55 protein-coding genes (1 of these 55 only partly in view) are annotated in these 56313 nt (G+C 59.1%); 16 read left to right on the top strand and 39 right to left on the bottom strand.

Features of this window, described 5'->3' with window-relative positions; all coding sequences use genetic code 11:
- From OUZ30_RS15015 to OUZ30_RS15000, 4 genes are all read right to left on the bottom strand, one after another.
- A protein-coding gene (locus tag OUZ30_RS15015) for a PAS domain-containing sensor histidine kinase (protein ID WP_266183245.1) crosses the window boundary here: on the bottom strand, positions 1-1322 show its 5' portion. It extends 550 nt beyond the left edge of the window; only the first 1322 of its 1872 coding nucleotides appear in the window; the start codon lies at positions 1320-1322; its stop codon lies beyond the left edge, outside the window.
- A 450-nt stretch (positions 1323-1772) separates the two neighbouring features.
- A complete protein-coding gene (locus OUZ30_RS15010; protein ID WP_266183244.1) occupies positions 1773-2147 on the bottom strand; it encodes a hypothetical protein in 375 nt (124 codons plus the stop codon).
- A gap of 52 nt (positions 2148-2199) precedes the next feature.
- Positions 2200-3012 carry an SDR family NAD(P)-dependent oxidoreductase gene (locus OUZ30_RS15005; RefSeq protein ID WP_266183243.1) on the bottom strand — a complete coding sequence of 271 codons (813 nt, stop codon included), beginning with the start codon at positions 3010-3012 and terminating at the stop codon, positions 2200-2202.
- The gene (locus OUZ30_RS15000) at positions 3009-3890 is read right to left on the bottom strand and encodes an alpha/beta fold hydrolase (RefSeq protein ID WP_266183242.1); all 882 of its coding nucleotides are present in this window, start codon (positions 3888-3890) and stop codon (positions 3009-3011) included. The genes OUZ30_RS15005 and OUZ30_RS15000 overlap by 4 nt, the downstream gene beginning before the upstream one ends.
- A gap of 145 nt (positions 3891-4035) precedes the next feature.
- Here OUZ30_RS15000 and OUZ30_RS14995 point away from each other — a divergent pair, with 145 nt between their 5' ends.
- Positions 4036-4668, top strand: coding sequence for a TetR/AcrR family transcriptional regulator (locus OUZ30_RS14995; protein WP_266183241.1), 633 nt, complete (start codon positions 4036-4038; stop codon positions 4666-4668).
- 222 nt (positions 4669-4890) lie between these two features.
- Here the strand turns inward: OUZ30_RS14995 and OUZ30_RS14990 are convergent, their stop codons facing one another.
- The 3 genes from OUZ30_RS14990 to OUZ30_RS14980 form a co-directional block, all read right to left on the bottom strand.
- On the bottom strand, positions 4891-5361 hold the full coding sequence (locus tag OUZ30_RS14990; protein ID WP_266183240.1) for a RidA family protein: 471 nt from the start codon (positions 5359-5361) through the stop codon (positions 4891-4893).
- 155 nt (positions 5362-5516) lie between these two features.
- Positions 5517-5930, bottom strand: a complete 414-nt coding sequence (locus tag OUZ30_RS14985; protein WP_266183239.1) for a VOC family protein — start codon at positions 5928-5930, stop codon at positions 5517-5519.
- Between the two features lie 421 nt (positions 5931-6351).
- Positions 6352-6933, bottom strand: a complete 582-nt coding sequence (locus OUZ30_RS14980) for a carbonic anhydrase (RefSeq protein WP_266183238.1) — start codon at positions 6931-6933, stop codon at positions 6352-6354.
- Between the two features lie 555 nt (positions 6934-7488).
- On the opposite strand from OUZ30_RS14980, the gene OUZ30_RS14975 reads away from it, so the two are divergent.
- On the top strand, positions 7489-7944 hold the full coding sequence (locus tag OUZ30_RS14975; RefSeq protein WP_266183237.1) for a VOC family protein: 456 nt from the start codon (positions 7489-7491) through the stop codon (positions 7942-7944).
- A gap of 530 nt (positions 7945-8474) precedes the next feature.
- Here the strand turns inward: OUZ30_RS14975 and OUZ30_RS14970 are convergent.
- The 3 genes from OUZ30_RS14970 to OUZ30_RS14960 all read right to left on the bottom strand — a co-directional run bounded on the left by OUZ30_RS14970 (position 8475) and on the right by OUZ30_RS14960 (position 12111).
- Complete coding sequence (locus OUZ30_RS14970) at positions 8475-8987, bottom strand: nuclear transport factor 2 family protein (RefSeq protein WP_266183236.1); 513 nt, start codon at positions 8985-8987, stop codon at positions 8475-8477.
- A gap of 535 nt (positions 8988-9522) precedes the next feature.
- Entirely contained in the window at positions 9523-10461 is a 939-nt protein-coding gene (locus OUZ30_RS14965) for an alpha/beta hydrolase (protein WP_266183235.1), read from the bottom strand.
- 216 nt (positions 10462-10677) lie between these two features.
- Entirely contained in the window at positions 10678-12111 is a 1434-nt protein-coding gene (locus OUZ30_RS14960; protein WP_266183234.1) for a S41 family peptidase, read from the bottom strand.
- A 410-nt stretch (positions 12112-12521) separates the two neighbouring features.
- Between OUZ30_RS14960 and OUZ30_RS20460 the strand changes: the two genes are divergently transcribed.
- Together OUZ30_RS20460 and OUZ30_RS14955 are read left to right on the top strand one after the other, a co-directional pair.
- On the top strand, positions 12522-12872 hold the full coding sequence (locus OUZ30_RS20460) for an FxLYD domain-containing protein (protein ID WP_425601524.1): 351 nt from the start codon (positions 12522-12524) through the stop codon (positions 12870-12872).
- A 352-nt stretch (positions 12873-13224) separates the two neighbouring features.
- A complete protein-coding gene (locus OUZ30_RS14955) occupies positions 13225-13701 on the top strand; it encodes a hypothetical protein (protein ID WP_266183233.1) in 477 nt (158 codons plus the stop codon).
- Between the two features lie 85 nt (positions 13702-13786).
- Here OUZ30_RS14955 and OUZ30_RS14950 read toward each other — a convergent pair whose 3' ends face one another.
- Positions 13787-14239, bottom strand: coding sequence for a fasciclin domain-containing protein (locus OUZ30_RS14950; protein ID WP_266183232.1), 453 nt, complete (start codon positions 14237-14239; stop codon positions 13787-13789).
- 2472 nt (positions 14240-16711) lie between these two features.
- Between OUZ30_RS14950 and OUZ30_RS14945 the strand changes: the two genes are divergently transcribed.
- On the top strand, positions 16712-18268 hold the full coding sequence (locus OUZ30_RS14945) for a M20/M25/M40 family metallo-hydrolase (protein WP_266183231.1): 1557 nt from the start codon (positions 16712-16714) through the stop codon (positions 18266-18268).
- A gap of 182 nt (positions 18269-18450) precedes the next feature.
- On the opposite strand, the gene OUZ30_RS14940 is transcribed toward OUZ30_RS14945, so the two are convergent.
- The 3 genes from OUZ30_RS14940 to OUZ30_RS14930 all read right to left on the bottom strand — a co-directional run bounded on the left by OUZ30_RS14940 (position 18451) and on the right by OUZ30_RS14930 (position 22886).
- Positions 18451-19446, bottom strand: coding sequence for an aldo/keto reductase (locus tag OUZ30_RS14940; protein ID WP_266183230.1), 996 nt, complete (start codon positions 19444-19446; stop codon positions 18451-18453).
- Positions 19447-19940: 494 nt separating this feature from the next.
- The gene (locus tag OUZ30_RS14935; protein ID WP_266183229.1) at positions 19941-21464 is read right to left on the bottom strand and encodes a glycosyltransferase family 39 protein; all 1524 of its coding nucleotides are present in this window, start codon (positions 21462-21464) and stop codon (positions 19941-19943) included.
- 147 nt (positions 21465-21611) lie between these two features.
- Positions 21612-22886 (bottom strand): M24 family metallopeptidase, encoded by a 1275-nt coding sequence (locus OUZ30_RS14930; protein ID WP_266183228.1) that lies wholly within the window; start codon positions 22884-22886, stop codon positions 21612-21614.
- A 459-nt stretch (positions 22887-23345) separates the two neighbouring features.
- Between OUZ30_RS14930 and OUZ30_RS14925 the strand changes: the two genes are divergently transcribed.
- The gene (locus OUZ30_RS14925) at positions 23346-24488 is read left to right on the top strand and encodes a fatty acid desaturase family protein (RefSeq protein WP_266183551.1); all 1143 of its coding nucleotides are present in this window, start codon (positions 23346-23348) and stop codon (positions 24486-24488) included.
- A 213-nt stretch (positions 24489-24701) separates the two neighbouring features.
- On the opposite strand, the gene OUZ30_RS14920 is transcribed toward OUZ30_RS14925, so the two are convergent.
- From OUZ30_RS14920 to OUZ30_RS14910, 3 genes are all read right to left on the bottom strand, one after another.
- On the bottom strand, positions 24702-25109 hold the full coding sequence (locus OUZ30_RS14920; RefSeq protein ID WP_266183227.1) for an MAPEG family protein: 408 nt from the start codon (positions 25107-25109) through the stop codon (positions 24702-24704).
- Positions 25110-25440: 331 nt separating this feature from the next.
- Positions 25441-27288 (bottom strand): hypothetical protein, encoded by a 1848-nt coding sequence (locus OUZ30_RS14915; RefSeq protein ID WP_266183226.1) that lies wholly within the window; start codon positions 27286-27288, stop codon positions 25441-25443.
- A 312-nt stretch (positions 27289-27600) separates the two neighbouring features.
- Positions 27601-27804: a hypothetical protein gene (locus OUZ30_RS14910; RefSeq protein ID WP_266183225.1), complete on the bottom strand. Its 204-nt coding sequence runs from the start codon at positions 27802-27804 to the stop codon at positions 27601-27603.
- A 599-nt stretch (positions 27805-28403) separates the two neighbouring features.
- Between OUZ30_RS14910 and OUZ30_RS14905 the strand changes: the two genes are divergently transcribed.
- Positions 28404-29303: a hypothetical protein gene (locus tag OUZ30_RS14905; protein WP_266183224.1), complete on the top strand. Its 900-nt coding sequence runs from the start codon at positions 28404-28406 to the stop codon at positions 29301-29303.
- A 619-nt stretch (positions 29304-29922) separates the two neighbouring features.
- On the opposite strand, the gene OUZ30_RS14900 is transcribed toward OUZ30_RS14905, so the two are convergent.
- Positions 29923-30585 carry a dihydrofolate reductase family protein gene (locus tag OUZ30_RS14900; RefSeq protein WP_266183223.1) on the bottom strand — a complete coding sequence of 221 codons (663 nt, stop codon included), beginning with the start codon at positions 30583-30585 and terminating at the stop codon, positions 29923-29925.
- 74 nt (positions 30586-30659) lie between these two features.
- Positions 30660-31352 (bottom strand): CDGSH iron-sulfur domain-containing protein, encoded by a 693-nt coding sequence (locus OUZ30_RS14895; RefSeq protein ID WP_266183222.1) that lies wholly within the window; start codon positions 31350-31352, stop codon positions 30660-30662.
- A gap of 196 nt (positions 31353-31548) precedes the next feature.
- On the opposite strand from OUZ30_RS14895, the gene OUZ30_RS14890 reads away from it, so the two are divergent.
- From OUZ30_RS14890 to OUZ30_RS14880, 3 genes are all read left to right on the top strand, one after another.
- Complete coding sequence (locus OUZ30_RS14890) at positions 31549-31878, top strand: Rap1a/Tai family immunity protein (RefSeq protein WP_266183221.1); 330 nt, start codon at positions 31549-31551, stop codon at positions 31876-31878.
- Positions 31838-32902, top strand: coding sequence for an SDR family oxidoreductase (locus tag OUZ30_RS14885; RefSeq protein ID WP_266183220.1), 1065 nt, complete (start codon positions 31838-31840; stop codon positions 32900-32902). Before OUZ30_RS14890 ends, OUZ30_RS14885 begins: the two co-directional genes overlap by 41 nt.
- A 164-nt stretch (positions 32903-33066) precedes the next feature.
- The gene (locus OUZ30_RS14880; RefSeq protein WP_266183219.1) at positions 33067-33420 is read left to right on the top strand and encodes an FxLYD domain-containing protein; all 354 of its coding nucleotides are present in this window, start codon (positions 33067-33069) and stop codon (positions 33418-33420) included.
- A gap of 76 nt (positions 33421-33496) precedes the next feature.
- Here OUZ30_RS14880 and OUZ30_RS14875 read toward each other — a convergent pair whose 3' ends face one another.
- The 3 genes from OUZ30_RS14875 to OUZ30_RS14865 form a co-directional block, all read right to left on the bottom strand.
- Positions 33497-33712: a DHCW motif cupin fold protein gene (locus tag OUZ30_RS14875; protein WP_266183218.1), complete on the bottom strand. Its 216-nt coding sequence runs from the start codon at positions 33710-33712 to the stop codon at positions 33497-33499.
- 24 nt (positions 33713-33736) lie between these two features.
- The gene (locus OUZ30_RS14870; RefSeq protein ID WP_266183217.1) at positions 33737-34813 is read right to left on the bottom strand and encodes a hypothetical protein; all 1077 of its coding nucleotides are present in this window, start codon (positions 34811-34813) and stop codon (positions 33737-33739) included.
- A gap of 199 nt (positions 34814-35012) precedes the next feature.
- Positions 35013-35345, bottom strand: a complete 333-nt coding sequence (locus OUZ30_RS14865; RefSeq protein WP_266183216.1) for a DHCW motif cupin fold protein — start codon at positions 35343-35345, stop codon at positions 35013-35015.
- 71 nt (positions 35346-35416) lie between these two features.
- Between OUZ30_RS14865 and OUZ30_RS14860 the strand changes: the two genes are divergently transcribed.
- Positions 35417-35839 (top strand): hypothetical protein, encoded by a 423-nt coding sequence (locus OUZ30_RS14860; protein WP_266183215.1) that lies wholly within the window; start codon positions 35417-35419, stop codon positions 35837-35839.
- A 314-nt stretch (positions 35840-36153) separates the two neighbouring features.
- Positions 36154-36345 (top strand): hypothetical protein, encoded by a 192-nt coding sequence (locus OUZ30_RS14855; protein ID WP_266183214.1) that lies wholly within the window; start codon positions 36154-36156, stop codon positions 36343-36345.
- Positions 36346-36836: 491 nt separating this feature from the next.
- Here the strand turns inward: OUZ30_RS14855 and OUZ30_RS14850 are convergent, their stop codons facing one another.
- Together OUZ30_RS14850 and OUZ30_RS14845 are read right to left on the bottom strand one after the other, a co-directional pair.
- Positions 36837-41624 (bottom strand): DUF3320 domain-containing protein, encoded by a 4788-nt coding sequence (locus OUZ30_RS14850; protein WP_266183213.1) that lies wholly within the window; start codon positions 41622-41624, stop codon positions 36837-36839.
- 65 nt (positions 41625-41689) lie between these two features.
- Positions 41690-41818, bottom strand: coding sequence for a hypothetical protein (locus OUZ30_RS14845; protein ID WP_266183212.1), 129 nt, complete (start codon positions 41816-41818; stop codon positions 41690-41692).
- 456 nt (positions 41819-42274) lie between these two features.
- Between OUZ30_RS14845 and OUZ30_RS14840 the strand changes: the two genes are divergently transcribed.
- A complete protein-coding gene (locus OUZ30_RS14840; RefSeq protein ID WP_266183211.1) occupies positions 42275-42682 on the top strand; it encodes a hypothetical protein in 408 nt (135 codons plus the stop codon).
- 589 nt (positions 42683-43271) lie between these two features.
- Here OUZ30_RS14840 and OUZ30_RS14835 read toward each other — a convergent pair.
- The 3 genes from OUZ30_RS14835 to OUZ30_RS14825 form a co-directional block, all read right to left on the bottom strand.
- Positions 43272-43784 (bottom strand): hypothetical protein, encoded by a 513-nt coding sequence (locus tag OUZ30_RS14835; protein WP_266183210.1) that lies wholly within the window; start codon positions 43782-43784, stop codon positions 43272-43274.
- 1 nt (position 43785) lies between these two features.
- Positions 43786-44154 (bottom strand): hypothetical protein, encoded by a 369-nt coding sequence (locus OUZ30_RS14830; protein ID WP_266183209.1) that lies wholly within the window; start codon positions 44152-44154, stop codon positions 43786-43788.
- A gap of 160 nt (positions 44155-44314) precedes the next feature.
- Complete coding sequence (locus OUZ30_RS14825; protein ID WP_266183208.1) at positions 44315-44911, bottom strand: outer membrane protein; 597 nt, start codon at positions 44909-44911, stop codon at positions 44315-44317.
- 817 nt (positions 44912-45728) lie between these two features.
- Here OUZ30_RS14825 and OUZ30_RS14820 point away from each other — a divergent pair.
- Positions 45729-45974, top strand: coding sequence for a hypothetical protein (locus OUZ30_RS14820; RefSeq protein ID WP_266183207.1), 246 nt, complete (start codon positions 45729-45731; stop codon positions 45972-45974).
- A gap of 156 nt (positions 45975-46130) precedes the next feature.
- On the top strand, positions 46131-46826 hold the full coding sequence (locus OUZ30_RS14815) for an MOSC domain-containing protein (RefSeq protein ID WP_266183206.1): 696 nt from the start codon (positions 46131-46133) through the stop codon (positions 46824-46826).
- A gap of 557 nt (positions 46827-47383) precedes the next feature.
- On the opposite strand, the gene OUZ30_RS14810 is transcribed toward OUZ30_RS14815, so the two are convergent.
- The 7 genes from OUZ30_RS14810 to OUZ30_RS14780 all read right to left on the bottom strand — a co-directional run bounded on the left by OUZ30_RS14810 (position 47384) and on the right by OUZ30_RS14780 (position 51791).
- A complete protein-coding gene (locus tag OUZ30_RS14810) occupies positions 47384-47746 on the bottom strand; it encodes a ribonuclease E inhibitor RraB (protein WP_266183205.1) in 363 nt (120 codons plus the stop codon).
- Positions 47747-47836: 90 nt separating this feature from the next.
- A complete protein-coding gene (locus OUZ30_RS14805) occupies positions 47837-48052 on the bottom strand; it encodes a hypothetical protein (protein WP_266183204.1) in 216 nt (71 codons plus the stop codon).
- Positions 48053-48160: 108 nt separating this feature from the next.
- Positions 48161-48394: a hypothetical protein gene (locus tag OUZ30_RS14800; RefSeq protein ID WP_266183203.1), complete on the bottom strand. Its 234-nt coding sequence runs from the start codon at positions 48392-48394 to the stop codon at positions 48161-48163.
- An 88-nt stretch (positions 48395-48482) separates the two neighbouring features.
- Complete coding sequence (locus tag OUZ30_RS14795; protein ID WP_266183202.1) at positions 48483-48896, bottom strand: Imm70 family immunity protein; 414 nt, start codon at positions 48894-48896, stop codon at positions 48483-48485.
- A 313-nt stretch (positions 48897-49209) separates the two neighbouring features.
- On the bottom strand, positions 49210-49602 hold the full coding sequence (locus OUZ30_RS14790) for a hypothetical protein (RefSeq protein WP_266183201.1): 393 nt from the start codon (positions 49600-49602) through the stop codon (positions 49210-49212).
- A gap of 407 nt (positions 49603-50009) precedes the next feature.
- On the bottom strand, positions 50010-51143 hold the full coding sequence (locus OUZ30_RS14785) for an FG-GAP repeat domain-containing protein (RefSeq protein WP_266183200.1): 1134 nt from the start codon (positions 51141-51143) through the stop codon (positions 50010-50012).
- A 216-nt stretch (positions 51144-51359) separates the two neighbouring features.
- Positions 51360-51791, bottom strand: coding sequence for a hypothetical protein (locus tag OUZ30_RS14780; protein WP_266183199.1), 432 nt, complete (start codon positions 51789-51791; stop codon positions 51360-51362).
- 564 nt (positions 51792-52355) lie between these two features.
- On the opposite strand from OUZ30_RS14780, the gene OUZ30_RS14775 reads away from it, so the two are divergent.
- Positions 52356-52715 carry a hypothetical protein gene (locus OUZ30_RS14775; protein ID WP_266183198.1) on the top strand — a complete coding sequence of 120 codons (360 nt, stop codon included), beginning with the start codon at positions 52356-52358 and terminating at the stop codon, positions 52713-52715.
- A 165-nt stretch (positions 52716-52880) separates the two neighbouring features.
- Here OUZ30_RS14775 and OUZ30_RS14770 read toward each other — a convergent pair whose 3' ends face one another.
- From OUZ30_RS14770 to OUZ30_RS14750, 5 genes are all read right to left on the bottom strand, one after another.
- A complete protein-coding gene (locus OUZ30_RS14770) occupies positions 52881-53282 on the bottom strand; it encodes a hypothetical protein (RefSeq protein ID WP_266183197.1) in 402 nt (133 codons plus the stop codon).
- Between the two features lie 118 nt (positions 53283-53400).
- Positions 53401-54216: a hypothetical protein gene (locus OUZ30_RS14765; protein WP_266183196.1), complete on the bottom strand. Its 816-nt coding sequence runs from the start codon at positions 54214-54216 to the stop codon at positions 53401-53403.
- 138 nt (positions 54217-54354) lie between these two features.
- Positions 54355-54666 (bottom strand): hypothetical protein, encoded by a 312-nt coding sequence (locus tag OUZ30_RS14760; RefSeq protein WP_266183195.1) that lies wholly within the window; start codon positions 54664-54666, stop codon positions 54355-54357.
- Between the two features lie 972 nt (positions 54667-55638).
- Positions 55639-55860, bottom strand: a complete 222-nt coding sequence (locus OUZ30_RS14755) for a hypothetical protein (RefSeq protein WP_266183194.1) — start codon at positions 55858-55860, stop codon at positions 55639-55641.
- 102 nt (positions 55861-55962) lie between these two features.
- Positions 55963-56202, bottom strand: coding sequence for a hypothetical protein (locus tag OUZ30_RS14750; protein ID WP_266183193.1), 240 nt, complete (start codon positions 56200-56202; stop codon positions 55963-55965).
- Positions 56203-56313: the final 111 nt, after the last annotated feature.

Below are 56313 nucleotides of genomic sequence, written 5' to 3'. Positions count from 1 at the left end.
AGACTCGACGAAACCTCTATCAAATCGGGCTCTTCCCTCGATAGCCAACGTTCGCCCGAGCGGGCGTAGTTGAGAATCGCCGTGAGTGGTTGATTCACTTCGTGAGTGATGGATGCGGAGAGTTGCCCTAGAAGCGACACGCGGGCAGCATGAGCCAGCTCGGCCGACGTCTGTTCTATCCGCGCACGCGATACGTTTCGTTCGGTCACATCGAAAGCCATGACCAATACATGTGACCAGTCATGGGAGTCCGGAAGGATATTGACGCGAAGGACCACGTCGACAACTTCCCCCTCCAACGTTCTCAAGCGGACCTCGTTCTCCGCCCCCCTCTCGCCTCTATGGAGCGTTGCAAGGAGCTGTGCGATCGCGGGGAAGCTCTCCGGTAGATATCGACCGCACAGGTTTGTACCTGAGAGCGTTTCGCTGCTTTCTGCATGGAATAGCCGTACAGCAGCTGGATTCGCGTTGCGGATAATGGCTCCCTGGATGGCGGCCTGGGTGATCTTGGGATTCGCCAATAGCCAGTCTTCGAACTGACTTACATCGCCCGTGTATTGGTCGAGCACGCGCTTGGAGTCCAACCAATTGGACTCCCAGGTAGCAAAGCCGGCCGTTTCGAATATGGTCCGATATCGTTGTTCCGACGCGCGTCGCGCCGCGTCATGCTGTAGCTGCGCTGTGACATCTGCACTCGACTCAATGACTCCGACAGGGTGTCCCGCCGCATCCTTGCGCTGGAGCCAACGGCTCGCGAGGGTAAGCGAAGCACCATCGCGGCGGGTACGAATCAATTCGCCCGTCCAGTGACCTTCCAGATCAAAAGCGGCCTGTACTTCTTCCGAGGAGAACTGGCACTTGAGCAGACTCTCACAATGCTTGCCGACGGCCTCGCTTCGCATCCATCCGTACAGCTTCTCGGCGCCGTCGTTCCAATAGACGATGACGTCGTCCTTGTCCCTGATGATGACGGTGTCGTGTGACAGCTCAAGAATTCTGGCCTGCTCTACCAGCGACGTGCGAGTCGCTCGATCCCGCAGGATCAGGACCGTCGTCAGGGAGATAGCGACGATGCAAACGAAAAGGCGAAGCAGCGCGCCACTGTTGAACTGCTGTCCGTGTTGAAGGACGAACGCCAGCAGCGTGAATGCGATGGCGGCGATGGCGGCCGTAATAATGGCGCGAATGCCCATCGGGGCGATCAGGAGAATTGCCGCGATGTAGACGACAGCGATAGCACCATTTACGGTCGTGAACGCGTCAACTATGAAAACGGCAAGTGACAGGGCAAGGGCGCCAATGACCCGTAGCTGGCTTTTCATACGAGGTTCTCGAGAAAGCTGACCGGCGATAGCATAGTAAATGAACAGATGGGCGGTAGATGCTGGACCGCCATCCCTTCCGTCTCTGTTCGAATGCTGTCTGCCTCGGGTCATATCGCGTGCCTGGCCGTATCCGCAAGCGGTGGGACGTATCCCCCTGTCGAGGGTGCACTGAGGACCAACCTGGTCCCGCAGCCATGTGAGTTCGTCGAAGTGTCGCGGCGGAGGCGCGCCTTCAGGCCAGGAATCGTGACCTGCGTTCGCTGTGGTGGCATGTTCGAGATCGTCGCCTGCATCGAGGAGACCGAGATCACAGCTTGGGTCCTGAGGTACTGACGTGGGATCTCCAGATGTCACCGTGCGTTTGCGGCTACCGGTCAGCTGCTCTCGCGGGGCTGTTCAATCCTCCAGTGTTCATTTCCCATTGAGCCGATAGGGCTTGGTCGCCGATCAGAGTTCGTGAAATAGATAGATTGCGTAGACCAGCACGACGACCACGTCGAAGATCGCGATGGGGCGCATACGTGCCGTGTATGGTTTTTTCCAATTCGCCACGATCAAGCCGACCAACCCGGCCTTTTCGACGCCGGCAGCCAACATCACTGGAATGCGGAGTTCCGGGTGCCACGCGGCGTAGATCAAAAGCGCCCCTAGGCTCGGCGCCAATAAGCCCCAATGTCGCGCGAGCAGGCCCCCGGCACCATCGGGCGCTTCGACTCCGAACAGGAGTCTTGGCCCACGCGCTGGAAGCAGGAAGATAATGATCGGCAGCAAAGTAAAAGCGCCGCTGACCCATAGAATGGTGAAAATGTGGTCGACGATCACGGTGATTCTCCAACGGTCGGGCCGAGGGGTAGGTGCGAACGGGCTTGCGGAATCAGGGGAACGTACGGCGCATGAATCGCTCGAACAGCGCGTCTGGCAGCCAACCCTTCAGGCGAGGGATCCAGCGGGCGAGCGCACCGACCCTATAGCGCGGCGCCGGCACTCGTGCATGTACGGCCTGTACGACAGCGGCCGCGACGTGCTCTGGCCGCGTGCGGCTCGTAAGGCCGTCGCTACGCATGCGCCTGACTAGCTCGGCTCGCCTCTGAGCGAACGGGTTGTCGGCCGCACTGACTTCCCGGATCGACTGCTCGAGAGAACCGGTGGCCACCGGGCTCGGGCTAACGGTGCAAGCATAGAGGCCGAGTGGCATCAGCTCCTGCCGCAGCGATTCTGTGTAGCCCTCGAGGGCGAACTTGCTGGCTGAGTAGGCTGCGTTCATCGGCAAGCCAACCTCGCCCCCGATCGAACTGATGTTGATGATACGACCCGAGCGGCGCTCGAGCATGCTCGGCAAGACGGCTTGTACCATGCGCGCCGCGCCAAGAAAGTTCGTGTCCAGCTGGTCCATGAGTTCGTGCCACGAGGTCTCGAGCACGGCGCCGAACAAGTCGTAACCGGCATTGTTGATCAGTACGTCGATGTGACCCTCGCGCCGCAGCATTTCTTGCACACATGCTTCGACAGACGCTGCGCTAGTAATATCGAGGCTCAGCACCTGGAGGCCGTCTTGGCGCCCGCCCTCAAGTTGGGCGCGCTGAGTCACGTAAACGCGGTGGGCCATTCCACGGAGCTGGGCGGCGATCGCCGCGCCGATGCCTCGCGTGCCGCCGGTGACAAGTATTACCCGCGATTCATCCTTCAAGCTTTAGCTCCGTGGAGCTCAAAAGGGCTCGCGAATTTCAGTTCGTCCAAGAACGAATCGATGGCTCGTGTGGTTTCAACGGGCGCGTCGACTACCGAGAGATGGGCCGTTGGCAGCTCGACGAAGCGGCCGCGCGACAACTGTGCGGCGGCGTGGCGCAAATCGTCCACCGGGTACATGGAGTCGTGCGATCCGGCGACGAACAGAGTTGGTGCGGCGATGCTCTTCAGACGTGAGGCCAGGTCATCTCTTTCCAGCAGTACCGAGCGAACGGCCCGCGACAGCGCCGCACCGCGGGCCCCTCGGATATGATTGCGGAATGCGTCCATGTATGCGGATTGGCGCTTCCGCGTCTCGGGCATAAAGTAGGCGTCGGCCACGCCCTGTACGTATGTGTTGGTAAATTTCAGCCAGCGTGCGCCCCAACTAACGAAGCTGTCGCGCCAACGTGCACGGGTCTTAAAGACCGGAGTGTTCAACATGACGACAGCGCGCGTGCGCTCTGGGTGGCCTAACGCGAACTCACCCGCAACGAGACCGCCCCACGACGTGCCAATGCAAACCACAGGCTTGACGATCTCAAGAGCGTCCAGCACCTGCGCGACCGCATCCGCGCATTGCGCCATGCTGAAGCTCCCAACGGATGCGCCGCTCGCGCCGTGACCGGGGCCATCTATGAGGATCAGTCGGTGACGTTCCCGCAGGGCGGCCACCTGCGCATCGTAGATGCGGTGGTCAGCCAGAACCGAGGGCCAAAGGACCAGGACCTCCGATGTAGCGACCGCGCGGCGGGGTATGCCGGTATCGTAGACCGCTAACTGACTGAGGCTGGTCGGAATCGACCAGACCTTGACTGAATTGGGTTCGGGAGGCGTCATGGGGGCGGCCATCTTTGGATGAGGATGAGGTCATTGGGTCAGGACGTGCCGCGAAGTCGGAGGGCCGCTCGGACAACCGGATCAATGTTATGACCGTTAACTTAGGGCGCAAAACCACCAATGTCAACAGCGTTAACATGCATCTATGAATAAGCCCCCCGACTCTGCCGGCGGGCGGTATCACCACGGAGACCTGCGACGAGCCCTGCTTGAGGCTGCGGCGAGTGCAGCAGACATCGAGCACATCTCTCTACGAGAGCTAGCCTCCGGACTGGGGGTCAGTGCCGCTGCGGTGTACCGGCACTTTGCCAGCCGCGAGGCTTTACTGGCGGAGCTGGCCGCCATCGGCATCGCTCAGCTCCAGCAGCGCTTTGCTGACGCATTCGATCTTCACGCGCCGGCGGCAGATGCCCAGGAGGCGATCGCACGCCTGCACCGCCTGGGCGTGGCGTATCTGCGCTTTGCCGACGAGCAGCCGGCCATGTGGCGCCTGATCTTCGGCACATTTGCAGTGCAGACCCGCGCTAACGCTTTGCAAACGGGCAAACCGACCAGCTACTCCTATCTGCCGGCGGCATTACAAGGGCTGCACGAAACCGGCGTGATGGCACTTCCACCATCGCCAGGAGATTTGTTGTTCACCTGGAGCACCGTCCACGGAGCGGCGGCGCTACGGGTAGGCAACGTAGCTCCGGCACAGGGTGAAGTCGAGCACGTAGGCGCCGAGGTTGTGCAGCGCATTTTGCGCGGAATTGGCGCAACTCCTCCGCAGTCCTGAGCGCGGCAGCGGCGCGGCCGCCGGCATGTTCAACGTATTTCATGTCCGCTTTGGGTGACGGCTTCAACTGGTCGATGCAACACACTGACAGTTGCGCAAGCAGCAGGCGTGGTGCATCGACAGGTTGAATCCACATTCGAGAGCGGACCTTTCTTGTAGCTCCTGACGCGGTCGCCCTGGGAACGTGCTTCCTGGAACGACCAGGCGAGCCCCTGTCGTGGATCAGTGAGAGGTTGCTGGCGTCGTGACGTAGCCGATGCACTCCACTTCGAGTGCGGCCCCTAGAGCCAAGCCCGTCACGCCAAAGGCGCTGCGCGCCGGGAACTGACCGTCCTTGAAGTAGGCGCGGTAGATCTTGTTGAAGGCGTCCCAGTTCTTCATGTCGGCCAGCATGACCGTGCATTTGGCAATGTTCTCCGGCCCCATCCCCGCGAGCTTGGCCGCAGACATGATGTTGTCCATGGCAAGGCGCGCCTGCGTTTCGAAGTCTTTGCCAAGGCCCGAGGCATCGGCACCGATTTGCCCGGAGAGAAAGACCGTGTTCCCAGCACGCACGGCCGGCGTGAAGGGATACTTGCTCTCGCCCGTGGTGTAGTGAGTGATGCCTTCTTGTGCAGGCGCGGCGTGCGCGCCAAACGCACTCGCCAAGGCTACGGTGGCAACGGCTAGCATTCGAACGACGGGACGGGTCATGGGAACGGTCTCCAAGTGAAGGGGAAAGACATCGAGCACGCTACCCCTTGAGAGTGCCATATGGCGAACATCCACCGTAAGTAGATGTCCGCCATGGGTCGGACATTCACGGCCCACGCCACCGGACGCAAGCCTGTTGCCAGTTGAAGGAATACTCAACCGTGTGGCGGGATGGCGTTTGCATCCATCCACATCACTTCCCAGATGTGACCGTCTGGATCCTCGAAGCTGCGGCCATACATGAAGCCGAAGTCCTGCACGGGCGTGGGATCCGCCTTACCACCGGCGCCGCTCGCCTTGTCGATCAGGTTGGACACTTCTTCGCGACTGCCCGCAGACAGACACAACAAGACCTGTGCGTCCACGTGCGCATCGACGATCCGCTTGCTCGTGAACTGGCGCCACTTGTCGTGCGTGAGAAGCATCACGTAGATCGCATCGGAGAACACCATGCACGCCGCGGTATCGTCACTGAATGCAGGATTGTTGACCGTGCCAATGGCTTCGTAGAACGCCTTTGATCGTGTCAGGTCCGTGACGGGCAGGTTAACGAAGATCTGCTTGCTCATTATTTCTACCTTTGGATGTCAGCCGCGGCGGGATTGCCGCTGCATCCTACTGACGAACGAGGCCCAGGAAATTCGACAACGGCAACAAAATGGAGAATCTGACGAGACTCGGGCCGCCGTTCTCACGCTGGATCGGAAGCGGAGCTTGATGATCAACTTTGCAAAATCGCATAATCGATCGGAATTCATAGTGCTTTCAACCGACGCGGGGAAACCAAACGCTGCGCACATGGCAATACCTGTGCGGAACGACATGCCTGCGTGACGCGACGCCTGCTCCGAACGCGCAGAGCTTGGTTATTGGAGCATGTCTATTGGTGAGGACATAGATTTCGTGATTGGGGCGCGCAGCAAGCTGCTGCCGATCGAAACGAAGTCAATGAATCGTCATACCATTGCACTCACGCGTTTGCGCTGCGATCTACGCAGGAATGTCACGCACCACCTCGGTCAACTTGTCGGAACTGATTTCGTAGAAGAAGCCGTAGATCTTGACGTGCTTGGGCACCGCCGGGCTCGAACGAAGTAACGCGACGTCATGCTTGATCGACGTCTCGAAATCCATGATGGCCAAGCTGTCGTGATCAAACATCGTCGCGATATCGGCGTGATGACGCTCATGAAACGCCTTGATGAGCAGATCGGGCGTCAGCGTCGTCGTGCCGCAGAACGAGTGGTGAACCACGACGACATTCTGAATGCGGAATATGTAGTCCATGGCCGCCACGGACTCCAGAGCGAAGGCGGCGCGTCCGCCCGCATTAGTCTCGGTAAATAGCGTCCGGGTATGGCCAACCCGATTGCCGGATTCGTCGAGAATGTTTTCACCCGGATAGACCTCGCCCCCAAGATACTCGGCGACAGCCCGTGGAATTTCGGACGCCCGAGGGTCAAAGCAGTAGATCACAAGGGTCTTCATCGGGATCGCCTGATTCGCGCCCTCGAAGGTGTTCATGTCGAACCCGGGTAGTTTCCTGTATTCGTAATCGCTGAACTTTCCCATTTTCCTTCTCCACAAGCGTTTGACTGCACGCAGAACCACCAGCTCGGCGAATTGCTGATCTCGGAAAGGCTTTGAGCTAATGGGCCCGATTGAGGCGCTCGTATGATACCCCCCGCTAAGCTTCATGTCCCCGCAGGTACGCATCAGTGCTGACATGAGCTCGGAGATCTACATGGCGTGTGCGATGGCCTGAGCCAGGGGAGCGCGACGCTCGGCATTTCTTTTTAATAATGCTATGCAACCTGTCGGCTGATCGATACCAACGTGCAATATCTTCCTGCTCACGCAAGTGTTCTTATCTTTCGATGCCAAACATGATCGGCATGATCAGCAGAGCCCATTAGAAAGTGGCTCCGCGTTAGCGAATAACGGGATAGGTTGGAATGCCCCGCATCCTGAGTGCGGCGCTCGTCGTTTTTTTTAATTGGTGATGGTGCGGTAACGGCAGTTGCGTCGGCCCCGCTTAGTGGACTTCTTTAGGGAAGGCGACAACCGCAACAACGGGGAGTGTCGCGAGCCAGCTTTATGAGCGATCTGTCGAAATGGGAGTGGCCAATGAACAGCGTACAAATCGATCAGAAGAGTTATGAGATGCCTCCTCGGGAAGGGATCAGCGTCGCGCATTTTCTCACGGTTACCGACATCGACCGATCTGCCCACTTCTACGAGACGGTCTTCGGCGGCCGCACGCTAAGCAGAGGGGACAGCAAGGGCGCGCCTGGTTACATTCAGATTGCCAATACGTGGCTGCTTGTAAACGTCGGTGGCGGACCGACCCCCGACAAGCCTTCCGTGACGCTCAGCGTGCTCGCTGACCAGAATAGGATCAGCAGCTTTATGAATATTCGCGTGGCGGATATTCAAGCCTGCTACAAATTATGGAAAAGTCGCGGAGCCGAGTTCATCACCGAGCCGAAGGATAAGTACGGCGAGACGCGCTGCTACATTCGCGATCCTGACGGTTACATTATCGAGGTCGGACAGAGCAAGCCGGACTTCACTTACGGGTAGTGCGCGGCCCGAATGGCGTACGGTCGAGCATTGCCGAAGAGACCCCACTGGGAGTCGAAGTCCATGTCGCTCCAACCTGCATAGAGTGTCTTCGTGTACATACACGTGCTCCAGGGGATATGCATGGCCGGCCTTGGATGAAACCGCTCGCGCCATCCGGTATTCGCGCCCACCGACCGTAAAGTATCTATGACATTCCGCGACGGCGAGGTTGCCGTGTCTGCCCGCCACTACTCCCCCGCGCGCCTAATGGCCGCGTCCGACGAGACGCCGCGCAGGCATGACGCAAACCTTCCGTGGCCAACCGCAGCGGCGACGGACGACCCGGTCGTAACGCGTCCCGATCCACAAGGGCAGCGCCGGGTCAAAAGCGGATGTCGATTCCTTTGTCCTGTTCCCGTGGGCGTAGCGACCGGATAGGAAGCCCCCAAATACGCGGGCCCTGCCGCAGCCGCCAAAAGACCATCGTCCGTGGCGACGCTGGTCGTTTGAATATGATCGACCCCGTCAAGTGAATCCACGCGGGCTGGTTACAATTTTTCGACTTTTCCGACACTGATGGTCTTCACTAGCCATCGTCCGTTGACGCGTGCCAGCGTCATGTCCGAAAAAGCGTGCGCGCCAACGGCGTTCTTGTCCACGTCCATCCAGAGACACTGGAAATAGAGCGTGGCCTTGTCGCCGTCCACCTGGCTGCGAATGCGCATGGCGGGCGTGTAGCCAATCCAATGGTTTTCTGGCCGGAAGGGTGCAGCGACGTCCTGGAAATAGCGGCGCACTTCTTCCTTGCCCTTGTACTGCTTATTGCCGTGTGCCGTATCGGTGAGCACCGCGTCGTCCGCATAGAGACTCATCATCAGGTCGAGGTCCTTGGTCGGCAACACACTGCCTGCTCGGTGAAAGATGATCTCGACGTTTCGCACCTGAAGAATGTCGGCAGGACTGCCCCTATCCGCGTCACCCTCAGTGGACGTCGCCACCACCGGTACCGACAGACACAATCCAAGGCAGAGCATGACTAGGCAAAGAAAGATGCGTTTCATTGGATGTCCTCCACGAAATAACACACCTGGCACGGCGAACAGATTCCCCCGTAGGCACCTAGATTTCGCGAACCATCCTGCGGTCCTGTTGGCCACACCATGGGGCCGGCCGGCACATATGCCTGAGGCGCGCTGCCCGGAATTGACAGCCCGCAATTACCCCGACAAATACGTCACCCGGGCATGGCGTTTAGCAGGTTGGCGGTGAAGGAACGGTACATGGCGCCCCGAACTAATCGGAGGTTTCGGCAATGCCCAGTGGTGGTCATTGAACTCTGCGGTGGGCCATGTGCGAGCGCACGCCACTCAGCCATCTTGAAGCCATGCGTGATGGCAAAGGTACCGTTATGGGCTGCAAGCTGACATTTGCATTTTGGCCATCATGGCTCCATCGGCTCCTCTCTTGAAGCTTGTCTATTTCTGACTGTTCCAAAGATGTATGTAAGGAACAACAGGGAAGCGGCAGCACACATCTCTATCGAAAGTCCCATCCCTTAGGTCCGCCTTGGGTTGAAAGCCGACATGGAATGCACCTTCAGTCGTGGAGCATATCTATCGTCCGAAGCCACGCCTCGGCCAGCCGGGACCAGCCTGTGATCGGGTCCGGTGTCGGCCGCAAGCCGAATGCATGGCCTCCGCGTGCATACAGATGCATCTCCGCCGGCACACGCGCCTTTGCCAGCGCGGCGTAATAGACCAGCGACTGATCCACGCCATCCACGTAATCGTCTTCCGCCTGCACCAGAAACGTCGGCGGCGTCTCGCTGGATACCGGCAGATTGTTATTCAACTTGCCGTCACCCACGGTGAGATGCCCCGGGTAAATCGGCATTGCAAAATCAGGGCGCGCACTCTCCTTGTCGGCCGCATCCACCGGTGCATACAGGTGTCGATTGAAGTTCGTGCTGATCTCGGCCACCAGGAAACCGCCAGCTGAGAAACCCAACACGCCGACCTTGTGCGGATCGACATGCCACTCCGCCGCGTGAGAGCGCACCAGTCGCATCGTTCGCTGCACGTCCTGCAGCGACGGCACGGATAGTGCCAAGTTGTGCGGGCGGCAATCGCACCTCCACTCGTATGGCTTGCTTGGTATTCGATACTTCAGCAACACACAGGTGATGCCATTGGACGTCAGCCAGTCGCAGGCCTCGGTGCCCTCCAGGTCCATGGCCAGTATTTGAAAGCCGCCACCTGGAATCACGACAACCACCGCCCCCGTGTTCCTTCCCGTGGGTGCATATACCGTCATCGTCGGCCGCGTCACGTTGAACACATTGGTCACAGGCTTGCCGGCCAGCAACTTGTTACTCGACTTAACGCTTTCCGGACCTGGCACGGATTGCGGATCGGGCGCCACCCCAGGCCACAACGGTACCTGCGTATGCCCGCCGGCCGGCTGCCAGATGGGCTCTTCCGCCTCCACGCCCGCGCTTACCAGCAGCAGGACCAAAGCAACTGACCAAAGCTTCATGACAAACGTCCTTGTGGCAACGCAATGATTTGAAGTGGCATTGGCCATCGAAGACGAGACCTTTGCCGCGACGCCTGAACTCCGCTGGCAATATCTAGCTGCGTCTTATGCTCTGGGAGTGCCAGGAAAATGGCCTTAGAAAGGCAATGTCCGCTGCGGGTCGGGACCAGACTATCCACTCCGTCTACCGGGAAATTCTGATCACCATCAGTACCCCTATGGATGCTGCTTCGCAGCGAGAGCGCCAGTTTTACGGATCGCGTCCCCATAATCGCCTGCCGAAGGCTCCACGCCAACGACCTGATAGTGGACCCAAGGACCCAGCCCGACCCCCTCGTAGTTTCGGCCATCCGGGTCACGGTAGATCTCCGTGGACATGGATAGGATCCACCCGTTAGGCAAGCCCTTTTCGGTGGCATCCGAGAAAACACCCTGCGTGGGCTCGCCGACCTGGATCACGTTCGGGAACTGCCGCATTCTCATGGCGAAAACCTCGGCTGCGCTGGCTGTGAGTTCGCTCGTCAGCAGATAGACGGGTTTTCGATAGCAAACGCCATGGTGCGGAATGGTCTCGAATCGCTGTACCGCCCCGTCGCGAAATGCTTGCTTGCTATAAGCCGGCCGAACCTTGTCCGCAAAGCGGGCAGCAATGTCTGCCGACACTTCGTCATCCCCGCCTAGGTTGTGGGAGATGTCGAGAACAAGTGCTCTCGTTCCTTTCAGGTCAGTAAGGGCCTGATCCAGCGCAGGGCCTAGCAGGGAGCGTTCACCCTCGATGTCGCTGTCCCGGCCAAAACCTGTCATCTCGTTGATGGCCAGGTAGCCTACGTTTCCCTCAAGCTTCCCCCAAATCAGCGCGCTGCCAAGTGCCTGGTGATGTGTGCCGGGCAAGAGCGTGGCCGCCGCCTGGCGGTATTCGCCAGGCATCCATCCTCTGAATACCCAATCCAGAAAGTTGTCATAACGACGTTGTTGGGAGAACGCTCCGCTGAGTTCACGGAAGTCTCGGCCACGAAAGGTCCGCAACCTGAAGGGTTTGCCGTCTACCTGGCCCGAGACACTGGTGTGAGGGTCTTCCACACCCTGGAACAGCGCGGCAAGCACGGCGAGCAAGTCCTGCTCGGTCTGGGCGGCCGCGATCCTGGGCCTAAGGCGGGCAGCGCGATCTGACCAGCTAACATGGTGCTCCCGCGTAAAGGGGTAAAGCTCAGTGAGTGACGCCGCCACAGCGTCAAAGATGTACTGAGGAGTCGTTCGGTTCATCGACCCAGTGCAAGCGGCGGGCATCGCGGTAACCGGTCGCGGACGATATTGGGTTCCGTCTGGGGCGGAGGCAAAGAATACCAACGAGCCTGATGCACTCTTCGCAAAGAAGGGAACCAGACCATTCGCCGCCTGCATGCCGGAATGCTGAGAGTCCCGCCAACACAGGTCGCCGGCGCGATCATAGATATCCAAGGATGATGGCTTGAAGTCAAAAGCCATGCCGTAGCTCGGCAAATCCCAATATCCCCGGGCGGGCAGTGCCACGCTGTTACCCGAAATCGTTCGATCAATCGGCTGTGGCGAGTGAGTATCCGTGGCCTTTGAGTAGGAAGCCCCCAGCATCGCGATAGATGCCAGGAAGGTCATGCAGGCGCTACGACTCATGGTGGCTACTCCTTTCACTTTTTTCTCCCTGATAGCGACCTACGTACTCACCCTGATTCTGGAAGGTCCGCTATGGGTTGCGGATTCAGCCGGTCGATGCAACAGATTGGTGAAATCGCTCGGCTGAATCCGCAGTCGCAAGCGGATCCTGGCGTACTCCTAGCCGCAAACAGAAAGCTCCGCAGCCCCGGTGTCGTCATTGTATGGACTCGTCCCCTGTTGCAAGCATCCCGCGGCTCGGGCGTCCGTGGCGACTGCAATCCTATATCCGACCTCCGCCACCCTCGTTCCTGAGGATGCTGGGCCCCGATGACCTACGTAGCGCCCGTGTCCGCAGGCTCTACTCGGCAGTTCGATGATCTTTACGCGGCCTAAAATAGTGCGGTTGGACCCCGGACCAGCAGTTACGTATGGCTTATCGCCGCGCTGCCGCTCTGGCCATCGCGGCGATCTTCAGCATCAGCCGCAGTGCGAACGCCTTCCAAGTGGTGGCTGGCTGCCGTGTACGAGTAGAGGGCTACCGCGTGGAACGCGATGTCCGTCCAGGCAGGAATCGGGGCGTCGGTAGGGCTGTGAACATCAGTGGGCGCCGATTGCGTGATGTGCGTGCTCGGTTCCGTGTCTTCGATGCCCGCGGCCGGCGGATCGGCTGGCCATCGGACTCCATCATGGATCTGCGGGCCGGACAGAGTTGGCGCTTCCGTGCGCCGGCGGCAGGCAACGTCAGTCGCGCCAGGCTAGCGAGCGCCGACAGCAGGTAACAAACAGGAGAAGACGCGAAACGCCGGCCCGGCCCAGGCGGTGGTGCCAAGGGCGTTATCGAATGGCGATGCAGCTGATGCTCGCATAGGGACTTGTTTAACGCTCCTCATGAGCTTCAAGACGTCAGCTCCGGGTCGGCAACGGACACGGCGAGCCCGGCGTCAAAGAGGCTCCGGCTGCACGATCTCGCGAAGTTTGGCCGCGAACATTTCGCAAAGCTCGGCTGCTCGGAGATCGAAGGCGAATCTAGGCATGCCGTGCGTACGTTGTACGTATAAGGAAATCATCACTAAACGATTCTTAGCGACGGGCTAGCATGGAGTGGCTATCGTCATCGAAGGAGTCGCGAGCGTGCCTACCCTCATCGTTGCCAGGTTTGACAATCAGTTCGCGGCGGCCTCGGCTTCATGCAAGCTGCTAGCACGGGGTATGCAGCGCTCGCATGTGGTGAGCTACCTGAACGAAAGCGTGGGCAATTCCGCTGCAAGTTCAAGCGCACCCACATCGATCATCTCCCGCGTCGGCCAACCCGGCCATCGGGAGGAAAGGAGGGCCTCGGAACTTCGTTCGCCAAGCCACCTTCCCGCACCGGCGACGATGGGCCATGCCGTGCTCACGGTGGATGCGGGTGATGAAATTACCGCCGGCGAAGTTCGTCATATCTTGGAACGGGTTGGCGCAACGTCGATAGAAACGCTGGAAATGGAAGCGCCTATAGAGAATCCATTGATGTGGCCTGAGCACGCCACTGGTTTCCCGATTGATGTGGAGCGTGCCATTTGCGCCTCCAGGGGTAGCGAAGCCTTAGGGACACATATCCGGCATTAGCTGGATATGCCCTTCTACGGCGGCATCCTACACGTGCTAAGTCAAGGCCTTGCGGCGAGCATGGCTCACCACAAGGCTCGGTCGATTAGTGCTTAGTGGGCACGATCACCGTGTCGATCGCGTGGATAATGCCGTTGCTTGATGCGATATCCCGCTCCGTTATGTTGGCACCACCGATGCTGAGCTTGTCGCCGTCTTTCCTGACTGGCGCGGTTTGGCCCTGCATCATTTTCGGTGCGCTCAGTTTCTCCACCTCGACGGCCGATGTCCGGCCTGGCAACACGTGGTATTTCATCACGGAGATCAACTCCGCCTTGTTCTCTGGCTTCAGCCAGTTTTCCAGTGTGCCTTTCGGAAGTTTGTCGAACGCCGCATCCGTCGGCGCAAATACGGTGTAAGGGCCGGAACCTTTAAGAACATTTGTGAGTTCTGCCGCTTCTAGCGCTTTGCCTAACGTATGGAACGATCCATTGGCGGCTGCGGTATCGACAAGGTTTTTGGTCGGGGCACGAGTGCTATTGGAATCATGATTGGACATGGATTTGCCTATTGAGTGGTGATCCGCGTAGCGGATTTAGAGCGGACGAAGCCGCGACTCCGATGCAGACCGGAGAAGTACTCAGATGGCGTTTGGGAGAGGACCGCGTGGCTGAGACGCCTGCCAAGGAGGAGACTTTCTTTCCTGGCGCCGTCGCAGCATGCGCTTGAAGTTGTTAGGTGACGGTGATGTGTGAGGCGACCAAGAAACAACTCGGCCCATAGCCTGAAGACCTCTTACAAGCACGTAACATCAGAGAGCGCATGTTGGGTGTGCACCGGAGCCCTCTTGATTGGCTTCGGTTGCCTCAGCCTACGGTCTGCACTCCAACGCCACTGAGTTTCCTCCGATAACTTCGGAGCCGCCGTTTGATGCCCGCTTCTGACTTGCAGGATGCACGTCAATGCTCAAAGGCCACCTCCATGTACACGATCAACCAAACGAACTCGCTGTACTTCTTCCCGCACAAACTCACCTTTACGGCGATTGAAAGGGCCACGGACAGCGAGAAGCGCAATCGCTGGTTTCCTGGGAGTGACGCGTCTGTCTTGTTGTCACGCATACAATCCCTAGGCCAACGAAGCCCATCTCTATCCGATGCAGCTCCACCGAAGGTCGATGTTGACCAGCAAGATACGGGTGCCGACCACATCGATTGATGCGGGTGGCGGGCACATCAACATTGAAATCAGCGGCCGCTGATGTGTACCAGCCACGCTGGCCGGCCAAAGCTCACACGACACGGCTGGCTGAACAGTCACTCTTGAGTGTCCTGCCCGCGGTCGAGTCGACTGCACCGACTAAGCCCAGGCAAACGGACGTGTCCGGCCATGGCCAACCCTAAGGCAACCCAATGACGAGCGTTTCAGGCAAGACCGCCAACGGCTTCACCTATGATGCTGACTACGTGCACGCTAATTCCGATCGCGTCACGTGGACCGCAACGTACAGGCGAAGTGGCGTTTTCTTCGGCATGCGTCACGGACGCGTCAGTGAACTTCTAGGCGTTCCGAACGGTGAGGTCGATGAAGCGGTGAAGGACGATGTTGAATTGACATGGGGCCAATCGAGCTAGGAGCTCCTTAGCCTTACGCCCAACCCACCCGCGGCGATGACGATCATTGCGCGCCTTATTTTCAGGAGGCGGCGGGGCGGAACGCGTACCAAGGACCGAGTGGTCGCGACTAGCGCCTTGGGCTACATCGCTATAACTGCCGCAATAGCGGCCTGGACTGGGGCTGGTTTCACAGACACCGAGTTTAGGTGGGTGGACTGCCCCGGAGATTAAGGAACTTCCGGCCCATGATTGGCCTCCTTTCTCGCCCATCTCGACGTGCCGCTGGCGTTCGCCAACTGAATAAGTAACAGACGCAGCCGTAAGATGAACTTCCTGCACAGGGGCCCCTATGAATATGACGGCGAATCTCTATCCGACTGAGCAAGGCCAGCTCCGCTATCCAGCAACCAGCGGCTTTTTTGATATCGCCGAATTCTTTATGGTGCGCAAGGGAGCCGCTCGGCTCGTGCCGTGTCAATGTAGGACCAGTTGTTTTGAGCCTTGCGAAGGCGGGTGCGGCTGTCAGGCGTGCGCTTGGCGCTCAGCAGCGGATGGCCAACCATCAAAGAGAGACTGGTTGCAACATGGAGTGGCGGAATAGGGCGGGATAGCTGTGCTCGCTAGCCCACCGACCGCCACGCAGGCGTGCTCGTCCCCTGAGCTCAACCAATGTCCGCCCTCGATCGGAAGTGGGCGTTGCGGGGCTCCGAAATTTTGCCCGAAACAGGTCCGCCGGTTCCGGCCACGCGGTGGATTTCAGGTTCGCCATTACAGCGACTCGCTACATTGCACCTGGAGCACAACAGCCGCGACACATGACCAGGGATGCCATCTCGGCTCGCTGGCTACGTGGTCAAGAACGAGTATTCAGTAACGTCGCCAAACGCGCGCTCGTCCTTCTCGATGAGCCCTATGGGGACGGCTCCGCTTTCTATCACCTCACCCAAGGTGTCGATCTTTGGCGGTGATCGACCTTAAAGGCCACCATCGCGAGCCTACGGGACCCTGGCCGTACCAGGGGACTAGAGTCATGAGAATGTCTATTTGGGAGCGGGGCGGAATCCCTGTATCCAGTCAACAGCGGACATTTGTGTCACCTTGGAATCGAAACCCTCAATGGGCCATTCGAGGCCAGGGTGGTCCATCACGCCCTCAAGCCTCACCCTGACTACGAAGGTACGGACGACGCTGGCGCGAGTGAACGCATGCAACCTTTGCCCTTGATCGACCAGTGACCGCCCGCAGTGGCTCAGGATGTTTATTATCTGCGTCGGCGCGAACTGCCGATGGCGGCTTCATTCACGCCACTTGGCCTCCGGTATTCAAGGGGCGGCTCCATCAAGTCGTCCAAGACAACTGATCGCTTGCTATCTGGAGTATTCGTGCGTGCCGCTTGGTGACGGCGGCGCCATGTCATGGTTGAAACCGCGGGGTGTTTCCGCCCGACAGGAGGCATAGCAATGATGAAAGAATGGGTACTCGCCATCGTTTGCGGCATCGCCTGTACGGCGGCAAACGCCGGCGACGGGCTGGTGGGACAGGTCCGGCAATGGCGCTCGGGACATGAGTCGGCCGTGGTCCGGCAGCTTTCCGATTTCACCACGATCCCCAGCGTCGCCGAAAAAGCCTCCGGTCTCGAGACCATGGCCCATCGCTTGCAGGCGGAGCTTTCGCAGCGCGGGTTTCAGGCGCAGTTATGGCAGGGCGATCCCGGCGTGCCGGCCGTCGTCTATGGCGAACTCAACACGCCCGGCGCCAAGCGAACGGTCGTCTTCTACGCTCATTACGACGGCCAGCCCGTCAACCGCGCCGAGTGGGAGGCGGACCCGTTTACGCCGGTTCTGCGCAGCGGACCGAGCCCGAAGGCCGCGGCTCTCGACTGGGGTCAGCTGCGCCCACCATTCAATCCGGAATGGCGACTGTTCGGTCGCGCTGTCAGCGACGACAAATCGTCGATCGTCGCCTTTCTGCAAGCCTTTGACGCGCTGAAGGCTCTGGGACGAGCGCCGTCCGTCAACATCAAGGTGTTCTGGGAAGGTGAGGAGGAGCGAGGGTCACCGCACCTGGCCGACATCCTTCGTCAGCACCAAGCACAGCTCGCCGCCGATCTGTGGTTGATCGGGGATGGGCCCATGCATCAGTCACGGCGGCGCACACTCTACTTCGGTGCACGAGGTTCCCTTGACCTGGAGGCAACTGTCTACGGGCCGCTCCGGCCGTTACATAGTGGCCATTACGGCAACTGGGTGCCCAACCCGGCCTACCAGGCGGCGGAGCTGGTCACGGATTTACGCGCGCCCGACGGTAGCATCCGCATCCCAGGCTTTGATCACGATGTGCGTCCGCTGACAGCGGCCGAGCGGCAGGCCATCACGGCGCTGCCACCGGTGGAGCCGTCGCTGAAGCGGGAATTCGGTATCGCCCAAGGTGAGGGCAACGACGGCCTGACTGCGAGCACCATGCGCCCTGCCCTCAACGTGATCGGCCTCCAGGCTGGCGGCCCCGCCAGGGCGATCCCCGCGACCGCTGAGGTGGCGTTGGATTTCCGACTTGTTCCCGACCAGACGCCAGAGCACGTGCGCGAACTGGTGGAGAAACGGCTGCAAGACCTCGGCTGGACGGTGCTCCACGCAGAACCCGATGAGGCGACACGTAGCAGCAAATCCAAGCTGGTGAGGCTCGATTGGAACCACGGTTACCCCGGCTACCGCGGCGATATGAGCAGTCCCGTTTCGCGCGCCGTGCTGGCCACGGCGGAACGCGCCGCCGCTGGCCCCGTCGCCGTGTTGCCCATGATGGGAGGAAGTGTTCCGATTTATCTCTTCACCAAGATTCTGGACGTTCCGGCGATCGGCCTGCCCATCGCCAACCATGACAACAACCAGCACGCCGCCAACGAAAACGCCCGATTACAGAATCTGTGGGACGGCATAGAGACTTACGCGGCCATGCTCGGCGAGCTCAACTGGTAGCACCCGAGCGTGGGGCCCCCCGCAATCGAGCCGCCAACGCCGGGCAAGCGGGCACCTGCGAGTGCTGGATTGGCGGAGCATCATGCCGGCCGCGTCTGAATGCGGAAGGCTGGAAAGATCTTCTCGATTAGTGCCGACGCCCCTGATGTTGGGGGCGCCGCCCTTCCACTGATCCGGAACTATTACCAGCGCTGGTGAACGTGTGGCGCTATATGGCGCTCATAGACTTCACGGGCGTGTTGCATGGCCTCATCGGAGAGTGGCGCGAGGCTCGCAGCCGACGCGTTTGATGTCGCCTGCGCGGCGTTTTTACTGCCCGGAATGATGACGGAAACGGCCTCCTCCATGAGAATCCAGCGAAGCGCCAGTTGCGCCATGGAAGCGTCCACCGGTACAAGGCCGCGCAGTTCGTCGACCGCTTTCAACGCGATGTCGTAAGGCACGCCGGAGAACGTTTCGCCAACGTCGAACGCCTCGCCATGGCGATTGAAAGTTCGATGATCGTCTGACGGGAAAACCGAATCCGCGGACATCTTGCCCGTCAACATGCCGCTAGCCAGGGGCACTCGCGCTATCACGGCAACGTTCTTCTTTTGCGCCTGCCTGAAGAACAGATCGGCAGGGCGCTGGCGGAACATGTTGTAGATGATCTGCACCGACACCACGTGCGGATACTCAATCGCCTTCAGCGCTTCCTCGACCTTTTCGACCGACACGCCGTAGAAGCGGATCTTGCCGGCAGCAACAAACTCGTCCATCGCGTCGAACACTTCGGGACGGTAATAGACCTCCGTCGGCGGGCAGTGCAATTGCACCAGGTCGAGCGTATCGACGCCCAGGTTCGAAAGGCTGCGGTCGATAAAACCTGCGAGCTCGCGCTTGTTCATATAGCCGCTCGCCACATGCGGATCGAGCCGACGCCCGAGCTTGGTAGCCACGATCGGACGCTCGCCGCCTCGCTGCCGCAACACGTCCCGGATGATCCGTTCCGAGCGGCCGTCGCCGTAGACGTCTGCCGTGTCGATGAACGTAACACCGCTATCGAGCGCGGCGTTTAGCGCGGACTTGGCGTCGTCTTCGGCGACACTGCCCCACGAGCCGCCGATCGCCCATGCCCCAAAGCCGACTTCCGACACATGCCAGCCGGTACGACCAAATTTCCTCTTCGAAAGCGTCATTTAACTGCTCTTCCTATATTTTGCGACGTACGTCGTTGATGCGAATTCCGGTGATGGCTGAACGGTGTTCCGACCTGGCCTGAGTGCCCCGCTGGTGTTGAACATCGTGCCGCTAGGGCTCGGCTGCATCCGGCGGAGCTGGATGCGAATGCCCGCTTCAAGGCGGGAACGGTCCTTACGCCACCAAGCCTGGACGCACCATTCTCCTTCCATGCACCAAGGCCAGTCCAATGGCAGCATAAAGGGCATCGACGAGAAAGGCCTGTCAAACAAAGGCATCCGACATCGAATCGCTTATCACCAGGCCAGTCAGGGACTGGATGGCATCCACAATAAAGAAGACGGTGACCCCATGGGCCACAAGCCTCTTGGGAACGCGCCATAGAAACCAAGCGTAGGCGAGGCTCGCCGTTGCTCCGCGCTAAATGCTTTCTCAGCGCCTGGCTCGGCCATGGACGGGAAGTGCACCGTTTCCGCACAGTTTGTGCGACCGCTCATCCAAAATCCGGTCCGTGCTTCCAAAGCTCGCTCAATGGCTTTCGCGTGGGGCCGCACACAAGGATATCGGGGTGATCTCCGCTTTCTTCATTGACCAGGCCCAAAGCATTGCTCGTGTGGCCGGCAACGCGGCAGTTTGTGAAGAGAAGATTGGCGCGCTCGCGCGAATTTCCCAACACGATGAGTGTGGTGGGTGGCGTCTGCGGATAGCCGCGTAGCCAGCCGGAGTTGATCGTCGTGATCGGCATGGGTAGGTGATAGTGCTGACCCAGTAGAGCGATAGCGCCGTACTCGCCATAGTTACCCACGGCAATGCCAAGATTGGCTTGCTGTTCGGCGGGCAAGGCATCGCGAATAGCCGCCACGTGTGCGACGAGTTCATCCCAGCCGATTTCCTCGCGCAGGTCGGCGTTGTTTTTGAGCGCAAAGTCTCGCAACGGACCGCTCGTTGCGATGGGTACGATACGAAGCGTCGCATAGACGCCGACAGCGAAGACACCCGTAAACGCCAGTGTGGCAATCCCAACGCGCCACGCGGGACGCAGGGCGCGCAACCATCGCTCGCCTGTCACCGATCCCATGGCCAGCAGCATGGGGTAAGCGCCGCAGGTGTAATAGAAGCGCCCCTGTGCAAACAGGAACAGCAGCAGCGGCACCACATACATCCAGGCAAGCATGCGATAGCGGCGATCGTTGAAGTAGGCGAACAACCCCACTAGCCAGACAGGCGCGGCGAACAGATTGGCATTCAACAGGAACTGATCGCGCAGGAAACCGTCCGCGCGTCCCTGATGGACGTCGCGCGCATGGATGGCTTGCAGAAAATGGTAGGAAACGAAGTCGTGCCGGATGAGCCAGACGAGGTTGGGGAAAAATAAAAGTAGCGCGATGGCGCCACCGGCCCAGAACCAACGATTCACGACATATCGCCGTGCGTCGGTGAGCAGCACGCCCACCCATACGCCAGCGAGCGCGATCGCCATCGAATACTTGGTCTGCAGACCAAGGCCGGCGAGTATGCCAATCGCTACCCACCAGCGTGGCTCATCGTCACGCAACAGACGAATCACGCACCAGGCGATAAGCACCCACCACAACAAATCGAACGAGGAATACTGGAATTCCGTCGCCTGGAACATCGGCAATGGCGACAGCCCCACCGCGATGGCCGTAAAGGTCTGCGCCAACCGCCCGCCCCCCAGGTCACGAGCCATGAGGCCGCTGGCGAGAATCACCAGGACTTGCGCGAGCACCGAAAACAGTCGCAGGCCCACGAGTGACAGGCCAAACATCTTGAGGCCCAGGGATTCCAATGCGGCGGTCAGGGGCGGGTAAGGCACAAAGCCCCAATCCAAGTGCTGCGCATCACTCAGGAATTGCCATTCGTCCCGGTGAAAACCGTACTGCCCGTTGGTCAACATGTGGGCTGTGCCGAAGAGCACGGCAATGACCAGCACCGGCATGACGCTCCCCCGGTGGCCCGGCATGGCGTTCTGAACTGGAACACCGGTCGCACTCATGGACGCATCCTCGAAACAGGTCGACTGTTCGCCCGATGCCTATCCGCATCCCGGGCGGTGACTCTTTCACTCCGCCAAGATAGCCAATGTTCGGGTTGGGCCGGAAGCAGTCGTTTCAGGAACGCTGGACAGCGCTCGTTGACCCGATCAGATCGGGTGGTCGATCGACTTGGCGAGCGCGGTGAAAAGCTTCGGCCCGGCCTCGGTCATGTGCCAGCAGTCTTCCAGCCGGATGCCGAATTCGCCGGGAATGTAGATCCCCGGCTCGTCGGAAAAACACATGCCGGCTGCCAGCGGCGTGGCGTCGCCATGGACGAGATAGGGCGGCTCGTGGCCGTCCAGGCCGATGCCATGGCCGGTGCGGTGGGGAAGACCAGGCAGGTGGTAGCCGGGACCCCAGCCTTCCTTTTCATAGTAGGCGCGCACGGCGTCGTCGATGGCGCCCACCGGGGTGCCCAGCTTGGCAGTGGCCAACGCGAGCTGCTGGCCCCGCTTGACGGTGTCCCAGACCTTTCGCTGTTTCGCGGTCGGCTGACCCATCACCCAGCTGCGCGAGATGTCCGATTGATAGCCATGCACGGTGCAGCCCACGTCCATCAGGATGACCGAACCCTCGTGCAGGGTCTGCGGCTGGTGCGAGCCGTGCGGATAGGCGCTGGCCTCGTTGATCAACACGAGGGCGAACTCCGGCGCGCCGCCCAGGGCAACGGTGGCGCCATTCATCATGGCAGCGATCTCGTCGGGGCGCATGCCCGGGCGGACGTTGGCATGGACGTAGCGCAGCGCCGCCAGGGTGACGTCATTGGCGGTTTGCATCAGCGCGAGTTCGGCCGGCGACTTGATCAGCCGGACGGCTTTTACCAGGGCGTCGCCGGAGACCACACGGTAGGCCCCTGCGCTGGCATCGCGCACCCCGTCGACGATGAACAGGCGCGTGGTGGCTTCGAAGGCGATCGGGTCGGAGGTAACGCCGCGGTCGCGAAGCGCGCCAGCAAGGAGGGCGAACGGGCTCTCATGCTCATTCCATGGCCGCACATCGCCGCCCACCGCCAGCGTCTCGCGGATCGACGGCTCTTCGAAGGCCGGGGTCACCACGACGATGTCACCGCGGGCCGGGATCACGGCGGCCGTCGTACGCTCCGAGCGATGCCACTGGATGCCGGTGAAGTAGTCCAGGCTTGAGCCGGATTCCAGGATCAAGGCGCCGATTTTCTGCTCGACCATCAGCCGTTGCAGCTTGGCGATCCGCGCCTGACGCTCCTCCACCGAAATCGGCTTGGCGCCGGCGGTCATGGAGGCCAACCCGGCCAGCCCGGTAGGCGCAGCAGCTGCGGCCTGCGCCGACCGGCCGGCCAGCATAAGGGCGGTGGATGCGGCGGCGGTGGCGGCTACTGCACCAGTGAGAAAATCGCGACGACGCATGGAGACTCCGGACCGATGCCAAGGATGCTTCGGAGTATGAGGCTGGAACCGGCGACGCGACTACTGTCTGGCCTGGTGTCGAATCGCACTTGCGCCATCACCACGAACCAGTCCAGCACGCGGTGCTGCTCACCGCCTGCGCTCAAAGTGATACGCAGTGCCGCTCCAGTCGGACCCGACACGACCTATAAGGCGTGCGCGCTCGATCCAGTGGCGGTGGTTTGGCGGATCGTGGATGATTTTCGGTGTGTCTGCTTTTGACGGCGAATCCGGCCATGTGTCGCGTTGAGCGGCTGAAGTCGCGACCCGTAGCGGACGCTATTCGCTCGCCGATGTCGTTATACGGGACACGGGGCGTGGGCCCGGGCATTTGCTTGATCTGCATGGCGGGAGCGCCATCCCAACACGCGCTTATCAGTGCAGCGACTACCATGCACTTACATCCCCCGAGTGCACGCCATGTCCCCAGAGTTACCCCACCGCACGGTCGATGCGGTTCGATCTCCACCTGTGGACACCACCACCGATAGGCTGAAATTCAGTGGTGACAACACGTTCCATCGCGAGTTACGGCGGCGTGTCGACGATTATTTCAAGCAAAGCGGGCGCAAGCAGCGCGACAATGCTCGCATGTATCTGAAGACGGCGTTCATCCTCACGTCTTTCTTCGCTTCGTATGTGCTTCTTGTGTTTGTCGCGGCGACGTGGTGGCAGGGCCTGCTGCTCAGCCTGGTGCTTGGCATCGCCACGGCCCAGATCGGCTTCAATATCCAGCACGATGCCGGTCATCAGGCATATTCGGAGCGACGCTCGGTCAACAAGTGGATGGCCAGAACGCTCGATCTGGTCGGTGGCAGTTCGTACATATGGCATTGGAAGCACGCTCACTTCCACCACACCTACGTCAACATCGACGGCTACGACAGCGACATCAACCTTGGCGTCCTGGCGCGATTTTCGCCGCAGCAGAGGCGCTACTGGCACCATCGCTGGCAGCACATCTATCTTTGGCTGCTCTATGGCTTCACGGCCCTGAGCTGGCATCTACATGACGACTTCCGCGACATCTTTACCGCCACCATCGGCAAGCGCCGGATGCCACGACCGCGGGGCAAGGACCTGGTGATTTTCGTACTCGGCAAAGTGGTCTTCTTGACCCTCGCCTTCGGCTTACCTCTGGTATTTCATTCGATTGGCGCTGTCCTGCTGTACTACACGGTGGTTTCCGTCGTTGCAGGTTTACTACTCGCGCTAGTTTTTCAGCTGGCACACGCCGTAGAAGAAGCATCATTTCCGTCCCCGGATGAGCCGGGACGCATAGACACGCCATGGGCGATCCACCAACTCCAAACCACGGTGAACTTCGCGCGCGACAGCCGGCTGATCACTTGGCTGGTCGGCGGTCTGAATTTTCAGATCGAGCACCACCTGTTTCCACGCATATGCCACATCCACTATCCGGCCATTGCACGCGTGATCGAAACAACCTGCCTCGAATACGGGGTCCCCTACCATGCGAACCGCTCATTCGGCGCCGGTATCGCCTCGCACTATCGCTGGCTGCGGCGGATGGGAAGATCCGAGCCCTCCATCGCGGCGTGACTCGAATTTGATAGCGTTCGGGATTCCCCGGGGCTAGTCAAGTCGCGGAAATGTCCGCTTCAGTCGGGAGCGGGCATGTTGAACGCCTCTATTCGGTCGACGCTCTCAAGCGAGACTTATCGCTGCGAGTCCCTGCGGGTACTCATCTAATGCGAGATCCCGCTATGTTTGCTACGGATCGAAGCGGACGTTCCACGCACGCAAACGCACGAACTATCGTGCAAGTAGGGCCCATGTCCAGTAGATCGCGATCGCTAACTGCACGGCAAAGAAGAAAAAGCGAGTGTTGACCGCGAAGACACTCAAGGAGACGAGATGAGTGGTTGATTGGGCAACGCGGGCAAGCAGGAGCCACGGTGCCAACACATCAGTAAGCCCGGTACGACTGGTCACCATGGCTACAAGAAGAAGGCCGCCAGCGATAGGAAGGCTCTCGATGCAGTTGGCATGTGCCCGCGCCAGTCGTTGCAAAAATGGAGAGAGGTTCGCGTTGTCCGGCGTGAATTCATTGGACTTGGTGCGCCCGGAGACAACCAAATAAGAGCGAATGCCCTCCATGAGCACGAGCAAGAAGAGTGCCCATGCGATGAAGAGCGTCAGTACCAAGGCAGATGTGCTCATCGATCAACTCTCCTGCTTGCTGAAGCGAATGAAGATACCTTGCCAATCTGAGATGCTCTTTCCTGTATTCGACATCACTTTTCCACCTTTAGAAAAGCCGGTGTCGTTAGCCGAACTTCTAGTACTAACAAACGTATGCTTCGGGTTGCGGATTCAACCGGTCGATGCAACAAACTAACGACTGCGCAAGCAGCAGGGGTGTTGCGTTGACCGCTTGCACGAGTACCGAAACCTTCAAATGGGCCCCGACACTATTCGCTCGTTTCAAAAACAAAACGGGCGCGGCAGGGCATTACCCACCGCGCCCGCTGCCTGGCGTTGTGCCAGGGCCTCAGAGTTCCAGAGCCGAGATACGCGTCGCCCAGTTGCCCAGGGCACCGCGTGTCCCACCGCACTGGAACAGCGGAGCGGTCAAGTATTGGGCCAGGGTGCACGTCTGCGAGATGTACTCGGATGCAATCCAGATCTTGTTGCCGTCCACCACAGCCGCACCGTAGTCACCCCAACGCGGCCGACCACCGCCGAGGTAGGGGATGCCGGTAAAGCCGTCCCAGGGGCCTGCGCCCGGCCTGACGATATGGACGTCGCCGGCACCGATCTTCGCATCGAAGCTGGCATAACCAGCGCTTGGGTAGTCGTTGACGCCAACCACCGTGAACGCGATAACGCCGCGTCCGCCTTGCGTGACGGCTGCCGCGCCGTAGGTCAGATTCGCATCAGGCAGCGCTAGCGTGCCGTTGGCGAAGAGGCCGCCGGAGTGCGGATTGATGACAAAATAGTTGATGCCCGAACCATGGCTGCCGTCGTTGAGCAAGACGTCGGTATCCAACGTCCCCCAGAGTTTGCCGTTGGCGAAGCTCACCTGCTCCATGCGCGAGTCATTCACCGCCAAGTCGCGCGGCCCCGGGTAAACGATGCTCGGGTAACCGAGTAGCGATGCACAACTGGGTGTGGCAAAGCAGTCAAGCAAAGGCGTACTGCCTGGCTTCTGATGGGCCAGACTGGTCGGCACGGCGTATTCCTGCACGGTCAGCGGCGAGACGTCGAGCGCTACCGCCGTGGGCATTTTGTCGATAGCCTTCGTATTCGACACCGACCATAGCCAGACGGTGCTCGACGTACCCGAGTCGTAGAACACGGCGTCGGAACTGAGCAGGTATTCGGTGCCACCGTGAGCATCGGCAAACTCCCCACCGGTCGAGATGGCCGGGATCACCGCGAACGCGGGTGCCGGAATGCTCGGATCGCCACCGTTGAACAGCACCACATTCGGTGACGCAGCGCCCTCCGCCAATGCATCCTTGGAGATCACGTAAATCTGCGCGCCGTAAAAGCCGGCACCGAACAACGAGAACTCGTTGGTGGTCAGGAAGATTGCATGGGCGTCAGCGCCGATATGGGGGTAGTCGCCCAGACAGAACCCGCCCGCACAGCCGTGATCCGGCGTGCCCTGCGTGCCGTTGTTCTGTACCGGCAAGTGGTAGATGTTCCAGGCACCGGTGGGATTGGAGGTCTGACTGACCGCGATGTCCAGGTGATTGGTGCCAGCCAGGGCCGACGTCGTACCAATGCGATCGAGCGTCAACACGATCTGGAACCAACGCCGCGTGTCTGCATCGTAGTAACAGGAAGGGTCGGTGATGCTTGGTCCGTACGCACCCGTGCCGCGATTGATCGCGTCGGGGTAGCCGTAGAACGTGTTGAGATCGACAGGCCCGACAAGCTTGTTGCCGAAGCTGTCATAGATCGCCAAGACGTCGTTGACGCTCTCCATGACGAAGCCGTTGCCCGTGCACAGCCCTTGGTCGGGCGGTTCCACCGAGAACTGATTGCCGCCGTTGGCGTAACGCTGATCGTGGAAATCGAGTCCATCGAAGCCGCCAAGGAATTCAGGGTGCGACTTGGCACGCTTGCCATGCCCCATGCCGTGGCCACCGCCATGCCCGTGGGCAACGCTGCGATTGACGATGGGTTGCGGTCCGAGGTCGTCACCCGAATCGGCATCCCCGCCGACCATCGCCGGATCCAGTTCGAGGCTTGTTATCGGTGCCCCGCCAAGCGGCGTGGTCGTTGGTACCGTGGTTCCCCCTCGTTGCAGTACGAGGGTCGTGGGAGGCGCAGCCAAGGCGCAGGTAGCAAACGCCATGGCTGCCACTGCAATAAGCAGTCGAGTATGCATAACACGGGTCTCCTGTTCGTTTCGTTAGGTGACCGCGCCCCCTGTCCAACGCTGATATCGGTCGCGCCGATAAGCGTCTGCGCAAGTACGCATATTTGAATATGCGTCGATCGACCATACGCGCATTCGCAATAGCTTGCCATTAGCCCAAAGAAATGCGTTCCCCTCGCTAAAAATAGAAAGGAATGCGCAAGCTTTGGAATGAAAATGATTCGCAATTATTAAATTGAAGCTTGCCTAAACCAGCCTCAGGCTCAATTTCTATCCACCACCACGGGCGTCGGGCCAGAAATGGCGCCACCCGACTTCTCTTTACCGGGCGTCATTGATTTCGGAATGTTGGGCGAACAATCCATCGTAGAGCGTTTCAATGTTGACGACTCTGCCGCCCACGACGGTAATGATGATCGTCCTTCCGTCTTGCGGGTATTGCCATTCCTCGCCGGTGGCAAGTTGGGTACTTGGCAAACCGCCGGACTGCACTTGCTTGAAAGCGCGTATCGACGGCTCACTCATCAATTGCAGTACTCGTGCTGCGCTGTCGCCGATGATTAGCACTTTGCTGCCAACGCGTAGTGAGGTCGCTGCGTGAATAGTCATGCTCGCAAAGAACAAACAATAAAATCATGTAGCGACGCATAAGGGACACTTCTTGGTGACAGATAAAACTTCCGGGGCCCGACCACATCGAGAGCGCCTGGTGATTGGATCAACTGTCTTTAACCCGATTGGTTTTTCAAACCGAGTGTGCGTCGCGGCAGTCGCGACTTCATCGGCGTGCATCAGGAGCAGTCTCGCGCATGGTGTGAGAAGCACGTCGTTCTGCATGAGCTGATTTTCGTGTGGGGTTAAGTCGAATGCCGTCATCCATCGGCCAAGGTGTGTCGCCTCAGCGACTGGCCCGCTCAACGGCTCTGCTTGTTGAAATAGACGCTACCGCGAGCAGGAAGTGGGATCAGGCTGAGTTTCCTGTCACTGCCGTGATCGGCTGGCGGGAAATATCGCAACCTGACCCTGTCATTCCATAAGCCGCCACCGCCTAGGTGGCTTTCACGTTACCCGCTATGCTGGGCGAGCACGGCGCGGGGGCGCCGATCTTCGGGGGGAGAAACACTATGACGACACGATCCAAGGGCCCGGCGGCCGGCTTTGGCTGGCTGACGAACGGCATCCGCGTAAGCTTCCGCCATCCGAAGCCGTTGCTCGGAGGTGCGGCCTTGCTGGTGGTGGCGTGCCTGTTGCCGACGCTGATCACATTGCCGATGCAATTCCACGCGATGCGCGCCGGCACACCGCAGAGCCCGGCAACCTTTGGTTGGATCATGGCGATCTCCATGCTGCTCGGTCTGCTGATCGCGCCGCTCTACGCGGGCTATCTGCAGGTCGTCGATGCAGCCGAACGTGGCCTGCCGGCCCGCGCGCGCGACATCTTCAAGCCCTATCGACAAGGCGAAGCATGGCGCGTGATCGGCCTCGGGCTGGCGATCGGTGTGATCTACGTCGCCGTGCTCGGCATCGTTATCGCCGCGACGGGAGGCGGCATCGCCGGCTGGTACATGCAAGTGCTGACGGCACAGGCCACCCATCAGCCACCGCCGGGATTGCCCAACGGCTTCGGCATCCTCATGACACTTTTCACCGTGCTCGGCCTTTTCATGCTGGGTTTCTATGCGATCAGCCTTGGCCAGGTCTCGCTGGGTCATCGCAGCGTGTTCGGCGCCATCGGTGATGGCATCGTGGGCGCGCTGAAGAACCTGCTGCCGTTGCTGGTGTTTGCAGTGAGCCTCGCCCTTGTCTGGATTGTCGTAATCATCGCCTTCGCGCTCGTGGCCCTTCTACTTGCCCTGCTTGGCAAGCTCGTCGGCCCATGGCTGATGTTCGTGCTGATTATTCCGCTCTATGTCGCCCTGGTGCTGGCAATGTTCGCGGTGATGTTCGGGGTGATGTATCACCTGTGGCGTGATGTGTGTGGTGACGACATCGTGCCCGACATGGCCCCGGCGATCGCCGCCTGATCGGCGCCATCTCCGAATAGACCGTGGTGTGCGTGCTGGCGTGACCGCGCAAGCGGCTCTCGTCAGCAGCACCTTTGGCGGTAGCGTGCCGATTAGTTGGCGCTACCGTGCAAGTTCGGGTGCCGCTATTGGCCAGGACACGCGCCACCGCCTGGATGCCCATGCACAATCCGGCGATACCGGCGGAGCGCAACTTGTCGCCATCCTTGGCGAGCGCCGGCGTCCAGAACGGACGGCCAAGTGGATTGGTAGGACGTGTGACGCGGTTCGGCGCGAAGGGACGTGCGGCTGCCGTATGATCGACCGCAGCCATGATCAACTCCTAGTGTAAGTTGGTTGTGGTCAGCGGGCCGTCTGGGTTGCTGCCCTTTCGGCCCGCGTTACTTCACTTGTGGCGAAGCAAGGTGTCGGCGGACAGAGTTGACACTTCGCAGCCGCCGACCGACGGACCATCGCACGCGGCTCAAGCCGCGTCCGTCCGGAGAAGTCCCGCGCATGGCTTGAGAAGCGCTGCGTTTTACGTCGCGCAGCAGCGGGCTTTCGCGTTGGGGTTAGCTGTCATTGGCGTCAGTTATCTGTGGGGGCGTCGAAACACAGCACCGTCCGCTGCAACCGGTTGTCAGGCCTCCATGTGCCCTTGGCGCCGTAGGACGACATGCGTGGCTTTCTCCGACGCTACGGATTCAACGCATTCGTATCCCATAGCCCGCAGGTCAATCCCTTCGAACAGCGGCTCTCCCCGGCCGAGCAGGACCGGCGAGATAGCCAAGTGCAGCTCATCGATGAGGCCCTCACGAAGATACTGTCGGATGGTGTCCGGCCCACCGCCGATCCGCACGTCCATGCCCCCGGCGGCCTCGCGTGCACGCTCGAGCGCCTCGCGAATGCCGCCCGTGATGAAGTGGAACGTCGTGCCACCTTCCATCGCGATGGGGGGACGAGCGTGATGGGTCAAGATGAAGACGGGACCGTGATACGGCGGGTTGTCTCCCCACCAGCCTTTCCAGTCGGTGTCCTGCCACTCCCCACGAATGGGTCCGAACATGTTCCTTCCAAGAATCCAGGCCCCGACATTCTGAAAGCCACGGGCGGCGAAATCATCGTCAACGCCGGTCGTGCCGCCGTCCTGGCCGAACAAGCCCCGCCGGAACGTACGTGTTGGGACTAGCCACTGGTGCAGCTCCGTCCCGCCAACGCCGAGCGGATGGTTGATGTCTTGATGAGGGCCTGCTCCGTAGCCGTCGAGCGAGATGGTGAAACCGTCAACGCGAACTCGTGTCATCGCTTGCCTCCGTTTAGACGCCTAAAATGCCTTTCCTAACGACCTGCGGCCCCTTTAAGTGGGCATCCGTGCGTTCAATAGTCCTTGAAATGAATCGCGGCGTGCGACCCGTCGCAGAAGGGTTTGTTCTTCGACTCCCCGCATCGGCAAAGCGTGACGCGATTACGCACCTCATACTGGAATCCGTCGGCGGCGACGACGGGGATGCCTCCCCGCAACCACAGCGGGCCGCTGCACGCCTCCACCGGGTCCTCAAGGAGACCGATGGAAATCGGTAACGCGCTTTCGACCGGCCGCCCCGTCGCCCTATCCCAAGCCACCAGGCGTCCGGACGGGCACTGGTTGACCTGGCGGATGAACTGCGCCCTCGCCTGAGCGTTGTCGGTCTCGACCACCTGACTCCAGACGTTTCCGTTGGGATCGCAAAACCGAGCGAACGCGCAGAGGGTTTCCGCATCGGCAAGGTCATCCACGGGCCCGTTCACGACCCGCGCTTGATCGAGGTATGGCCGCCGGTCGGCGGTCTCGGTCCCATCAAAGCCAACTTTCTTGTGGGAGCCATCGCAGAACGGCTTCGACTGCGACCGACCGCAACGGCATAGCGCATAGGTCGGTGGGTGATCGATCGGCGGGCCTTCCTTCCAGGCCTCAGAGCCTCCATCGGCATCGGCGACAACGGTTTGTTTCGCCAGCGCAATATCGCCAACGACCAGATAGGGGCCATTCTTGGAAACGGTCACTTGAATGTTCGCGCTTGCCGGTGCCATGCGATTCACTCCTCCTGCCCTGGCTAATTACCATGCCCCTACGCCCGGATGGACGGCGTGAATTTGAAATGGGACCGAGGGCAGAGGGTGATATCGCGATCGATTCGACACGTGTCCCGACGCAGGATCTTGCCCGTTTTGCACGCGACGTGCAGGGCCCTATAGTGCTCAAAAACTGAGACCACCAAGGAGTGATATGAAGAAGATGGCGCTGCTTTCCGCTGCGGTCTTGTCCGCTGCCGCCTCCCTATCAGCAAGCAATGCATACGCCGATCAGGCCGCGTCCATTGCCGTGGCCACGTGGTTTCTCAATGTGGTGCACGACCACAACGGCAAACAGTTCTGTCCGTCCGCCGCCACCACGATTGGTCAGCTGGCCGATGCCGTAGAGACCTACGCCAAGAAGCATCCCGATCTAGATGACGAGATCACCGACGCGGTGGCCATCCAAGCGCTTGCCCAAACCTATCCCTGCACGGCCGGCCGTGTGGCAGCAAATTCATCGCACGGCCAGGCGACGAACTGAAGCCGTTCGCATTCGATCCAAGGCGGGCACTTTCCATGCGCTGGCCTTTGGCCGAAATTCCGGTAAAGCGGGATCGGGTTCACTTCCCACCGATTCAAGAAGTGAACCTGACTCCGTTCTTTGCGCACAGCTCTGCAACACGTTCGATGGTTTCGAACGTTTCTTCTTTGGCAGCCGCACGTCTTCCTGCCCCCGTTGGTTCAAGGTATCTCCAAGGCACGCCATCGGCGCTAGCCATCAACTAATTGGAGAAACCAACATGTCTCGACTCATCAACAAAGTTGCCCTGGTGACCGGTGCCAGTTCAGGCATTGGCCGAGCCACGGCAAAACTGTTTGCTGCCGAGGGTGCCAACGTTGTGATTGGTGCGCGCCGTCAGTCGGAGCTCGATTCCCTGGTGAAGGAAATTGAGCAGGCCGGCGGCCAGGCCGTTGCGCTGGCGGGCGATGTGCGCTCGGAGGCCTATGCCAAGGCGCTCGTCGACCTGGCGGTGACCCGCTTCGGGCAATTGGATGTCGCCTTCAACAATGCGGGTACGTTGGGTGAAGCAGGCGCGAGCACCGAGGTCAGCGAAGCGGGCTGGAACGAGACGCTGGCGATCAACCTCACGGGCTCCTTCCTCGGGGCAAAACATCAGGTCGCGCAAATGTTGAAGAACGGCGGCGGCTCGGTGATCTTTACGTCCACCTTTGTCGGTCATTCCTTTGCGTTCCCTGGCGTGGCCGCCTACGCGGCCAGCAAGTCGGGTCTCATCGGACTCACGCAGGCGCTGGCCGCGGAGTTTGGCCCCCAAGGCGTTCGCGTGAATGCCGTGCTGCCTGGCGCCGTGGACACGGACATGTATCGGGATATGAACAACACGGCCGAATCCCAGGCTTTTGTCACGAACCTGCATGCGCTCAAGCGTGTTGCCACCCCAGAAGAACTGGCCCGCTCCGTGCTCTATTTCGCCTCGGACGACTCCGCCTTTGTCACCGGCACGGCATCCCTGGTGGATGGCGGCGCGTCGATCACACGCACTTAAGGCGCACTCCCTAGCCTCAAAAGGGACCAGCCTCAAAAGAGGCGGAGGTGGTTATACCCACCTAATGACCTCCGCCCCTTTTGTTCTGAGGCTCAACACGGCAACTCGATGATCTTTAGGGGGGCGTAAAATGGAGCGGAAGGTCACCGGACCAGGAGACACGTATGCGCTATCGACTTGCCGCCGCGGCCCTGGCCATCGCGGCGATCTTCAGCATCAGCCCCAGCGCGAACGCCTTCCAAGTAGGGGCTGGCCGGCGGGTGCGGGTAGATAACTACCGCGTGGAACGCGATGTCCGTCCAGGCAGGAATTGGGTCGTCGGAAGGGCCGTGAACATCAGTGGCCGCCGATTGCGTGATGTGCGTGTTCGATTCCGTGTCTTCGACGCCCGCGGCCGGCAGATCGGCTGGGCATCGGACGGGATCATGGACATGCGGGCCGGACAGAGTTGGCGCTTCCGTGCGTCAGCGGCAGGCAACGTCAGTCGCGCCAAGTTTGCCAGCGCCGACGGCAGGTAACGCATAGGAGAAGACACGCCCTTAAAAGGGATGGAGGTCATCTGGCGGACTTAACCACCCGCGTCCCCTTTGCCTGTCAATCGACGATGAAAAGCTTGGCGCCCGTCGCGGTGGACGATCGGTGGGCCGCGTCGCCGTAGCCGGAAACCTGATAACTCATGCCGGGCGTGAGAACGAAACGACGACCGTCTTTCAGTTCCGTGTGCAGCTCGCCTTCAAGCACGTAGAGCCCATGGCCGCGCTCGCACCAGTGATCGGCGAGATACCCCGCGCTGTAGTCGACCAGACGCACGCGCGTACGGGTGGTCGAAGGTAGTCAGTGTGCACCCACGCTCGGGGCACCCGCTGGCGTCGACGACTCAGCTGCCGCGCGCTTGGGCGTGTCGAGAGGGCACCATGTCTTGAGGCGCCTGCCCGCACGAAAAAGATCTATGCATTCACGCATCTCGGCCTTGAAGGCCAGATCAGGCGTATCCACCGGGCAGCCGTACGGCAGTGGTTTGTCTGCCTTGTACTCGGCGATGCAGCTCGAAAGTGGCGGCACCGCGGTCGGATTCGGATTGTCGGCCAGGGAATGCGGCGGCAAGTTGAGGCGCTCATCGCTATCCATGGGCGAAGCAGGTGGCGGTGGTGCGCTGCATAGCGGGTTGAAAGCCGTACTTTTCTTGGCGGGATCGCAGACGCTCTTGGCCATGTCCTTGATCACATCGCCTATATGGCGCCCCACCGCACCACCGGCAGTCTCGTTCGGTGGCGGGAAATATTTTTCGAAACGGGTGGCCTTGTAGTGCATCCGGTTGCTGTCGTGCTGCATGATCTGACGATCGTCCACAGGCTTGGGCGTTTCGGCGTTGGCGCTTGCTGTTGCCGAGGTCGCCTCCGTCGCGGACGGTAGTCGCACCGAACCATCTTTCGCGAACAAACTTGTGGCGGTCGGCGTGGCCACGGAGGCCGCCGGCGCAGGGGTCGCCGCATGATCCTGCACAACCATGGCGTCACGACGGGACGCCTCGTGCGTGGCTGGGCTAACGCGGGCAGTCAGCACTTGCCGCGAAGGCAACAACCTTTCGGGCGGCGCGGGTGGCTCAGGTGGCTGCGCGGCGCGCGGCTTGCTGGAATGATCGATCAGACGCACGATCAGCGCCTTATCGATATCGACTTTCACCACGGCAGGATGCCGCGGCTTGGGCTGCATCTCGTACCACAGTGACAGCGCGAACAGTACGTGCAGTACCGCCACCAAAGTCAGCGCTAGCGCCAGCGCCCGGCGCGTTAGTGGCGGCTGCCGCCAGCGCCTGCGACCCAAGGTCGCGCGCGTTTCGCTGTCGAGTAATGCCAGGCCGCGCGCACTATCCCCCTCCTGTCGATCACGAACCTGCGCGGAACCCTCCATCACACCCCTAAGTCAAGCCAATTACTCGCACAAACATACGCATGCCATCAGCGCGTGTTGCGACAAGCCTGAGTAGACAGCTTCTTTCATCCAGGGTTCCTCTGATCAAGCAGTCAGAAGAAGCAGAAGTCGGGGATGGCCCAAAGTCATTGCCCCCTTGATTCCCGCTATTTTCTTGTTCCCCCGCTTTTCCCGGCGCCTAATCGACGATGAAAAGCTTGGCGCCCGTCGCGGTGGACGATCGGTGGGCCGCGTCGCCGTAGTCGGAAACCTGATAGCTCATGCCGGGCGTGAGAACGAAACGACGACCGTCTTTCAGTTCCGTGTGCAGCTCGCCTTCAAGCACGTAGAGCACATGGCCGCGGTCGCACCAGTGATCGGCGAGATAGCCCGCGCTGTACTCGACCAGACGCACGCGCATATCGCCCATGGCAAACGTCCGCCAGCGCGCCTCCCCCGTTTCGCCGGGATGTAGGGTGGGCTGCACATGCGACCAGTCAGTGAGTGTGAACGGCAGGGCGGGGATCTTCATCGAGGGGATTTCCTGGGCGCGTATATTCCCAATAACACAACCTGGCACCTTCTTTTCGATAGGCGATCACCATGCCCCTATTCCACACTCGGAAAATCGAAAGCCGCGCCGATTGGCTTGACCCGGACGGCATCAAGATCTACACGATCTCCGCGGCGAACCAGCCGGTGGACAGACAGGCCTATACGGCCCGCCTAAACGTGCTCAAAGGCGAGAAGCGGGTCGCCTGGAGCATCACCCCGGCCTTCGTGATCTGCCATGACGGTGCCAACGCCAGATACCTGATCCTCGCGTGGTGGGGCAACGACAACGAGCTCTTTATTTCCGTTTCCGCAGAGACGGCGTCGGGCTGGGTCGAGGATTCGTCCCGCTACGCTGTCTGCCTGTGGGATCTGGAAGTCATTTGGCACGAACGCAACGTCTTCGTGGACACGATGTACTGTCCAACGCCAAAGTTGGATGCGTATAGGGAAAGGCGAATCACCAGCGACTGACACGTCGGCAAAGGACGTTTTGAAAAACAGTACCGGTCCGGCTTGATGAAGTCAGCCTGGCCAGCAAGGCAACCTGGTGACCGTTCCTGACAAGCCCTTGGACGACGACGGCCCTGTCATATGGACGCATATGCCGCAACGGCATTCCCTGACAGGCGCCGAAGCCAGCCTTTGCTACTTTCGGACTGTCACTCGCGGCGTTCTTTGGTATGGGGCTACGCGAGTGACCATGGCAGCAATGTCATGAGGCGCGGGCCGCAGGTGTTAGAGCACCCACGACCCGCTAACCATCACCAACTAGACGAGAGTTGATCATGGCTGTCCACGATCATACGGCACCCGCACGCCTGTCTTTTCCCTCCTTGGGTGACCCGTTCGCCGCCTCGCCCGCCTCCGGCCCACCGGCGCACCGCCCGCAGGCGCACCCGCCACACGGCACGACCTTCGACGACGTTGCGCTGGCGCATTACGCGCTATCGCGACTGTGGTTTGAGGACGAGCGGTAAGGAAGGGCTAAGGCAATTCACCCCAGCGCCAGGCCCCTGATAGGGCCACTCCCAACGCCTTTCAGGGACGGAGTGGCCATGGCGATCCAGTGCCTTGAGCAGTACGCCACGCAGCTCAGCGACGAGCGAGCGATGAACGGGTAAGCGCGTCCTTATGATCGTTTTCGCGGTGCATCGGCTGGTTGGGCGATGCACCGCACCTTGGTGACGACTTACCTTAAAAAAGGGCTTTGCCCTACACGGATAGCCGCCAGCGCTTATTCGTCGATCAGCCGTGTCCTACGCAGATGCGTCTGCAACCACCAGCATCCTCAACGGAGTTGATCATGGCTCAAACCGATCACCGGCAGAGCGCTCACCCGGCTCCAAAACTGGGGTCAGATTCCACTTTCCTGGCCATCCCATTGGCACCGGAATGATCACTCCGGAAAGTGCACTCTGAACCGGGTTTTTCTCAGCCCTACGACAACCACTAACTATCGACAGCGCGACTATGTGGCCAGCCCTGCGGCTATCCTTGCTTGAAGATCTGCTCCTACGCGCCTGAAGCCCATCAACCGTGCAACAGTTCGAATTAGGTCCGCATCGCCGCCCCCGGCATTGTCGTCGCGGGCAATCTTCAGGGCCGCCCTGATCTCTAACATAGAGATGCTGTCCGCCTTGATTGTTGCCCCGGTTTCCGCAGAGCGATCGCGCACCGGAGGCATATCAGCCTGAGTCTGGGTATACCAAAAGTTCCCATCAGTCAGCAGATCGGTATTCCCGCGTCGGGCGAGTGCAAGCGCCGCGTGGGTGGCTGCCAGAATACGCGAGCCTGCCTTTTCCCTTGCGAAACTTGCCGCAACTCGTCTCGCAACCTCTTCCACATGGATCGGCCCTTCAGCGCTCACGATTTTCTGAACCAGTTCCGCAAGCACAGACACAGGTGCCTCATGTGGTTCGCAAGTGCTTCTCACCGGAACCACTGCCCGCTTATAGGGCGGCATCTGCCGCTCCAAAACTGGGGGCACTTCCATGGCAGTAGCCTCCGGTTTCGCCGATGCAGCAGGTTCAGAACGACCCTGATTGGCTCCTTCGATCCGCAACCCCTGTTCCAAGCTTCCGCGCGCGTCCGATAGCACCGCGCGCAAGCGTTCGATTTCCACGCTTCGGTTGTAAAACCAATCGGTGCTCCAAATGCGGTGGAAGCGCCAGCCAAGGTGTTCGAGTACATCTTGGCGCAGTCGATCCCGCTCCCTCGCCCACAGCGCGCTGTGATAGGTGGCTCCATCGCACTCGACGGCCAGAATGTAAGCCCCTGGCTTGTCTGGGTGCCGTATACCGAGATCTATACGAAATCCTGCCGAGCCGACCTGCGCATCTGCCAGGAAGCCAAAACCTCGGATCACATCGGCGACATCTTCCTCAAAGGGTGAATCTGCATCCGCCCCGGTCGGAGCGCTGTCGTCCAAGCGTCCCGTTCTTGCGAAATCGAGAAAACGCTTAAGAATGCGCGGACCCGCCTGCGTCGTCCGACTAAGGTCAATGTCGCTAGGATCAAAAGACGCGAAGACCTCGCAGCGGATGCGGGCGCGGGTGAACAGTACGTTGAGGCGCCGCTCGCCACCCTCGCTATTGACGGGACCGAATATCATGCTGGTCAGTCTGCCGCCTGCGACGGACGGGCCATAGCCGACGCTGATGAGAATGACGTCGCGCTCGTCCCCCTGCACGTTCTCGATATTCTTGACGAATAGGTCTTCTTTTTGCCCCTCACGCAAAAAATCGTCGACAGTGGCATCGTGCCGCCGCCTCTCCTCGAGCAAGAGGGTGATGAGGTTGCGCTGGGCAAACGAGAAGGTGACGATACCGAGCGATTGTGATGGATTCAGCCGGGCGTGCTCTGCAACGCGATCAACGATGGCATCGCCTTCTTTGCGGTTATCCCGCTTGCCACCTTTGTCATAAACGCCGTCTACCCTTGTGAAACATAGCCCATAGGCCGGGTCCTTCTGTAATGGTGATGGCGGCAGGACAAGATCATCTTCATAAAACTCGTGGTTGGATACCTCAATCAACGACGGATCTCGCGAACGATAGTGCCATTTCAGCATTCGTCTCGGCAGCCCACGTGCCTCGCAGAGAGTAAGGATACTTTCCATGTCGCCTACTTTTGCGGCACCTCCAAGCAGATCAGGGCCGGCATTCTCGTCATCCCCCTCCGCCTCATCTTCGTCATCGGCCATTAGTCGATCGAAGAAAGAGGATGGAGGAAGTTGCTTAGTGTCTCCGACAACCACAATCTGACTGGCGCGCGCGATGGCCCCCAACGCATCCTCAGGGCGAACCTGCGACGCCTCGTCGATTACCAAAAGGTCGAAGGAAATGCTTCCCGGCGGCAGGAATTGCGCCACCGAAATCGGGCTCATCAATAAAACTGGCTTGATCCGCTGAATTGCGGTTCCGGCGTTTTTAAACAATCGGCGTAGTGCCATATGAGCGCGCTTTTTGGCAATCTCGCCGCGAATTACTCCCATTTCGCCCAGGGCGCCTTGCGGCATTTGCCCGAGATGACCAGCAAGGATGCTGGTCACATTGTCCTTAAGGCGCTCTCGCTCCAGTCTGACAAATGTCGCAACCAGATCATGCCGCCGCTCATGGGCAAGCCCGCGCAGGTCCGAGTTTTGGGCAAGCGCTAGTTTCCAAAGGCTTTCCGCGCGGGCATAGCGCAACTCCGCACTCGCACTAGCGCCATTCAGAACACCGAGGCGCATACGTTTTTCCAACTCGGACAAGCCCGCCTCAATCAGCGTCTCTTGCAATCGAGCCTGTTTTGCCCATGACCCATATCGATCGGTTGCTTCGGCCATTTTGCCGAAGCACATACCCATTGCAGCCAAGTCAACCGATGCAAACTGCTCTTCGCCCAGAACAGCGAGGTCCAGATCGAGCAGCTTCACAACCTTTTGAACGGCATTGCTGGCGACCGGCGCTGCTTCCTGAAGTGTCCGCCGCATCGACGCAACCGCACCCGCTTCGCTGGCTAGGTCGACCGCTTTGTGCCATGCCATCTCGACTGAAATTTCTGACAAGCGAGCACACCAGTCAGCAATCGCCAGCAATTTTGCAAAGTCACTCTTGTCATCCCGCCACGCATCGCCTAGAACGCGGCCGCAATAATCTCGGTCGGACTCCCAATTTGTTTTCAGCCCTGCTATCGCCAATAGATGATCTACCCGCTCTACCCTTTGAGAGGCGTTTTTTGGCAAGCCTTCCCGCAATAGCCCTGCCAGCTCGCGCGATGCGCCGCGATAGCCGCTACTCCAGCGCGCAAAGAACGAATGGATACCTGCCGCCAGCCGGCCACGCAATTGCTCAGCGGAACTGGCAAATGCGGACTCCACAAACACAGTGGTGGCTTCGTTGTAGGCCTTGCGCCAGTTGGCTCCGGCCCGCAACGCTTCCTGAAGACGGGGAATATCGGAAGCTCCGAGAACCGCACGGGCAACGTCTGAACCGTCGGCCGGCAGTCCCTCGAGACGCTCCAAGACATCCGCCATGTCCGCGACAGCCTTGAAAGTGTTCGGGCCAGCAGTGCCCAACGCCTTTACGGGGGCGCGCATGGCGGTGGCAAGCGCGGCAACGCTATCCCGCGCAAGGGAAAGCATGGAGGCTAGCCGAGCCAAATCCACTGGCTGAAGGTCAAGATTGCGCGAACCCTCGAAGGGATTCGACGTGCCGCGCTCACCGGCGCCTAACATGGCACCGTAGTCTTCAATGACCGCCAATAATTGGACCTCGGCCTCTCGCGACATGGAACCTAGGCATTCTGCCTCGAGGCTGGGAGGTGGACAGTCATTGCCAATGAACAGCGATTGGCGGCCAAGCACGCTGTACGCAGTCTCCCCGGTATTGCCGATGGGGCGATGCAAAGTTGCCGCCAAACCGTTCAGCCGGTCTCGAGTTTCCCTGAGGGCTAGTGGCGCCCCAGGGACCCCGGGCACCACGTTCGCTTGCGACAAAGTGCGCGCCAGTTCTCCGAGAACGGATTTCTTGTTCGCGCCCCTGGAATGCAGTTCGAGGCATACATCGCCAAGCCCCACCTTGACCAGCCGATCGTGCACAACCGATAGCGCCGCCATCTTTTCGGCAAGGAACAAAACCCGCTTACCCTCCTTGACGGCCGCCGCGACAATATTGGTGATGGTCTGCGACTTACCCGTTCCCGGCGGGCCTTCAACCACTAGATTGCGCCCGGCGCGAACCTCTTCAATGACTTTGGCCTGTGAGGCATCGGCGTCGATAACGTGAAACAGCTTTTCCGGTGGCAGCACGTCATCCAGCCGGTCGCTAAGTTTGAACAGCGGCTCTTCGGGTTCGAAGCGCTCGTAAAGCAACCCTTTGATCAGCCCGTGAGCGGCTAGCGCATCACCCTCCCAGCCGCCGATGTCCAGGTCGCGATACATCAGCAGTTTGCTGAAACTGAAAAAGCCAAGCTGGATAGCGTCGGGGTCGATCTTCCAGCGGTCACGCGCGGATATCACACCCTCAACCAACGAAAAATAGTCGGATGGCTTCCAACCCTCGCCGATTTCGAGTTCAGGGAGATCGATCCCGAAATCGTCCTTCAGCCGTTGCTGAAGCGGGAGATTGGTCAGTGCATCTTCCTCACGGACGCGGATGTCATAAGTCGAAGTGCGAGCGTTGCGGCACAATTCGACCGGGAGCAGAACCAACGGAGCCTCGCGCGGCAGGCTCGACGATTTGTCCTCATACCAAGTCACGAAACCCATCGCGAGGTAGAGGAAGTTGATGCCGGACTCCTCTTCCGCCGTCTGGGCCTCCCGCGCGATCTTCAGCAGCTTTTTCTGGAGTGCATCCGAGCCAAGCCGGGTATCGAGTTGATGATCGGTATAGCGCCCTTCTTCGACACCAGGCTCGTCCGCATTGGCGAGGACGACTTCTCCGCGGCCCTCCTCCTCGTCATGACCCAAGGCTGCGAATCGCATGGTTTTGCCGCTAGAAAATAAGGCGTAAACAATGTCCGATCGCTCGTTGACGATATTCAGCACATTGCCGCGCGTATTGCTGCGATTGACGTGAACAAGGCGATTACGCGTCCCTGTTTCGACCAACCGCTTTCGCGTATCGTCGAACAACTTGATGACCGCCTGCCGGACTAACGGATCCTCGCTGTTTCCTCTCGTAGCAACATCCGCCTCCGAAGTGCCTTCCTCTTCGATGCCGTGCTCTTTAGAGACTGTTTGATTTGACCCGGGCGCACCCTTTTCATCGGCCATAATTCATCACCTCTCCGACATTGGCAGTACCAATCCCAGCGTCATGTGCCTTGGGAAAGGCGCTCTTATTCCCCAATGGGAATGACCGTAACGAGACCGCGCCAGCGCTCTTCCATCAGCACTGCCTCTGCGAACGCGGTGTCGATCATCAGACCGACGCCTTTGTTCGCTTGGAACGCCGATACGGTTTTCATGGCTTCAACGTGGCGATCCTAGATTGCGCTATTTAGGCTGAAACAGCTCTTTTGGACAATCAAGAGTTGGACGTAACGTCGGAGCTGGCGTACGGGCAGCTCGCCGGTAACCCGTCCATTGTCTATCTCAACCCGCGCGACGCAAGGGCGGTCTAATCAACCCATCTCATCCATGCCCGGGAGCCCCTTGCCTCGTGTGAGCCCATGTTTCGTCGAGGCGTTAAGTACGTCCGCTTCGGGAACGTCAGACAGGTCAAAAGGGGCCCGAAACCTCGTATTTCTACCATACCCCCACAGTGGCCTGGTGGCCGTCTATGTCATGCCGATGCGCCGCTAATCCCATTTCCCGCCGGCTCCCCGATAGTGACGCTTTCACAGCCGCTCTTGAAATCGGCATCCAGGCCGCGATGACCTACAGCCGCTCTAAACGGCTAAGCATCTAGTAGACCACGACCCATGTTCATGTTTCTCCTTAACCTTTTGGCCTTCCTTTTCATCGCTGGTCTTGTGCTCGCCCTTTTGGGTGGCATCCTCGAAGCCATCGGCACGCTTTGCGCCGCCTTCATCGCGGGTTTAGCCGAAGTCATCAAAGCCATCGCCATGATCCCCGTACACGTTTTGGCATGGCTCGCCCAGCGCTTCACATGGGCCTACACGCTTCAGCAAGGCATCATTCGCGCCTATCGCTGGACCGCCAAAGCCCTGGCCATTACGGCCAAATGGGCGGCAGCCATCCTGGCCTTTGTCGCGTTGCCTATTTGGTTCATGTGGTATCGCCATTTCATCATGGCGGCCATCCTCATCATCGGCGGCCTCATTCTGTTCATTGAGCGCAAGTACCGCCATGTGAGGCGCAAGGCGTAGCGATCACCGCTAACCTGCGGAACATATCTCCTCCATGGTCGAGGCCCGCTATGGGTTGCGGACCTAAAAACACTACGGAACCGCGCCAATCAATGGGCTACAACGCCGTTCAAGGGCCGCCCCTTTCTTCGCGTAGAAACGTGCCTGACCGCGTGTATATGAATAGATGTGCGCTATCGACCGCGCAGCATCCAGTCTCTGGATTCCCGACATAGGGCCGCGCGAAAACAGTCCACTGGTCATCCATAAGAATCGCATCTAGTCGGCATCCGTCCGCGGAACCATCCTGCGGGTGACAGAACCTTGAAGAGTCCCTTTCGGCCAACGCAACTATGTCCCGCTCGATTGGCGGGTTATGCATTGGAACGACGCTCTTTACGCGAAGCGCTAGCGCCGCCTTATTAAGGACCTCAGCGTGCCTTCGCTCGGCCGTTCGCTCATTGAAGTGGATGGCACCCGCCAAGAGGAGCGCTGCGGCGACATAAATGGAAATCATCTTCCAGTTCATAGTCATCCAAGACCTTGCCTAGAGACCCAGCGTACCGTCCTTCGCCAGCGTCCGCTATGGGTCGGAAGCAGACATCACGATTTACGAGAAAGGACGGCGAAAGCGCCGGATATCCCAGAATGTAATCATCCAGAACACCGCTCCGATGAAGATCCCCAATACCCCAACCTCCAGAAACCCGGCCATCGTACCGAACCAGCCATGGGTCGTAAGGCGACCATCGATCATGACAATCCCACCAGAATCAGCGGAGTAGTCGCCTGGATGATTGGGCGAAAGCAAGAATAGAGTGACGGGCGGCAAAAATCCGATGGCGAACCCGGCGACCAATGATTGGCCCAGGCTCACGTACCGGCTTTTCTGAAGAGCAAGGTAGATGGGAAGCGCAAGCACCGCGCTGAACACCCATGCGACCATGATCATTAGTTCAGCCGTCCTCAAGCTGCTTTGCCAACTGGAGTGCTGAACGACCGCGGCTGCAATGAGGCAAGGAATCACCGGCGCCAAGAAAAAGGCGAGAACCAAACGCACCTGGCTTGTCCTCATTGAGTCATTCCTCGTCTTGTAGGTCCGCTTCGGGTCGAGAGCAGACATCCTAACTTTCGCCCGCAGCAGCATATTCGGCATCAACGGCCACCTGGAGCGCTACCGGTAGCAATCGGTACTGCGACTCCATGGCCGCCCTCTTCTCGGCGAGATCGGTCGCCTTGTCAAAGCCAGCGGCGACTGATCGAATTACAAGGATGGTGCAGATAGCGAATTCCCTTTCGTGGCCTGTTTGCAGGTCGTGAGCCCCCAACTCCACCACTTCATAGGGAAACCAATACTGCCCCTCATTGAACTTGCCACCCTGCTGGTCAATGACAAGGCGCAGGGCCGTCTGGTGCCGATCCTGGTCCTTACCGTAGTCGAGCCCAGCAATAAATGAGAGTTCGCTCTCTGAAATTGACTGCACCAGGTCCATAGAGCCTCTCAAAACTCGATTTCTGAAAATGTCTGCTCAGGGTCGGAAGCGGACATCGCGAAACGCATGCAGTCAGCAATGATAGGCAGCCCTGAGGATGAGTGCGGGCCGCACTCAAACGGCCCGCACGTCATTTCAACACTAGTGGGCGTTGCGCCCGTCAGACGCCAAATCGGTACTCGAGCGTTCCCGACAGCATGTGCGGGCTGTTGGTATTTGTGAGAATGGTCTTGGCCTTGGCGGTGTAGCGGTCGTAGTTGATGCTAAGGCTCAGGTGGCGATTGAAGTTGTAGCCCGCGCCCACACCGGCATACCAATTCACATCGTTGGTTTTGATCTGGTCCGATCCCGACCCAGCCAAACTCTCCGTCAGCTTGGTGCTGGAGAAGAAGATGCCTAGACGTCCGCTTACAAACCAGTGCTGCGCAAAGTTGAACTTACCGTTGCCGCCGACGGTCCAGCCTGAAACGTGCAGCTTCGCTTTGTAGTCGTAGCCATCGATATTGCCGTTGGCTTCGGGCTTGCCCAGATCGACGTAGCCCGTTTCAAGACCCCAAGTGTCATTGTATCGATAGCCAAAGTTCAAGCCGTACGCGGTATCGTTTTTGTTGGTCAGGCCAGCAACGTCGGTATGCGATTGACCGACGCTGCCACTGACAAAGAGATCGCCGTTTCCGCTTGGCACTTCGGCGTGACTGGCGATGGGGGCCGCAATCATTGCGGCAGCCATCGACACATTGAACAGCAGTTTACGCATGACCTACCTCTTCCAAGTTAGTGACATCGGACAACACAAGTCTTCACCAGACTGTCTTGCCCCTTCCTTTGAGCTTTCGCTCCTCTTCTTTCGCGCGAATCGGCAATAACCGAAAGCCGAAAACTTCTCTCGCATACAGGCTGGTGATCTTTGCCCGAAACAGCTTGGCTATTCCGGACCTACCCCAGCCCGCAGCCTGGGTTGTCGAACAATGTTGGCGTTTCACCTGGCATCGATCCAATGGCTGCGCCGCGTGAATGCTCAATGGACTCTCGCGACGCAGCGAAAGGCCGGGCGTGCAGGTCTTGGGAGGGGTTGTGCGCTTGGTGGCCCCGCCTCAACGCGTCAGGGACGACCCTGCTGGATACGCGCGCATACGTGCGCGTCGACCGAAATGACCGCGATGGGTGACTGGCCTGGAGATTGAGCGTGATAACCAGCGGGCGCGTCCGTGCGCGCTGCCGCGAAAGCGGCCGCACTGTTACGTTTCATTGTGTTCCCCCTTGCGCCAAACGCTATCACGACGATTCGCAGACCGTCCAGAAATTGCGGCGAGTTTCTATTGCGACACGCAATAAACGTGACATCTTGCGCCCGAGGCGCATGATTTGGCGCTTTGGCTGATAACTCCATTGGTCACACGGCTGTGGCACAGGTGCGACGCGTGGGTGACAAGACGCGCTGAAGAGACGGGCTTAGTTGCTCCGTCCCCTTTAGCTGCGCCGCGCTTGACTTCGATGCTGCCATCTACCCGCGTCGGTGAGGTCCGCTTTAGGTCGGAAGCGGACCTAAGCCACGCCTTTAGATTCCGTCCTGAATGTCGATCTTTCTGGTCTTTTTGCCCATCGAGACAATCCAGTGTGACCTGACGTTTCTAGGCGTCTGCCTCGCCCACCAAGGGCTCTTCCGGGAAGCCGTCTCGGATAGCGAATTGCTAGACATTCGCGCCCACCTTCAACGACAGCGCGCACTCGGGCATGACACTTTCAGAGCCAAGGTCGAGGCCAAGACCCAACGCTTCGCCGGCATCCACCCTGCCAGCCGCCCATCTCGCCATAAGTGAACCTGACCCCGTTATTGAGCTCGGTGTGGCTGCAAATCCCTCCCGACCCATACGCCTGGACTTCTGGAGGGCGATCATGGGTGTATAACCGGACTACAGGGTCCGTATGTTCAGTAGGTAAGCGCCTTAAGGTGGCTAAGGGCGACGGTGATTACCATGCGGGTTGACGAGATCTGGCGATATCCTGTCAAGACGATGGCCGGAGAGCGATTGCAGCGTGTCCGCATGGGACAGCTGGGCATCGTGGGCGACCGAATCGTGCACGTTGAAAACGCGGCTGGACGTGTAATCACCTCGCGGACTCATTCGCGTTTTCTTGGCCATAAGGGTGTGCTCGGTCCGGATGGGGAACCTCTGGTCGACGGCAGGCGATGGGACTCTCCGGAGGTCGCTGCCGATGTTGCGGACATCGCTGGACCTGGCGCGAGGTTGGTCCGCTACCTGGGTGTAGAACGCTTCGACGTCCTGCCGCTATTGGTGGCGACCGACGGGTCGATCGCTGCCTTCGGTCATGACCGTCGACGCTTGCGGCCTAACATCGTAATTGCGGGCGTTGAAGGGTTGACCGAACGTATCTGGCCCGGCTGCTGCCTGCGGATAGGCAAGGTGCTCATTGGTGTCCAAGATCTGCGCCTCCGCTGCATCATGACGTCGTACGACCCCGACACGCTGATGCAAGACAAAGAGATCACCCGTGATATCTATCGCCGCTTCGAGGGCAAGTTGGCGCTCAACTGTTTCGTGATCGATCCGGGCTGGATCGCGGTAAACGACGAGGTACAACTGGTGCGTGGCCGCGCCTGCATCGAGCCCGCCGACACTGGAGTCTTCGAAGAGTATTCCCGCAGTTAGGTGGCGCTGGCGCCGATACGACGCGGCGCATCGCCACTGCCCCCCCAATTTCCAGACTGTTTTATTTAGCGGAACTGTCGGCTCCGGGTCGATAGCCGACCTTTCAAATTCGCGCGACGCGCGGTCCTACTAACGCCTTCGACTGTACTTCCAGCGGGTTCGGATGACGGTGACCGGCCCTTTCATTTGGCACCTGCCCATGTGATCGGCGACAGTGTCCACTAAGGTGGCAGAAGTGTCTCCCTCGCCGCACAAGAAAGGGCACATCTCCCAGTCGGTGAAAACGGCCATAGCTTCACCCCGGAAGCTTAATTTTATTTGCAGGGAGTCAGCCATCGGAACCCAGTTCAGCGACTTCACGGTTAACCCGTTGAGGTCTTCGAGGTGTGCCAGGTGGCTCCACAATCCAGGCTTAAAGATGCCCCTTAGAGTCTTGAATCCCGGCATGACCTGCCGAATGTGACCACTGCTCTTTTCGTGCTCATCCATTGAAGGCGCTCACAACGTCTCAGTGCTTTGGTCGGACGGGTCTAAGGTCTGCTATGGGTCGGAAGCGGTCATTCCGCGACTATGTGTTGAGCGCTCTTCTGTGCAATGCATCCCCACCCATCGTAGTCGAGACCGAACAGTGTCGCGACACACGCCATGAAACCGGACACAGATAAAGCTAGGTGCTGTTGGACAGGCATCCGAATTACGATGTTGACGCTGTGCTTCCCACCGGACTCTTCGGCAGTCGCAACTCCGTACTGGTTGTCATTGATGAAATTGGCGACAAGTTCCGCCCTTTCTTGTGACGGCGCGCGCATGAGGAAGTCGACATCGCGCGGAACGCTGAAGTCATCCCCTTGGCCATCTAGCGTTCTAAGCAAGTCGGTATCGGACGTAGCCGTTTGCATCAATTCTTCGACTATCGACATCCAAGTTACTCCTTTAGCCTTGCGACGCAGAGGGCATGTAGGCGGTCACTGCCCGGAATCTAGATGTCTGCTACGGGTCGGAAGCAGACCTTACCCAATAGAGGCGTCAACAACATTTGCCTCATCCGGTGTAAGCGATCGCCACTCTTCCGGCTCGATGTCGAAGGCCGCTTCCAGTTCAGACTTTGCGGCTTCAAGGCCATCTAGATAAATGTGGTCGCCCTCTACCTCTTTGTTCTGAAATGCAAAATACCTAATGGCCAAGTGAAGCGACGGGCCAGCTGCGTCGGCCAGCTCGAACAACACCAGACCGTCCAGGGACGGATGCCTAGGCGAACGTATAGGCGCGTAGATATGCCCCATCTTTACCTCGCTGATCACGTCTGTTTTGGGTCGAAAGCGGACCTATCGTTTCTACTCCAACCCGCGGACAACCAGGCGCCCCAACGGCTTCGAAAAAGCGATCACCAACACTCCAAAAACCACATAGCCAGCGTTACCAATGATTGTGTGCGTCGGGTATCGCTGCACCTCGACGCCAAGGGCCATCTTTGCGAAATAGAGGCTCCAGATGAAGGTGAAGAACACCACCCAAGCCGTTCCGGCGAGCCGAAGAACCAGCGTCGCAATCCGTTGATAGCTTGTCATAATTCCCCTAGTCGACGATTTCCCAAGACCCGGCCAAGTATGTCCGCAGTGGGTCGGAAGCGGACCTGAAATCGTTCATCCGTTTACACTATTGAAACAGAATCGGAAGCCCCAATCGCTTGCCACGCTCCGCGAGCGCTTTAAGCCGATCAAGAAGCGGCTCACCGTCAACATCAAAGAAGCACTCGGCAAGATTTTTCGGAACAATCCCGCTGTTGCGCGCGACATCCGTTTGCCACTTTGAATTGAAATCGATGGCAGGAGGCCCCTCGAAAGCGTCATTGATCAGCTCGATCTCTTTGATCAACATCGAGCACTCGGAAGGTGACCACTCACCGTCGCTATCATGGTGACTGTTCAGTGTTGGGCAACGAGATCCAGCCACACCGCCTTCAGCAACCCTGACTACCGAATTACGAAAGAAATTGAAGTCTGCGTAAGAACCAACCTGGATGCCATCGAGTTCGCCATCCCCGTCAAAGATACAAAGATAGAGTCCCATCAGCAGTCCTCTCGAATAACACGCCCGCCACACTTGGCAATCAGCCCCAAAAGAGACTCATCAAAGACACACGCTGACGGCACCCGAAGGACAAGTTGCTTCCGCTTGTCGACCGCAAAGAACGCCAGAAGCCGGATCTGATATGTGGCTCTCAGGAAGCGGACATTTTTGAATAGGTACATCCGATTGAACTGCTCCGCATCAGGCATCGCTCCTCGGGGCACTTGATGACGGGTGAATTGGGTACTCAAAACACTCCCCTCGAATCATTGATGACAGAGCGTCCGCTGTGGGTCGCAAGCGGACCCTCGGTTCAGCTAACAACTTCCACGCGTGCCTCTCGTTCGAAATACGCGACAACCGCCTTGACCTTGAACAGACAAAGCCCGGCGGCTACCACAATCAGTGCGCCGACCAATCCAAGTGCCCAGTTCCCAAAGACTGGATAAGGAATGACTAGGCCGATGGTTGCAAAGCCAAGATAGGCCATGCGCGCCCAAGGCTTCTTTCTGAGAATGGCCACACCAGCCGCCAAACCAAAGATGCCGATGATGGATGCAAAGAACCCGGCTCCGCTGCTCCACCATTCCGCCTGAGAGACGTGACGTCCATTAATAGCGAAGGATTCGTTCGGCACGACGGACACGATAAGAAAAATCACGCACGCCAGCGCGTGACCCGTCATGAATCTAAGCAGTTTTGGCATCGCCCAAAAATTCGCCCACACTTACCCACCCCCTTGCGCCGTCCCTAGCAGTCGAAAATCCGCGCGCCATTTCAACACAAACCGAAATGTCCGCTCCGGGTCGGAAGCGGACCTTAGCGACTCTGCTTCGCAAAGCGCCACTACGACTTCCTGACGTTCGTGTTTTCGCGCCTATCGATTGGCGGTGGCCGCTTTCCCAGCCGAGTGATACAGCGATCGCGCGCTTGGGAGTGGCCAACCGAGTAATCAGCGCCATACCTGATCCAACAGCTTCGATATTGTTGGAATCTTCTATCCGCCCGTTCCGGACGGCCCGGTACACCGGGACCGCGCACTGGCGCGGTCCCGTCTAGCGTTTCTCCAGGTTGCACGAGGCTGCGCCTCGGCGCGATCTGGCCTCGGCGGGATTATTTCCATGGGAAGGGCGATGCGCCGTTCCCTGGAGCTCCGATGACGTACCAGCCCTGGGGGTAAACCCAGAAGGGGCCCGCCCCGGGATTGGGGGCGTTGCCCGTCCAGTACATAAGAGGCGTGGGAAGACCACCGTTTTGCAGCGTCCACTGTGCCTGGTCGGTGTAGTACAGACTGGTCGAGTTAAGGCCGTTGCCGACGATGAGGTACGTGGCCTGCGTGTAGCTCCAGTTGCCCGCGCCGCCCCAAAGAAACGTGGTACTCACAGCGCTCTGGTGGCCGTTCTGGTCGAAGGAGCGATTGAGCAGATACCCCTCACCCGTGGCGCTGCTGGCACTCGAACCCCCACGCGTGCTGATGCCAATGCCGACGCCCTGGTAACCGCCGCCGATTGCCCACGTGGTGTCCGTGCTGACGAAAGAGCTCAGGTTGTAGGACAGGAAGCCAGAGCCCGTGCTGTCCCATACGTATAGGTCGTGTGCAGGGCTCGTCCACATGATGCTGATGCGATTGCTTGGGGTGAAATAGCCAATGGCTATCGGATGATAGCCGCACGCGACATCAATGATCTTGTAGCCCGTGCGCACCCCGCCACGCATGGTCCAGTAGGCGAATTTGCACTCGGAAGGATCCATCCAAAGCAGGTCGTCGTAGCCATCACCATCCACGTCGCCCGCACCCACAAGTTGCCACTGGCTCGGATAGCTGCCGATCTGGGTGGATGTGAAGCCGCCTTGTTTGTTGTTGGTCCAGAGCCACAGGTCGTTCGAAGCGCTCGTCCATACGAGATCGGCGTATCCGTCGCCGTTGAAGTCGCCGATCGCACCCACGACATAACCTGGCGTGACATTCCACAGGCTGCCACCCGTGCGCGTCACGTTGCCGGACTGGACATTGGGAGTGCCAGCGGTAGCGGTCATGGTCCAGTAGCCGAACTGATTGGTCGTCGGATTGAACCACGGTAAATCGGAATACCCGTCGCCGTTGAAATCTCCCGGAATGCGAGTGTTGCCCGGGATGGGCGTGGAAGCCTGGAGTACCGGCAGAGAATTGAAGTCCACACTCGGTACATCCGCATTTGCGGTCGTGGCGAGCAAACCCAGCGCCAAGGACAACAAGGTCGTCTTCATTCGTCCCCCTCAGGACGTGCAAGGGACGGCCGTGCGCGGGATGCGCACAGACAGCGAAAGCCTTATTCCCCCTAGCAGAATGCTGCCATGCGCATTGTTTGCTGGCAAATGGCAGTCGTTGGCCCGGCGCCATCTTCCTTCAACAGGGACCGGGCGAGGCAGCTTAGGTCCGCTACGGGTCGAAAGCGGGCGGTTCAGCGCAATCAAAATTCCTGACTAGTCCCACTTCATGTCGCTAAGCTTCGCCGCCTGGCCCATCTTGCCAGCGTAACCCTTGCACGCAGCAAGGTCCCGCTTTCGCAGCACGTCTCCTACCGACCGCCAACGAGCGAGAGCCTCACCGATCGCGGGATTTGCCTTGCCCAAGTCTTCGATTTCCCTCAGCTCAGATAAGCTGAGGGCCGAAATATCTTTCTTGCGCTGCGTATACGCGTTGAGAAAACCTACGTAGAGCCCAAGTGGAAGAATGAGCGCCTCGCGGTAACTCTGGCGGTGTTGAATGTCGTTGTAGCCAAGGTACGCAAGGATCAGCGCAACACCTAGCGACGCTGCAAACACGACCATCCGCAAAACCTGATGGCGTTCTTCGCGCTCTACCTCTGCCCTCGCGAGAGGCACGTGTGGAAATGCCGCAGTTCCCCTGTCCATGCCCCCTCCAGGCTAGGTCGGTACACCATGGCAGCCGACGGCTGCGCCCCTAATTATGTCTGCTTCGGGTCGGAAGCGGACATAAACGCTTGCCTGAATCCCGATGCAAGTGCCCACTATTTGCTACTGACAGCGTTGCTCTTGGGCGGGATATAACGGCAGCAATTGCGCAATTCCTGCTCGGCGAATGCTTGCCCAACGACGTTAGCGTACGAACCCGCTTGGAAGTAGCCTCCGCCAACGGAGCCAAAGCTCCCGCTTATCTTCAGGTACGTCGCCCCTCCTGACTTCGCATCAACCTGTAAGGTCAGGCTCGGCCAACCTGTGTCCCAGGACCAGTGCACAGTAACTTTGTGTGGGCCCGCAGGTACACGGACGACCGTATACGCACCCTCGGGTGGATCAAATACATCGCTTTCGTCTACCGAAATCGTCGGGGTTCTCAACTTCGGATAGGCGCCGAGCCTGTATATGTAGAGATTCGACGACCCGTCTGTTGCCTCCGCTACGGGTTGATAGGCGGGAGCGTTCAAGGGGACAGTGGCGCATGCTGATAGCAGTGCCATGAAACAGACCAACGACAACTGTCGAATCCTCACCGTGTTTTCCTTGATGTATGTGGCCACTGTGTTTGTCAAACCTTCGGTCAAAAATCATCTGCGCCCGGGCACACCGAGTGTCTTCCTTGGGTCGGAAGCGGACGCTCCTGACGGCTGCCATTCCGCTCGTTTAGCGCTTCGCGTCTTCAGTATTGCCAAGCGCAATGAAGGTGAAAATCGCGATGACGGCTGCCGATCCGAGCGTCACTCTGGAAGCAAAGAGGGCAACCAGGAAACTAAAGTGAACTCCCAGCACCAAGCATTTGACCAGGACAGTGACCATCGCGATCGTCGTGACGACCGCATAGAAGATGAAGCCGCCTAGCAAAGCCTTCAGGACTCTCTTCACCAATCCCCCCCCTTCGTCTGTGATCAGAAAAGCGTCCGCTTCGGGTCGGAAGCAGACCTTTCTAGTATGCCGACGCCCTCGCCGCCGACAAGCATAGTTGCTTCCCCATAGCAGGCAGATTGTCGAAGTCCGCCATTCGGCCTAAGAAGGCAACAACGACGCGTGTTTGTGCGCGATCTGACACCAAGCTTCGAGGCGTCCGTCCCACCCGGAAGCACCAAACAGCTTGAACGTCAGCCACTCGTCACCGGCCGATGAGGCAGGCTCGGCACCAACGTCAATTGCCGGTCCTGCTTCACTCAGCGGAAGCCTTAAGGCCATTGATGTCATGCCCGCGGCGAAGGCGAATATCGTTCCATTGGTGTAAGCCACGACGTACCCGAAGCGCTCTCGATCTGAGCAGTAAAGTTGCGTGTTCGGCAGCAGACGAACCGCGTGAACAAGCGGCAAAGCAATGTCCGAATGGGCCGATTTCCCATCCAGATACAACAGCACTAGCTCGTTCTCACGTCGGACCAATTCGCGGGGAAGTTTCGTCAACATTGGACAATCCTTGGATGACTTGGCCCTACGCATGTCTGCTCTGGGTCGGAAGCGGACCTTAACTCAACCACTCTGCCATCTATCAGCGCGTTACGGATTCAGCCACACCACTCGCTGCTCAAGACCCGGGTTGCTCAATGGCAGCGTTGGTTGGCGCCTTCTCGTCAGGAGGCGGTTTGGACACTTTCATAAACCGTACCCCAGGAAACATTTTCTTCGCTGCGGCATGAAGCTTGTCGGATGTAGACAGCAAGCTTTCGGCCGTCGACGTGATGTGGAAATAGACCTGATTCGTGGCCGTCTCTAATGCCCCAAACATCCGCTCTCCAAATGCAGCCTTGACCTCATCAGACGAGACCATCCGACCATTGAGGTTATGTTGCTCGATCAAGGGTTGGATCTCCTGGACCATCATTTCGCACCGGGCGGCTACCACTTCGCGCGCGCAATCGAAGCGGCCTTGTTCGATCGTAAGATCCATGAGGAGCTGTGCGTGTCCCTGGTACGCCAGGAAGACCAGGTCCTCTGTGGCAAGACGCACGTCAAAGCTATCGCCCAGCCCTGTAGCGGGTAGGTTGAGCATTCGTTCCCCCGCGCCAACAAATTGCGCGAGCACGCCTCGCTCATACGCATAGAGATGATTGAATTGAGCCCCGATGGTCAAAAGTGTTCGGTTGACCGCATCGATTTGCCGTCGCTGCTCTGCACGGCGATCCTTGAGCTCCTGGAATCGGAAAGCCAGAAAGGCCCCCAAGAAAGTACCAATCAGCGGAAATAGCCAGCCGACGACGTCTTTACTGTCGATGTGCCCGTGCAGGGCTGCCAGGAGAATCCCTGCGAAAAGAAGCACAATGAGACAGAGATAGCCAAGCCATGGGCCTTCTATTGCCAGCCAGGACTTGGCCTTCTCCCACCTTGAGACTTTTGCGTCCATCTTTACCCTTCCCCTAGAGAGGCCATTGACTCTGCCTGCCGCACAGACACGAATCAATCCCATCCTCTCGCCACAGATAATGTCGGCTATGGGTCGGAAGCGGACACATTTGTGATACGCCATCCGACCAAGGTTCACCTAGTGCTTCGTGGTTCCAAAGACCGCGTTCACGTCAAAGGTCCCGTTTTCGCCGTAAGTCAGTTCGCCGCCTTTCTCTAGAAAAGCGTCAAGCAAACTCTTCGCTAGCGATATAGCCAAACAGAGTGCTTGGAGTGAGCTGCCGCCATGGATGTCCCTAAGATTTGGGTAGAGCGGATGAAGCTTGACGGGACATGCCCACTCATCTTCGTCGCCCTGCCACGAATAGGGAGCGCCGATCTCTATGCGAATTTCGAATAGGTCGCCGTTGGGAAAGCGCCCGAAAATCACCTCTTTGGCTATCGTCTCCATGGTCCCCTCACAGCACATTCCCTTGATCAGTCGGAGTCTGCCACATGAAGAGCTACGTCCGCTTCGGGTCGATAGCGGACGCTTTAGTTGCGCGCTTCGTCTAAGCGTTGTTCTAGGTCCTCGCAGGCTACGCGACGCCCGCCTAGCCGAACGTCTAGACCATCCCGCCAGATCTGCAAAACCACTTCAGGCCGGTCGCCCGGATACTTCCGCAGCCGCAAGTCCAGAGAATCGTCAGTGACAGCGACGGACATGAGGTCCCAGTGCTTGCCTGTCAGGTCGAAGAGGGAACGACCAGTTGAGATATCAACGCATTTCGGTGCGTACACCCAGTGGCCCATCCGCATCTCGTGTGCGTCGGTGGACAGCTGGACAGTGCCATCCCAAAAGGTTTCTAAAAGGTCCATAGTTCGCCCGCGCCCCTTTGATATCGAGTTAGAACTGTGCGCTCCGGGTCGGAAGCGGACAGTTTGCCTATCGGCTACTTGCCAAATATGAGGCCGGTTACATCGCGCCAACCCGGAGCCGAGGCTGGTAACAGTTCGCCACCGAGAAATTCAATAAGAACCAGCGTAGCCTGCACGGCCGTGAACCACTCATCCCCTTGAAGCACTACCGTCCCCGCTCCGAAGGCTAGCTTTGTTCCGTCTGGAAAGACGGGATGAGGTTGACACTGGTGAGCCCGATAGTGCTTTCCTGTAGTGGCGTCACGCACTTCTATTGCACAAGTCTGGCTGCCGCCTGCCACTTGAATGTAGCTGCCGCCGTCGGATGACAGGATCGCAAAGGAGTGCGGCCCAGAACTGCGAAGCGCCCCCAACGCCCGGGCGATGTCCACGCCACTGGCATCCTGGACGGTCAGTTTCCCCTCTACGTCAAGGCGCACTTGGTCCCCCTAAAGCCTCTAAAAGTGTTCCTTCGCTAACGTCCGCCGTGGGTCGGAAGCGGACCTTTTCAGTGGAGCTACGGCGCTCAACGCAACTCCTTTGGCTTAATTTCTGGATGTGCCGTATAGATGGGATTCATGACTTCCAGAAGCATGTCTCCCATCACTCTGCCGATCGCCTTTCGATACGCGACAAATTCCTCGTTGCTGCAATTGTTCTGCACCTCAGCGACCGACTCATCAAGCTTCTTCCCAAACTCAAGCATCAAGTCACTTACCCACTTTGCCACGGTTGCGTCTTTGATCATTGATGGGGTCCCCAGTTGAAAGTGATCCGAATTCGCCTCAACCCCGACTCTACGAATGCCTGCAAGTAGGTCCGGTCAGGGTCGGAAGCGGACGTTTTTATGTCACTTGCCTGGGCCACGATTCGAAGTGAAATAGGCTAATCCAGCCGTAGCAACGCCAATGCCTATCGCACCACGGGACACCGACTTAAGCGCCGCGACGAAACTAACCATGCCGTATGGAACACCCGATGCCATGCACTTTAGGAAAACGATGATCATCACTAAGACGATCATCGTTGCGTAGATAACCAATCCCAAGATCATGGATTTAGCGATTCTTGGCGCCAGTTTGTCGCCCATCCTCTCTCCTGATTAGCGCCATCACAATGACCGCTCCGGGCGGCGGCCTCAACCGGTCGATGCAACACACTAACGACTGCGCAAGCAGCAGGAGTGTTGCATCGACCGGTT

It is taken from the genome of Dyella humicola, from assembly GCF_026283945.1.
Classification (GTDB): Bacteria; Pseudomonadota; Gammaproteobacteria; order Xanthomonadales; family Rhodanobacteraceae; genus Dyella; species Dyella humicola.
Note: the sequence above shows the minus strand (reverse complement) of the source record. Positions and strands in the feature narration are given on the sequence as shown.

Excerpts from the sequence above, each read along its gene's own strand:
- OUZ30_RS15000 (WP_266183242.1), bottom strand. The coding sequence starts at position 3,890 with ATGACGCCTCCCGAACCCAATTCAGTCAAGGTCTGGTCGATTCCGACC.
- OUZ30_RS14995 (WP_266183241.1), top strand. The coding sequence starts at position 4,036 with ATGAATAAGCCCCCCGACTCTGCCGGCGGGCGGTATCACCACGGAGAC.
- OUZ30_RS14990 (WP_266183240.1), bottom strand. The coding sequence starts at position 5,361 with ATGACCCGTCCCGTCGTTCGAATGCTAGCCGTTGCCACCGTAGCCTTG.
- OUZ30_RS14985 (WP_266183239.1), bottom strand. The coding sequence starts at position 5,930 with ATGAGCAAGCAGATCTTCGTTAACCTGCCCGTCACGGACCTGACACGA.
- OUZ30_RS14980 (WP_266183238.1), bottom strand. The coding sequence starts at position 6,933 with ATGGGAAAGTTCAGCGATTACGAATACAGGAAACTACCCGGGTTCGAC.
- OUZ30_RS14975 (WP_266183237.1), top strand. The coding sequence starts at position 7,489 with ATGAACAGCGTACAAATCGATCAGAAGAGTTATGAGATGCCTCCTCGG.
- OUZ30_RS14970 (WP_266183236.1), bottom strand. The coding sequence starts at position 8,987 with ATGAAACGCATCTTTCTTTGCCTAGTCATGCTCTGCCTTGGATTGTGT.
- OUZ30_RS14965 (WP_266183235.1), bottom strand. The coding sequence starts at position 10,461 with ATGAAGCTTTGGTCAGTTGCTTTGGTCCTGCTGCTGGTAAGCGCGGGC.
- OUZ30_RS14960 (WP_266183234.1), bottom strand. The coding sequence starts at position 12,111 with ATGAGTCGTAGCGCCTGCATGACCTTCCTGGCATCTATCGCGATGCTG.
- OUZ30_RS20460 (WP_425601524.1), top strand. The coding sequence starts at position 12,522 with ATGGCTTATCGCCGCGCTGCCGCTCTGGCCATCGCGGCGATCTTCAGC.
- OUZ30_RS14950 (WP_266183232.1), bottom strand. The coding sequence starts at position 14,239 with ATGTCCAATCATGATTCCAATAGCACTCGTGCCCCGACCAAAAACCTT.
- OUZ30_RS14945 (WP_266183231.1), top strand. The coding sequence starts at position 16,712 with ATGGTTGAAACCGCGGGGTGTTTCCGCCCGACAGGAGGCATAGCAATG.
- OUZ30_RS14940 (WP_266183230.1), bottom strand. The coding sequence starts at position 19,446 with ATGACGCTTTCGAAGAGGAAATTTGGTCGTACCGGCTGGCATGTGTCG.
- OUZ30_RS14935 (WP_266183229.1), bottom strand. The coding sequence starts at position 21,464 with ATGAGTGCGACCGGTGTTCCAGTTCAGAACGCCATGCCGGGCCACCGG.
- OUZ30_RS14930 (WP_266183228.1), bottom strand. The coding sequence starts at position 22,886 with ATGCGTCGTCGCGATTTTCTCACTGGTGCAGTAGCCGCCACCGCCGCC.
- OUZ30_RS14925 (WP_266183551.1), top strand. The coding sequence starts at position 23,346 with ATGTCCCCAGAGTTACCCCACCGCACGGTCGATGCGGTTCGATCTCCA.
- OUZ30_RS14920 (WP_266183227.1), bottom strand. The coding sequence starts at position 25,109 with ATGAGCACATCTGCCTTGGTACTGACGCTCTTCATCGCATGGGCACTC.
- OUZ30_RS14915 (WP_266183226.1), bottom strand. The coding sequence starts at position 27,288 with ATGCATACTCGACTGCTTATTGCAGTGGCAGCCATGGCGTTTGCTACC.
- OUZ30_RS14910 (WP_266183225.1), bottom strand. The coding sequence starts at position 27,804 with ATGAGTGAGCCGTCGATACGCGCTTTCAAGCAAGTGCAGTCCGGCGGT.
- OUZ30_RS14905 (WP_266183224.1), top strand. The coding sequence starts at position 28,404 with ATGACGACACGATCCAAGGGCCCGGCGGCCGGCTTTGGCTGGCTGACG.
- OUZ30_RS14900 (WP_266183223.1), bottom strand. The coding sequence starts at position 30,585 with ATGACACGAGTTCGCGTTGACGGTTTCACCATCTCGCTCGACGGCTAC.
- OUZ30_RS14895 (WP_266183222.1), bottom strand. The coding sequence starts at position 31,352 with ATGGCACCGGCAAGCGCGAACATTCAAGTGACCGTTTCCAAGAATGGC.
- OUZ30_RS14890 (WP_266183221.1), top strand. The coding sequence starts at position 31,549 with ATGAAGAAGATGGCGCTGCTTTCCGCTGCGGTCTTGTCCGCTGCCGCC.
- OUZ30_RS14880 (WP_266183219.1), top strand. The coding sequence starts at position 33,067 with ATGCGCTATCGACTTGCCGCCGCGGCCCTGGCCATCGCGGCGATCTTC.
- OUZ30_RS14870 (WP_266183217.1), bottom strand. The coding sequence starts at position 34,813 with ATGGAGGGTTCCGCGCAGGTTCGTGATCGACAGGAGGGGGATAGTGCG.
- OUZ30_RS14865 (WP_266183216.1), bottom strand. The coding sequence starts at position 35,345 with ATGAAGATCCCCGCCCTGCCGTTCACACTCACTGACTGGTCGCATGTG.
- OUZ30_RS14860 (WP_266183215.1), top strand. The coding sequence starts at position 35,417 with ATGCCCCTATTCCACACTCGGAAAATCGAAAGCCGCGCCGATTGGCTT.
- OUZ30_RS14855 (WP_266183214.1), top strand. The coding sequence starts at position 36,154 with ATGGCTGTCCACGATCATACGGCACCCGCACGCCTGTCTTTTCCCTCC.
- OUZ30_RS14850 (WP_266183213.1), bottom strand. The coding sequence starts at position 41,624 with ATGGCCGATGAAAAGGGTGCGCCCGGGTCAAATCAAACAGTCTCTAAA.
- OUZ30_RS14845 (WP_266183212.1), bottom strand. The coding sequence starts at position 41,818 with ATGAAAACCGTATCGGCGTTCCAAGCGAACAAAGGCGTCGGTCTGATG.
- OUZ30_RS14840 (WP_266183211.1), top strand. The coding sequence starts at position 42,275 with ATGTTCATGTTTCTCCTTAACCTTTTGGCCTTCCTTTTCATCGCTGGT.
- OUZ30_RS14835 (WP_266183210.1), bottom strand. The coding sequence starts at position 43,784 with ATGTCTGCTCTCGACCCGAAGCGGACCTACAAGACGAGGAATGACTCA.
- OUZ30_RS14830 (WP_266183209.1), bottom strand. The coding sequence starts at position 44,154 with ATGGACCTGGTGCAGTCAATTTCAGAGAGCGAACTCTCATTTATTGCT.
- OUZ30_RS14825 (WP_266183208.1), bottom strand. The coding sequence starts at position 44,911 with ATGCGTAAACTGCTGTTCAATGTGTCGATGGCTGCCGCAATGATTGCG.
- OUZ30_RS14820 (WP_266183207.1), top strand. The coding sequence starts at position 45,729 with ATGTCGATCTTTCTGGTCTTTTTGCCCATCGAGACAATCCAGTGTGAC.
- OUZ30_RS14815 (WP_266183206.1), top strand. The coding sequence starts at position 46,131 with ATGCGGGTTGACGAGATCTGGCGATATCCTGTCAAGACGATGGCCGGA.
- OUZ30_RS14810 (WP_266183205.1), bottom strand. The coding sequence starts at position 47,746 with ATGTCGATAGTCGAAGAATTGATGCAAACGGCTACGTCCGATACCGAC.
- OUZ30_RS14800 (WP_266183203.1), bottom strand. The coding sequence starts at position 48,394 with ATGACAAGCTATCAACGGATTGCGACGCTGGTTCTTCGGCTCGCCGGA.
- OUZ30_RS14795 (WP_266183202.1), bottom strand. The coding sequence starts at position 48,896 with ATGGGACTCTATCTTTGTATCTTTGACGGGGATGGCGAACTCGATGGC.
- OUZ30_RS14790 (WP_266183201.1), bottom strand. The coding sequence starts at position 49,602 with ATGCCAAAACTGCTTAGATTCATGACGGGTCACGCGCTGGCGTGCGTG.
- OUZ30_RS14785 (WP_266183200.1), bottom strand. The coding sequence starts at position 51,143 with ATGAAGACGACCTTGTTGTCCTTGGCGCTGGGTTTGCTCGCCACGACC.
- OUZ30_RS14780 (WP_266183199.1), bottom strand. The coding sequence starts at position 51,791 with ATGGACAGGGGAACTGCGGCATTTCCACACGTGCCTCTCGCGAGGGCA.
- OUZ30_RS14775 (WP_266183198.1), top strand. The coding sequence starts at position 52,356 with ATGAAACAGACCAACGACAACTGTCGAATCCTCACCGTGTTTTCCTTG.
- OUZ30_RS14770 (WP_266183197.1), bottom strand. The coding sequence starts at position 53,282 with ATGTTGACGAAACTTCCCCGCGAATTGGTCCGACGTGAGAACGAGCTA.
- OUZ30_RS14765 (WP_266183196.1), bottom strand. The coding sequence starts at position 54,216 with ATGGACGCAAAAGTCTCAAGGTGGGAGAAGGCCAAGTCCTGGCTGGCA.
- OUZ30_RS14760 (WP_266183195.1), bottom strand. The coding sequence starts at position 54,666 with ATGGAGACGATAGCCAAAGAGGTGATTTTCGGGCGCTTTCCCAACGGC.
- OUZ30_RS14755 (WP_266183194.1), bottom strand. The coding sequence starts at position 55,860 with ATGATCAAAGACGCAACCGTGGCAAAGTGGGTAAGTGACTTGATGCTT.
- OUZ30_RS14750 (WP_266183193.1), bottom strand. The coding sequence starts at position 56,202 with ATGGGCGACAAACTGGCGCCAAGAATCGCTAAATCCATGATCTTGGGA.